This is a genomic window from Rothia santali, assembly GCF_024199905.1.
Classification (GTDB): domain Bacteria; phylum Actinomycetota; class Actinomycetes; order Actinomycetales; family Micrococcaceae; genus Rothia; species Rothia santali.
This window is the reverse complement of sequence record NZ_JANAFB010000021.1, coordinates 1-57,671: the sequence shown is the minus strand read 5'-3', so window position 1 is coordinate 57,671 and position 57,671 is coordinate 1. Positions and strand designations below refer to the sequence as shown.

44 protein-coding genes and 6 tRNA genes (1 of these 50 running past the window's edge) are annotated in these 57,671 nt (G+C 73.6%); 19 read left to right on the top strand and 31 right to left on the bottom strand.

The annotated features are described in order from the left end of the window. Positions 1–780 carry the 5' portion of a tRNA glutamyl-Q(34) synthetase GluQRS gene (gene gluQRS / locus NBM05_RS09675; protein ID WP_254166833.1) on the bottom strand. It extends 216 nt beyond the left edge of the window, so the window shows 780 of its 996 coding nt (coding positions 1–780); it begins with the start codon at positions 778–780; its stop codon lies beyond the left edge, outside the window. Positions 781–920: 140 nt separating this feature from the next. Between gluQRS and NBM05_RS09670 the strand changes: the two genes are divergently transcribed. Continuing rightward, positions 921–1,826 (top strand): MBL fold metallo-hydrolase, encoded by a 906-nt coding sequence (locus NBM05_RS09670; protein ID WP_254166832.1) that lies wholly within the window; start codon positions 921–923, stop codon positions 1,824–1,826. A 69-nt stretch (positions 1,827–1,895) separates the two neighbouring features. Here NBM05_RS09670 and NBM05_RS09665 read toward each other — a convergent pair whose 3' ends face one another. Then, a complete protein-coding gene (locus tag NBM05_RS09665) occupies positions 1,896–2,798 on the bottom strand; it encodes a phosphatase PAP2 family protein (protein ID WP_254166831.1) in 903 nt (300 codons plus the stop codon). Between the two features lie 177 nt (positions 2,799–2,975). Here NBM05_RS09665 and NBM05_RS09660 point away from each other — a divergent pair, with 177 nt between their 5' ends. From NBM05_RS09660 to menD, 4 genes are all read left to right on the top strand, one after another. Beyond that, on the top strand, positions 2,976–4,127 hold the full coding sequence (locus NBM05_RS09660) for an o-succinylbenzoate synthase (protein WP_254166829.1): 1,152 nt from the start codon (positions 2,976–2,978) through the stop codon (positions 4,125–4,127). A 71-nt stretch (positions 4,128–4,198) separates the two neighbouring features. Then, positions 4,199–6,238, top strand: a complete 2,040-nt coding sequence (locus NBM05_RS09655) for a PhoX family protein (protein WP_254166845.1) — start codon at positions 4,199–4,201, stop codon at positions 6,236–6,238. Between the two features lie 76 nt (positions 6,239–6,314). Further along, positions 6,315–7,361 (top strand): HAD-IA family hydrolase, encoded by a 1,047-nt coding sequence (locus NBM05_RS15670; protein ID WP_254166828.1) that lies wholly within the window; start codon positions 6,315–6,317, stop codon positions 7,359–7,361. Between the two features lie 116 nt (positions 7,362–7,477). Then, a complete protein-coding gene (menD, locus tag NBM05_RS09645; protein WP_254166827.1) occupies positions 7,478–9,499 on the top strand; it encodes a 2-succinyl-5-enolpyruvyl-6-hydroxy-3-cyclohexene-1-carboxylic-acid synthase in 2,022 nt (673 codons plus the stop codon). 75 nt (positions 9,500–9,574) lie between these two features. Here the strand turns inward: menD and rsmD are convergent, their stop codons facing one another. The 5 genes from rsmD to NBM05_RS09620 all read right to left on the bottom strand — a co-directional run bounded on the left by rsmD (position 9,575) and on the right by NBM05_RS09620 (position 15,246). Further along, positions 9,575–10,150, bottom strand: coding sequence for a 16S rRNA (guanine(966)-N(2))-methyltransferase RsmD (rsmD, locus tag NBM05_RS09640; RefSeq protein ID WP_254166826.1), 576 nt, complete (start codon positions 10,148–10,150; stop codon positions 9,575–9,577). Positions 10,151–10,274: 124 nt separating this feature from the next. Beyond that, positions 10,275–12,611 carry an ATP-dependent DNA helicase RecG gene (locus tag NBM05_RS09635; RefSeq protein WP_254166825.1) on the bottom strand — a complete coding sequence of 779 codons (2,337 nt, stop codon included), beginning with the start codon at positions 12,609–12,611 and terminating at the stop codon, positions 10,275–10,277. Between the two features lie 4 nt (positions 12,612–12,615). Further along, positions 12,616–13,566, bottom strand: a complete 951-nt coding sequence (locus NBM05_RS09630; protein WP_254166824.1) for a DAK2 domain-containing protein — start codon at positions 13,564–13,566, stop codon at positions 12,616–12,618. A gap of 10 nt (positions 13,567–13,576) precedes the next feature. Then, positions 13,577–14,644, bottom strand: a complete 1,068-nt coding sequence (locus tag NBM05_RS09625; protein WP_254166820.1) for a thiamine-phosphate kinase — start codon at positions 14,642–14,644, stop codon at positions 13,577–13,579. Further along, on the bottom strand, positions 14,641–15,246 hold the full coding sequence (locus NBM05_RS09620; RefSeq protein ID WP_254166819.1) for a hypothetical protein: 606 nt from the start codon (positions 15,244–15,246) through the stop codon (positions 14,641–14,643). The genes NBM05_RS09625 and NBM05_RS09620 overlap by 4 nt, the downstream gene beginning before the upstream one ends. 969 nt (positions 15,247–16,215) lie before the next feature. Here NBM05_RS09620 and NBM05_RS09615 point away from each other — a divergent pair. Beyond that, a complete protein-coding gene (locus NBM05_RS09615; protein WP_254166818.1) occupies positions 16,216–16,836 on the top strand; it encodes a DUF3515 family protein in 621 nt (206 codons plus the stop codon). A gap of 48 nt (positions 16,837–16,884) precedes the next feature. Here NBM05_RS09615 and NBM05_RS09610 read toward each other — a convergent pair whose 3' ends face one another. The 6 genes from NBM05_RS09610 to leuC form a co-directional block, all read right to left on the bottom strand. Continuing rightward, positions 16,885–18,009, bottom strand: coding sequence for a D-alanine--D-alanine ligase family protein (locus tag NBM05_RS09610; RefSeq protein WP_254166817.1), 1,125 nt, complete (start codon positions 18,007–18,009; stop codon positions 16,885–16,887). Positions 18,010–18,183: 174 nt separating this feature from the next. Beyond that, entirely contained in the window at positions 18,184–19,317 is a 1,134-nt protein-coding gene (locus NBM05_RS09605) for an NAD(P)H-dependent glycerol-3-phosphate dehydrogenase (RefSeq protein WP_373689318.1), read from the bottom strand. A 9-nt stretch (positions 19,318–19,326) separates the two neighbouring features. Further along, positions 19,327–20,184 carry a lysophospholipid acyltransferase family protein gene (locus NBM05_RS09600; RefSeq protein ID WP_254166816.1) on the bottom strand — a complete coding sequence of 286 codons (858 nt, stop codon included), beginning with the start codon at positions 20,182–20,184 and terminating at the stop codon, positions 19,327–19,329. 3 nt (positions 20,185–20,187) lie between these two features. Then, entirely contained in the window at positions 20,188–21,519 is a 1,332-nt protein-coding gene (gene murA / locus NBM05_RS09595; RefSeq protein ID WP_254166814.1) for a UDP-N-acetylglucosamine 1-carboxyvinyltransferase, read from the bottom strand. 140 nt (positions 21,520–21,659) lie between these two features. Then, positions 21,660–22,259: a 3-isopropylmalate dehydratase small subunit gene (gene leuD / locus NBM05_RS09590; protein WP_254166812.1), complete on the bottom strand. Its 600-nt coding sequence runs from the start codon at positions 22,257–22,259 to the stop codon at positions 21,660–21,662. Between the two features lie 15 nt (positions 22,260–22,274). Further along, positions 22,275–23,702 carry a 3-isopropylmalate dehydratase large subunit gene (gene leuC, locus NBM05_RS09585; RefSeq protein ID WP_254166810.1) on the bottom strand — a complete coding sequence of 476 codons (1,428 nt, stop codon included), beginning with the start codon at positions 23,700–23,702 and terminating at the stop codon, positions 22,275–22,277. Positions 23,703–23,878: 176 nt separating this feature from the next. Here leuC and NBM05_RS09580 point away from each other — a divergent pair, with 176 nt between their 5' ends. Further along, positions 23,879–24,622 carry an IclR family transcriptional regulator gene (locus NBM05_RS09580; protein WP_373689319.1) on the top strand — a complete coding sequence of 248 codons (744 nt, stop codon included), beginning with the start codon at positions 23,879–23,881 and terminating at the stop codon, positions 24,620–24,622. 79 nt (positions 24,623–24,701) lie between these two features. Here NBM05_RS09580 and NBM05_RS09575 read toward each other — a convergent pair whose 3' ends face one another. From NBM05_RS09575 to NBM05_RS09510, 14 genes are all read right to left on the bottom strand, one after another. Beyond that, a complete protein-coding gene (locus NBM05_RS09575) occupies positions 24,702–25,175 on the bottom strand; it encodes a hypothetical protein (protein ID WP_254166808.1) in 474 nt (157 codons plus the stop codon). Positions 25,176–25,474: 299 nt separating this feature from the next. Then, positions 25,475–28,282 (bottom strand): dynamin family protein, encoded by a 2,808-nt coding sequence (locus NBM05_RS09570; protein ID WP_254166807.1) that lies wholly within the window; start codon positions 28,280–28,282, stop codon positions 25,475–25,477. Between the two features lie 131 nt (positions 28,283–28,413). Further along, positions 28,414–28,486: transfer RNA gene (locus NBM05_RS09565), tRNA-Glu, on the bottom strand. Positions 28,487–28,512: 26 nt separating this feature from the next. Further along, a tRNA-Glu gene (locus tag NBM05_RS09560) sits at positions 28,513–28,585 on the bottom strand. Between the two features lie 118 nt (positions 28,586–28,703). Further along, positions 28,704–28,775: transfer RNA gene (locus NBM05_RS09555), tRNA-Gln, on the bottom strand. 141 nt (positions 28,776–28,916) lie between these two features. After that, positions 28,917–30,437 carry a glutamate--tRNA ligase gene (gene gltX / locus NBM05_RS09550; protein WP_254166806.1) on the bottom strand — a complete coding sequence of 507 codons (1,521 nt, stop codon included), beginning with the start codon at positions 30,435–30,437 and terminating at the stop codon, positions 28,917–28,919. Between the two features lie 229 nt (positions 30,438–30,666). Further along, complete coding sequence (locus NBM05_RS09545; RefSeq protein ID WP_254166805.1) at positions 30,667–31,443, bottom strand: fumarylacetoacetate hydrolase family protein; 777 nt, start codon at positions 31,441–31,443, stop codon at positions 30,667–30,669. 64 nt (positions 31,444–31,507) lie between these two features. Beyond that, a complete protein-coding gene (locus NBM05_RS09540; protein WP_254166804.1) occupies positions 31,508–32,605 on the bottom strand; it encodes a branched-chain amino acid aminotransferase in 1,098 nt (365 codons plus the stop codon). 49 nt (positions 32,606–32,654) lie between these two features. Continuing rightward, positions 32,655–33,722 carry a 3-isopropylmalate dehydrogenase gene (locus NBM05_RS09535; RefSeq protein ID WP_254166803.1) on the bottom strand — a complete coding sequence of 356 codons (1,068 nt, stop codon included), beginning with the start codon at positions 33,720–33,722 and terminating at the stop codon, positions 32,655–32,657. A 78-nt stretch (positions 33,723–33,800) separates the two neighbouring features. Beyond that, positions 33,801–35,351, bottom strand: coding sequence for a methionine--tRNA ligase (gene metG, locus NBM05_RS09530; RefSeq protein WP_254166802.1), 1,551 nt, complete (start codon positions 35,349–35,351; stop codon positions 33,801–33,803). A 202-nt stretch (positions 35,352–35,553) separates the two neighbouring features. Next, a complete protein-coding gene (gene serA, locus NBM05_RS09525) occupies positions 35,554–37,149 on the bottom strand; it encodes a phosphoglycerate dehydrogenase (protein WP_254166801.1) in 1,596 nt (531 codons plus the stop codon). Between the two features lie 213 nt (positions 37,150–37,362). After that, on the bottom strand, positions 37,363–38,388 hold the full coding sequence (ilvC, locus tag NBM05_RS09520; protein ID WP_254166799.1) for a ketol-acid reductoisomerase: 1,026 nt from the start codon (positions 38,386–38,388) through the stop codon (positions 37,363–37,365). Between the two features lie 128 nt (positions 38,389–38,516). Further along, positions 38,517–39,026: an acetolactate synthase small subunit gene (gene ilvN, locus NBM05_RS09515; RefSeq protein ID WP_254166797.1), complete on the bottom strand. Its 510-nt coding sequence runs from the start codon at positions 39,024–39,026 to the stop codon at positions 38,517–38,519. A 3-nt stretch (positions 39,027–39,029) separates the two neighbouring features. After that, a complete protein-coding gene (locus NBM05_RS09510; RefSeq protein WP_254166795.1) occupies positions 39,030–40,847 on the bottom strand; it encodes an acetolactate synthase large subunit in 1,818 nt (605 codons plus the stop codon). Positions 40,848–41,219: 372 nt separating this feature from the next. Here NBM05_RS09510 and NBM05_RS09505 point away from each other — a divergent pair, with 372 nt between their 5' ends. From NBM05_RS09505 to NBM05_RS09495, 3 genes are all read left to right on the top strand, one after another. Next, positions 41,220–41,669: a hypothetical protein gene (locus tag NBM05_RS09505; protein WP_254166793.1), complete on the top strand. Its 450-nt coding sequence runs from the start codon at positions 41,220–41,222 to the stop codon at positions 41,667–41,669. A gap of 209 nt (positions 41,670–41,878) precedes the next feature. After that, a tRNA-Lys gene (locus NBM05_RS09500) sits at positions 41,879–41,951 on the top strand. Positions 41,952–41,992: 41 nt separating this feature from the next. After that, positions 41,993–42,065 (top strand) — tRNA-Lys (locus tag NBM05_RS09495). A 150-nt stretch (positions 42,066–42,215) separates the two neighbouring features. Here NBM05_RS09495 and NBM05_RS09490 read toward each other — a convergent pair. Then, the gene (locus NBM05_RS09490; protein WP_254166792.1) at positions 42,216–42,680 is read right to left on the bottom strand and encodes a MarR family winged helix-turn-helix transcriptional regulator; all 465 of its coding nucleotides are present in this window, start codon (positions 42,678–42,680) and stop codon (positions 42,216–42,218) included. 200 nt (positions 42,681–42,880) lie between these two features. Between NBM05_RS09490 and bcp the strand changes: the two genes are divergently transcribed. The 8 genes from bcp to NBM05_RS09450 all read left to right on the top strand — a co-directional run bounded on the left by bcp (position 42,881) and on the right by NBM05_RS09450 (position 51,111). Beyond that, complete coding sequence (gene bcp, locus NBM05_RS09485; protein WP_254166791.1) at positions 42,881–43,375, top strand: thioredoxin-dependent thiol peroxidase; 495 nt, start codon at positions 42,881–42,883, stop codon at positions 43,373–43,375. Positions 43,376–43,544: 169 nt separating this feature from the next. Next, a tRNA-Leu gene (locus NBM05_RS09480) sits at positions 43,545–43,627 on the top strand. 95 nt (positions 43,628–43,722) lie between these two features. Continuing rightward, positions 43,723–45,336 (top strand): ABC transporter substrate-binding protein, encoded by a 1,614-nt coding sequence (locus tag NBM05_RS09475; protein ID WP_254166790.1) that lies wholly within the window; start codon positions 43,723–43,725, stop codon positions 45,334–45,336. Positions 45,337–45,453: 117 nt separating this feature from the next. Next, on the top strand, positions 45,454–47,016 hold the full coding sequence (locus tag NBM05_RS09470) for a malate:quinone oxidoreductase (RefSeq protein ID WP_309248150.1): 1,563 nt from the start codon (positions 45,454–45,456) through the stop codon (positions 47,014–47,016). 166 nt (positions 47,017–47,182) lie between these two features. Further along, a complete protein-coding gene (locus tag NBM05_RS09465; RefSeq protein WP_254166787.1) occupies positions 47,183–48,253 on the top strand; it encodes a YihY/virulence factor BrkB family protein in 1,071 nt (356 codons plus the stop codon). 236 nt (positions 48,254–48,489) lie between these two features. Next, on the top strand, positions 48,490–49,191 hold the full coding sequence (locus NBM05_RS09460; RefSeq protein WP_373689317.1) for a hypothetical protein: 702 nt from the start codon (positions 48,490–48,492) through the stop codon (positions 49,189–49,191). A 163-nt stretch (positions 49,192–49,354) separates the two neighbouring features. Beyond that, positions 49,355–50,455, top strand: a complete 1,101-nt coding sequence (locus NBM05_RS09455; protein WP_254166786.1) for an S-(hydroxymethyl)mycothiol dehydrogenase — start codon at positions 49,355–49,357, stop codon at positions 50,453–50,455. A 2-nt stretch (positions 50,456–50,457) separates the two neighbouring features. Then, on the top strand, positions 50,458–51,111 hold the full coding sequence (locus tag NBM05_RS09450; RefSeq protein ID WP_254166784.1) for an MBL fold metallo-hydrolase: 654 nt from the start codon (positions 50,458–50,460) through the stop codon (positions 51,109–51,111). An 85-nt stretch (positions 51,112–51,196) separates the two neighbouring features. On the opposite strand, the gene NBM05_RS09445 is transcribed toward NBM05_RS09450, so the two are convergent. From NBM05_RS09445 to NBM05_RS09435, 3 genes are read right to left on the bottom strand one after another with little or no spacing between them, the layout of a single operon-like run. Then, entirely contained in the window at positions 51,197–52,573 is a 1,377-nt protein-coding gene (locus tag NBM05_RS09445) for an MFS transporter (protein ID WP_254166782.1), read from the bottom strand. After that, on the bottom strand, positions 52,570–55,710 hold the full coding sequence (locus NBM05_RS09440; protein WP_254166781.1) for an AAA family ATPase: 3,141 nt from the start codon (positions 55,708–55,710) through the stop codon (positions 52,570–52,572). Before NBM05_RS09440 ends, NBM05_RS09445 begins: the two co-directional genes overlap by 4 nt. Then, positions 55,707–56,858 (bottom strand): exonuclease SbcCD subunit D, encoded by a 1,152-nt coding sequence (locus NBM05_RS09435; protein ID WP_254166780.1) that lies wholly within the window; start codon positions 56,856–56,858, stop codon positions 55,707–55,709. The genes NBM05_RS09440 and NBM05_RS09435 overlap by 4 nt, the downstream gene beginning before the upstream one ends. 64 nt (positions 56,859–56,922) lie before the next feature. On the opposite strand from NBM05_RS09435, the gene NBM05_RS09430 reads away from it, so the two are divergent. Next, positions 56,923–57,671, top strand: a 749-nt coding sequence (locus NBM05_RS09430) for an ADP-ribosylglycohydrolase family protein (RefSeq protein ID WP_254166779.1), incomplete at its 3' end; no start/stop codon positions are given.

The following is a 57,671-nucleotide window of genomic DNA, read 5'->3' as shown; positions in this document are numbered from 1 at the left end:
CAGCTGCCGCAGCGTCACCGCGCCGTCGCGCTTGGCCAGGCGCCGGCCCTCGCGGTTGAGCGCGAGCGGCACGTGGACGTACCCGGGCTGCGCCAGCCCCAGGAGGTGGGCGAGGTAGGCCTGGCGCGGGGCGGAGGAGAGCAGGTCGTCGCCGCGGACCACCTGGTCGACCCCCTGATGGGCGTCGTCGACCACGACCGCCAGGTTGTAGGCGGCCCGGCCGTCGTTGCGGACCAGGACGACGTCGTCCACCGCCCCGGTGTACTCGCCGGCGTAGCGGTCCCGGACCGTCCACGCGGACCGGTCCGCGGCCAGGCGCAGGGCCGCGGGGCGCTCGCGGGCGCGCTCCTCGCGCTGCGCCCGCGTCAGGCGCCGACAGGTCCCGGGGTAGGCGCCGGGTGCGCCGTGCGGGGCCGAGCCCGCCTCCTGGATCTCCCGGCGCGTGCAGTAGCACTCGTAGACCAGCCCGCGGGCGCGCAGGGTCGCGACGGCGTCGTCGTAGGCGGCAGTGCGCTCCGACTGGACCAGCGGCTCGGCGTCCCAGTCCAGGCCGAGGGCCTCCAGGTCCTCCAGCTGGCGCCGCGCGGAGCCCTCCTGCACGCGGTCGAGGTCCTCGACGCGCAGGAGGAACGCCCGGCCCGTGCTCCGAGCGAACAGCCACGCCAGCAGGGCGGTGCGCAGATTGCCCAGGTGCAGGTCCCCCGAGGGGGAGGGCGCGTAACGTCCGGCTCCCGGGGGCGCCGGCGCGGGGGAGGCATCGGGGGAGGTCAGAGCGGGCATAGACCCCATGGTAGCCAGCTACCCGCGGGTCACCCGCGCGGCCGGGGCGGCGTGCCGGGCGGGGGCGGGCCGGCGTCGCGGAAGGGCGCGGCGGACGTGAGGATCACCTCGTCGGCCCGCCGATCAAGTACCGTATGCATATGGCTCGTACACATGAGATCGCCGATGGCATCTACGTCATCGCCACGGATAACTACCGCCTCAACACCGGGTTGATCGTGGGCGGGGAGAAGGCCATGGTCATCGACACCGGCGCCGGCCCCCGGCAGGGCGCCGAGATCTTCCGCGCCGCGCGCCGCGTCACCGACCTGCCCTTCGTGGTGGTCAACACTCACGCGCACTTCGACCACTTCTTCGGCAACGCCGTCTTCGCCGCGGACGGGACCACGGACGTGTGGGCCCACCCGAAGGCGCTGCGGGCCATGGAGCGCTACGCCGACCGGCAGCGGGGCTTCGTCGAGACCCTCGAGCCCGAGATGGCTCACACCCAGGGCCCCAACACCGAGATCGTGCTGCCCACCCGCCTGCTCCCGGGCGACGGCGGGCGCGCCTCCTTCACCCGGGTGGACCTCGGCGACCGCGCGGTGACGCTGTTCTACCTCGGGCTCGGCCACACGGACAACGACGTCTTCGTGGGGGTCGACGAGGTGCTGTTCACCGGCGACGTCGTCGAGCAGGGCGCGGACCCGGCCTTCGACGACTCGTTCCCCGACATGTGGGTCCAGACCCTGCTCACGGTCGCCGGCCTGGACCGGTACCGGGTCTTCGTCCCGGGGCACGGCACGCCGGTCGAGCGCGCGTTCGTGCAGCGCCAGTCGGAGACCATGCGGGACGCGATCGACCGCATCTCTGCCTCCACCGCGAACCCCCTGGCGGGCCCCACCACGGCGGCCATGTACAAGCTGCCCTACGACGCCGGGGTGACCCGGATCCTCCTGGACCGCCTGGAGTGGCTGAAGTCCCGGGGGCTGGAGAGCGACGACATGGTCGCGGAGGAGACCCCCGAGGGCCTGACCGGACCCATCACCCGAGGCGAGGCGCTCTAGCCCACCGCCGCCCGGGCCTGCGGGTCAAGAGGTCCGGACTTGCGGCTCAGCCGGTCCGGACGCGCGGGCTCAGTAGGTCCAGACGCGGGTGTACGCCCGCTCCGAGGCCGGTTTGCGCATCCTGAGCAGCCCCACCAACAGCGCGTTGGTCAGCAGTCCCACGGCCCCGATCAGGCACAGGCTGCCCAGCAGCGCCGCTCCGGCGAAGTGCTGGTTGGCCGCGACCACGTAGGTGGCCCCGGCGCAGAACGCCATGAACAGGCCCACGATCACGAACAGCGGGATCAGCAGCATCCCCGAGTGCCGGGTGCTCGCGGTGTCCCGCGCCTCGGCGGGCAGGAACCGCAGGATCAGCAGGCCGAGTACGGTCCACGCGCCGACCACGAACAGCGCGGCCACGACGTCGGCGGGCCGGTGCCACGCGTTGATCACGGTCGCGACGCCGGTGGTGATCGCGAGCCCCGCCATCAGCACCGCGAGCGCGGGGCGCCACCGCTTGGGCGCGGCCAGGAACAGGGCGGCGCCGGCGGCGGCCGCGAAGGTCGTGTGCCCCGAGGGCAGCGAGTTTAGGGTCGCGTCCTGGATGCCCAGGTCGGGCTTCTCGAGGACCGAGTGCTTCAGCAGCTGCGTCGTGCCGTTGGCCCCGCCGGCCATCAGCAGACCCACCAGGGCGGGGACGAAGCGGTGGCGCCGCACGAGCACCAGGCCGATCCCGAGGGCCGCCAGCACGCCGGAGATCAGCGGGAGGGCGTCCAGGAGGTCGGTCGAGGGCGAGCTGTAGCGGATCAGCGTGCCGCTGACCTCGGTCAGCGCGGTCTCGTCGATCCACTGACCCGTGGAGGTGTACAGGAAGGCCCAGACGGTGAGGACCAGTCCCGCGACCATCAGGCCCATGGCGACGAGGTGCTTCAGCACGGCGCCGACGCCCGGGCGGGGGGCGGGAGGCGCGCCGTGGTGCGGATCGGTGCTCATCGGCCCGGTGCTCACCATCCTCCCGTCAGCAGAATTGTCATCCACAGTGTATCGACGCATGACCAGCTCAAATACTGCACCCGACGATGCCAGGGGAACCTGCTCGTAACGCACGGTTTGGCTGGACGTTCCCTGGGCGCTCGCCGCCGGCGGCCCGTCCGGGGCACCATGGTAACCATGACCCCCGCACCGCCGCCCGCCTCCGGGCCCCTGCCGCCCCTCGCCGAGCTCCTCGAGACGGCCCGCGTGGTCTCGGTCCCGCTGACCGTGCGCTTCCGCGGCGTCGAGCACCGGGAGGCCCTGCTGTTCCGCGGGCCGGCCGGATGGGGCGAGTTCTGCCCCTTCCTCGAGTACGGGCCGGCCGAGGCCTCCCGGTGGCTCGCGTGCGCCGTGGAGGCCGCCCACCGCGAGTTCCCGACGCCGCGGCGCCGGGAGGTGCCCGTCAACGCCACCGTGCCCGCCGTGGAGCCGGGCCGGGTCGCCGCGGTCCTGGACCGCTTCCCCGGCGAGGTCCGCGAGGTCAAGATCAAGGTCGCGGAGCGCGGTCAGTCCCTGGCGGACGACGTCGCCCGCGTGCGCGCCGTCCGCCGGGCCGCCCCCGCCGCGGTCCTGAAGATGGACGCGAACGGGGGCTGGGACCACGAGGCCGCGCTGCGGGCCCTGCTGGCCCTCGCCGAGTTCGAGCCGGCCTACGTCGAGCAGCCGGTCCCGAGCATCGAGGGCCTCGCCCGGCTGCGGGAGGAGCTGCGCCGCCGTGAGGTCCCGGTGCCCATCGCCGCGGACGAGTCGGTGCGCAAGGAGGACGACCCGCTGCGGGTCGCCCGCGCGGGCGCGGCCGACCTGATCGTGGTCAAGGCCCCGCCGCTGGGCGGGGTGCGCAGTGCGCTGGAGGTGATCGAGCGGTCCGGGCTGCCCGCCGTCGTCAGCTCGGCGCTGGAGACCTCGGTGGGCATGAGCGCCGGGCTGGCCCTCGCCGCGGCCCTGCCGGAGCTGCCGCACGCCTGCGGGCTCGGCACGGCCTCCCTGCTGGCCGGGGACCTGGTGGCGGAGCCCCTGATCCCCTCCGGCGGGGTGCTCCCGGTCGGGCGCACCGAGCCGGCGCCGGAGCTGCTGGAGCGCTACGAGGTGGGGGGCGAGCGGCGGGACTGTTGGCTGCGGCGCCTCGCCGCGGCCCACGCGGAGCTCGCCGCCCGCGTCGCCCCGGGCGTGCAGGCGGCGGACAGGCGGAGTTACCCCTCTCGTTCCCCGGGGGCAAGGCCGGCCGGGTTGGATCGGGTGAGGCGGGCGACCGGCCCGCCGCACGCACCAGCCACAGGAGGAACACCGTGAACGCACCCCTGACCCCGGGGACCGCACCGACCACGCCGCTGCCGCTGCCCTCGCGCCGAGGACTGCTCGCGATGGCCGAGCACGTGCGCGGGAAGCGCTCCGCCGTCACGTGCCTGCTCAAGTGCGGCAATGCGTGCGCGGAGCCGGTGGCCAACTCCAGCGGCAACGGCTACTTCCGGGACGTCGCGCAGACGGCGCTGTCCCGGCGGGCGGCGCTGGGGATCGGCGCCGCCGCGGCCGTCGTCGTCGGGGGAGCCGAGGCGGCGCGCGGCGGCCCCGGGGGCGGCCCCGCGGGGCCCCCCGACGGCGTCGGCGTCCCGTTCTCCTTCGGGGCCATCGACCCGGTCCCGAGCGACGTCGACGAGCTGACCGTGCCCGGCGGCTGGGCGTGGGAGCCGATCGTCCGCTGGGGCGACCCGCTGTTCCCCGGCGCCCCCGCCCTGGACCCGGAGCACCAGACGGCCGAGGCCCAGGCCCAGCAGTTCGGCTACAACAACGACTTCCTGGCGATCCTGCCGGACGGCCCCGGCGCGCTGACCGGCCTCCTGGTGTGCAACCACGAGTACACCAACGAGGAGGTCATGTTCCCGGCCGCCCAGTGGTCCACGCGGGGGCGCGAGCTGCGCCGGGCGGCGATGGCCGCGCACGGGATGTCGGTCGTGGAGCTGGTCCGCGAGGAGGCCGGCGGGCCGTGGAGCTACGTCGTCGGCGGTGCCCGGAACCGCCGCATCCACCTGGACACCCCCTTCCGGCTCTCGGGCCCGGCCGCTGGCTCGGAGCTGCTGCGCACCGAGGAGGACCCGGCCGGGACCACCGTGCTGGGCACGCTCAACAACTGCTCCGGCGGCGTGACGCCGTGGGGCACGGTCCTGTCCGGGGAGGAGAACGTCAACTCCTACTTCGTCGGCTCCCCGACCGAGGAGGAGAAGCGCTTCGAGATCACCGCCTCGCCCACCGCCCACGGCTGGGAGAGCGTGCAGAGGCGCTGGAACCTGGGGCTGGAGGGGTGCCGCAACGAGGCCAACCGCTTCGGCTGGATCGTGGAGGTGGACCCGCAGGACCCGACGTCGACCCCGGTCAAGCGCACGGCCCTGGGCCGCTTCAAGCACGAGGGCGCCAACGTCCGCGTGGACCCCGCCACCGGCCGGGTGGTCGCCTACATGGGCGACGACAGCCGCTTCGAGTACCTCTACAAGTTCGTCTCCCGCGACGCCTACCGGGAGGGCGACGCCGCCCACAACCGCACGCTGCTGGACCACGGGGACCTCTTCGTCGCTAAGTTCGCCGGCAACTCCCCGGCCGGGGAGATCGACGGCGAGGGCGGGCTGCCCTCGGACGGGGCGTTCGACGGCACCGGCGAGTGGATCCCGCTGACCCGCGACGGCGCCTCGGCCGTCCCCGGGATGAGCATCGACCAGGTGCTGGTCAACACCCGGGCCGCGGGCGACGCCGTCGGGGCCACCGCGATGGACCGCCCCGAGGACGTCGAGCCCTCGCCCGTGAGCGGCCTGGTCTACGTCGCCCTGACCAACAACACCGACCGCGGGGCGAAGGACCGCAATCTGTCCGAGGAGCTCCCCGCCGACGAGGCCAACCCGCGGACCAAGAACCGGGACGGCCACGTCCTCGAGCTCTCGGAGCGGGGCGGGAGCGCGGTCGCGGAGCGCTTCGACTGGAGCATCCTCCTGGTCTGCGGCGACCCGGCCGAGGACTCCTCGGCCTACTTCGCCGGGTTCGACCCCGCGCGCGTCTCGCCGATCTCCTGCCCGGACAACCTGGCCTTCGACTCGACCGGGCGCCTGTGGATCTCGACCGACGGCGCGCCGTCGAACATCGGGTACAACGACGGGCTGTTCCGCGTGGGCCTGGAGGGCGGCGAGCGCGGCCGGGTCGAGCAGTTCCTCTCGGTGCCGGTCGAAGCCGAGACGTGCGGGCCGGTCGTACACGACGCCGAGAACATGGTCTACGTGGCCGTGCAGCACCCGGGGGAGGACGGCTCGCACGCCGCGCCCAGCTCCTTCTTCCCGGACTACGTGCCGGAACGCGCGACGCCCGCGCCCGGCCAGGTCCGCGGGCCCCGCCCCGCGGTGGTCCAGGTGTATCGGCCCTAGCGAACACGGGGCTCACGGCCTTCCAAGGGGAGTATCCTTTCGGCGGAACCTGTAGTTTTCGCCGGAAGGATGCGCCGTGGCCGTCATCGACAAGCTCGCGTGGATCTGTGTGCTCGACGGCCGCCTCCTGGTGGCCCGCTCGCGGGGGCGCGACGCCTTCTACCTGCCCGGCGGCAAGCGCGAGGAGGGCGAGAGCGACGCGCAGGCGCTGGTCCGCGAGGTCCGCGAGGAGCTCGGCGTCGAGGTTGCCCCGGAGGGCCTGAGCCACCGCCTGGTGCACGAGGCGCCCGCGTACGGCAAGCCCGGCGTGACCGTGCGCATGACCTGCTACGAGGGCGGCCACGAGGGCTCGCTCGGCCCGCACAGCGAGATCGAGGAGATCGCGTGGGTCACCCTCGCGGAGGCGGACTCGCTCTCGGGCGGGGCCCGGGGCGTCCTCGAGCGGCTGGTGGGGGACGGCCTGGTGCGCCGGGAGGCCCCGCGGCCGCGCGCCGTGCTCTTCGACCTGGACGACACGCTGGTGGACACCCGCGAGGTCAAGTGGGAGCACGCGCGGCAGGTGACCCGCCAGTTCTACGGCTTCGAACTGACGGACGAGGAGCTCGAGGCGTCCTGGGGCAAGCCCTTCGACGTCATGATCTCCGAGCTGTACCGGAACTCCGCGTCGCTCGAGCAGATGCGCGCCGACAACGAGGCCCTCGAGGCGCACTACCCGAAGACGGAGATCCCGGGCGCGATCCGCGCGGTCGAGCGCCTGGCCGATGCCGGGCTCCTCCTGGGGGTCGTGACCTCCACCAACACGGCGCGCGCCCGGGCGCAGATGCGCACCATCGGCTTCCCCCTGGGCCGCTTCGCAACGATCCAGGGCGCCGACATGACGCAGCGGCACAAGCCCGACCCCCGGGTCTTCGTCCCCGCACTGGAACGCCTCGCGGCCTCCGGGATCGGCCCGGCCTCGACCGTCTACGTCGGCGACTCGGCGGCCGACCGGGCCGCGGCCCTGGGCGCCGGCATGGACCTGATCGCGATCGCCTCCTCGCTCCCGCGGGACTCCGCCCCGGCCGGCCACCGGCCCGCGGTCCTGGCCTCCGTCGCGCAGCTGCCCGACCACCTCCTGGGCTGACCTGCCGGGCCGAGCGCCGCCCCGCCGGCCGTCCCCGCACCGCATCAGACAAAGGTATTCCGGATCACCGCCGCCCGCTCCTCCATGCCCGGCGTGACGAGCGTAAAGTAGCTATGGTGACAAGCCGAACCACCCCGCCAGAACCCGCCCCGCCGAGCGCCCAGGAGACAGGCCCGGACGCCTTCCTGACCGCGGTGTCGGTGCTGGACACCCTGATCCGCTCCGGCATGGACCACGTCGTGCTGGCGCCGGGGTCGCGTTCGGCGCCGCTGGCCTACGCGCTGGCCGCGCTCGCGGAGAACGACGTCGTGACCGTGCACGTGCGCATCGACGAGCGCGCCGCCGGCTTCACCGCCCTCGGGCTCGCGGAGGCGCTGGGCCGCCCGGTCGGGATCGTGACGACCTCGGGCACCGCGGTGGGGGAGCTGATGCCCGCCGTGATGGAGGCCAGCCACTCGGAGGCACCGCTCGCGATCCTCTCCGCGGACCGCCCGCCCCGGCTGCGCGGGACCGGCGCCAACCAGACCACGCGGCAGCCGGGCCTGTTCGCCCAGCACGCGCGCGCCTCGGTGGACCTCACCTCCTACCCGGAGGAGACGCCCGGCCAGCAGACGGCCGGCTTCAACGCCTGCCTGGCGGCCCTGACCGGCCGCGACGCCCGAGACTGGGAGCGCCCCTCGCTCCTGCCGCGCGGCCCGGTGCAGATCAACCTCGCCTTCGACGACCCCCTGACCCCCGAGACGCGGATGCGCGAGACGCTGCGGGAGTGGGCCGCGTCCCTGACCGGCTACGAGGCGCCGGAGGCCCCCCGGGCGGTCGACCGCACGGCGGCCCAGGCCCTGGCCTTCGCCTCGGTGGAGGACGACGCCGCCCGCCGCACCGTGGTCATCGCCGGCGACGGCGCCGGCCCCCTCGCCCGGCTCTTCGCCGAGTCCCGCGGCCTGCCCCTGCTCGCCGAGCCCTCCTCCAACGCCCGCTCCGGCCCCTCGGCGATCGCCGCCTACCGCCTGCTGCTCGGCGGGGCGCTCGGGCAGCGGGTCGAGCGCATCGTGCTCTTCGGGCGCCCGACGCTGTCCCGGCCGGTCGCGCGCCTGCTCGACTCCGATGCCGTCGAGTCCGTGATCTACCTGCCCCAGCCCATGGCGTGGGCGGACCCCGAGCTGCGCCGCGAGATCTCCCGCCACGAGGAGCTGGGCGGCCGCCGCGCCCCGGACCCCGACGCCGAGGTCACGGTGACCGCGGGCGCCACCGAGGGGCTGACGGCGACCATGCTCGCGTTCCTCTCCCCCGGCGACGAGGTGGTCGTCTTCGAGCCCTCCTACGACCTCTACCCGGCCGTCGCGGGCCTGGCCGGGGCCGAGGTCGTCGCGGTGCCGATGCTGCCGCCCGCCTTCGACGTCGACCCGGAGCGGCTGCGCGCGGCCTTCTCCGAGCGGACCCGCATGGTGGTGGTCAACGACCCGCACAACCCCACGGGCACCGTCTTCGGCGAGGAGCTGCTGCGGCAGGTGGCGCTGCTGGCCGAGGAGTTCGACGCCCTGATCCTCACCGACTCGGTCTACGAGCACCTGGTCTTCGAGGGCTCCCCCGTGGACATCGCCGCGCTGCCCGGGGCCCGGGGGCGCACGCTGCGGGTCTCCTCGGCGTCGAAGACCCTCTCCGTGACGGGTTGGCGCGTGGGCTGGGTCATCGCCCCGCCCGAGCTGACCCGCGGCATCCGGGTCGCCAAGGGGTACCTCTCGCACTCGGCGGCGGCGCCGCTGCAGGCGGCGGTCGCCGCGGCCCTCCGCTGGGCCCGCACCGAGGGCTTCTACGCCCGCTGGCTGGAGGGCTACCGGGAGCAGCGGCGGATCCTCCTGGACGGGCTCGTCGGCAGCGTGCTCGCGCCCGTGGTCCCGCAGGGCACCTTCTTCGCGGTGGCGCGGGTGGACCCCGAGGCGGTCGGTTGGGCCCACGACGGCGAGTCCTTCGCCCGGCAGCTGCCCGAGCGCGCCGGGGTCGCGGTGGTTCCCCTCACGGCCTTCGCGGGGCCGGAGCGCCGCTCGGCCTACCGGGACTGGGTGCGCCTGGCCTTCTGCAAGCGGCCCGAGGTGCTCCGCGAGGCCGGCCGCCGGATCGCGACGCCGGGCGCCCCCTAGCAGGTCGCCGGATCACGACGCCGGGCACCCCTTGGCCAGCCATCGCATCGCGGCGCCGAGTGCCCCTGGATCCGCTCAGTCGCCGCAGACGGGCTCCACGAACCACAGGGCGGTCTCCCCGTAGGCGCGGTGCGCGAAGCGCTCGAGGCTCGAGCCCCAGGCGGGCTCCGGGCTGCGCGCCGAGCGCTCGGCGACCAGGACGGCGTCGTCGGCCAGGGTCCCGGCCAGCGTCTCGAGGATCTCGGAGAGCTCGGCCTCGGGGAGGTCGTAGGGCGGGTCCAGGAAGACCAGGTCCCAGGGGCCCGACGTCGCCCGGTGGCGCAGGAACGGCAGGACCGGGGACGCCGCGACGGTGATCCGCGCCGGCGAGCCGGCCCGCTCGAGGGCCGCCCGGTTCGCCTCGCAGGAGCGCAGCGCGGCGCGGTCGCGGTCCACGAGCGTGACCTCCGCCGCCCCGCGGCTCGCGGCCTCGAGGCCCAGCGCCCCGGATCCCGCGAACAGGTCCAGCACGCGGGCGCCGGCGAGGACGTCGTAGGTCTCCAGGCGGGAGAACAGCGCCTCCTTGACCCGGTCGGTCGTGGGCCTGGTGTGCGGGCCCTTGACGGGTGCGAGGCGGGCGCCTCCCGCCGCGCCGGCGATGATCCTGCTCATCGGTGGGTGCTCCCTTCTCGGTCGGTGTCTCGCTCGGTGTCTCGGTCGTGGGCGTCTCGTCGGCGGCGTCGTGCTTCCCGGCCGGTGAAGCGACCTGCCGCCGAGGCGTCCCGCTCCGGCCGGGCTACCCCTGGTACAGGTACTCGGTCTGCTCGTCCGCGCCCACGCGGGCCGCGGCGCGGGCGAGGTCCGGCCAGGCGCGCAGGCTCGGGTCCTCGGCCACCAGGCGCCGCGCGTCCTGCCGCGCCGCCTCGATGATCTCGGGGTGCTTGAGCACCGAGAGGTTCTTCAGCGTCGAGCGGCTGCCGGACTGGCTCGAGCCGAGGATGTCGCCCTCGCGGCGCTGCTCCAGGTCCAGTCGGGACAGCTCGAAGCCGTCGCGCGTGGAGGCCACGGCGTCGAGCCGCGGGCGGGAGGCGCCCTGGGCGTCCTGCTCGGTGACGAGCAGGCAGGTGCCCGGCAGCGAGCCGCGGCCGATGCGCCCCCGGAGCTGGTGCAGCGTCGAGATCCCGAGCCGGTCCGCGTCCATGATGATCATCAGGGTGGCGTCCGGGACGTCCACGCCCACCTCGATCACGGTCGTGGCGACCAGCAGCCGCAGCTCCCCGCCGACCATCCGGTCCATGACCCGGGCCTTGGCTTCGGCGTCCATGCGGCCGTGCAGCTCCCCGACCTCGACGCCGCGCAGGGCCGGCTGGGCCGCGAGCGCCGCGCTCAGCCCCTCGACCGACTGCAGCTGGCCGGACTCGCCCCCTGCACGCGAGCGAGAGCCGGACCCGCCGTTGCCCTCGCCGCCGATCGAGGGGACCACCACGAACACGGCGTGGCCGGCGTCGACCTCCTCCCGCGCGCGCCGCCACAGCCGGCCCTCCCAGGCCGGGTGCTCCGCGAGGGAGACCACGTGCGTGGTCACCTCCTGGCGCCCGGGCGGCATCTCGTCCAGCACCGAGACCGCGAGGTCGCCGAACACGGTCATGGCGACCGAGCGCGGGATCGGCGTGGCGGTCATGACGAGCTGGTGCGGCACCGTGCCCTCCGAGGCGCCCAGGGCGTGCCGCTGGTTCACCCCGAACCGGTGCTGCTCGTCCACCACCGCGAGCCCGAGGTCCGCGAAGCTCACCTTCTCCCCAAGCAGCGCGTGCGTGCCGATGACGATCTGCGCCGCGCCGCTGGCGATCCGCGCGAGCGCCTCCCGCCGCCGGGCCGCCGGCATCGAGGCGGTGAGCAGCACGACGCCGACCCCCTCCGCCTCGAACAGTCCCCCCTCGGGCGCGGCCAGCTCCCCCAGGGCGGACACGATCGAGCGGTGGTGCTGGCTCGCCAGGACCTCGGTGGGGGCGAGCAGGGCCGATTGGCCGCCGCCGTCGGCGACCTGCAGCATGGCCCGCAGCGCCACCAGGGTCTTGCCGGAGCCGACGTCGCCTTGCAGGAGCCGGTTCATGGGCCGGTCCGCCGCGAGGTCTGCCGCGACCTCCTCCCCGATCCGCCGCTGGCCCCCGGTCAGCGCGTACGGCAGCGCGGCGTCGAAGCGCTCCAGCCAGCCGCCGGACCGCGGGGCGAAGCGCGGGGCGTGCAGCCTGCCCAGGGCCGCCGCGCGCCGGGCCAGCACGGTCTGCAGGACCAGCGCCTCCCGGAAGCGGAAGTAGCGCAGGGCGCGGTGGTGCTCCTCTTCGTCCCGCGGGCGGTGGATCGCCTCGTAGGCGCGCGCGGCTGGCATCAGGCGGTAGCTGCGCCGCAGGTCCGCGGGCACGGGGTCCTCGCACTCGCCGAGGTCGACCTTGGACAGCATCGCGGCGACCGCGGCGCTGACCCGGTCGGTCATGAACTTCGCCCCCGCCGGGTAGACCGGGATGGGCGGGGGGACCTCGTCCGGGTCCCCCGCGGCGGCGAGGTCCGAGAGCACCGCGTAGTGCGGGTTGGTCAGCGTGAGCCGGCCGCGGAACTCCGAGACCTTCCCGGAGAACAGCACGTGGTCCCCGGGGGTCAGGTCCTTCGCCGCGGTGAAGGCGTTGAAGAAGGTCAGGGACATGGTGGCGCCCGGGGAGGACGACGCCGCGTCCGGGGCCGGGGCGTGGGCCAGGGCGTCCAGCCGCGGCCCGCCCGGCGCGGGGACGGCGTCGGGGACCGGGAGCAGCGGCTGGGCCGAGGGCTCGAGCTGGTCGGTCACCAGCACCTCGGCGATCGACCCGCGGCGGGTGTGCAGCGAGCGGGTGCTCACGGAGACCACCCGGGAGATGATGGAGGCCTCCTGGCCCAGCTCGAGCTCGTCGAAGCTCGTCAGCTGGCCGCGGCTCAGGTAGCGGCGCGGGAAGTGCTCGAGGAGCTCCCCCACCGTGTGCAGGTCCAGGTGCTTGGCCACGGCCTGCGCCGTGCTGTGGTGCAGCACGCGGGAGAGCGCGCGGTCCTCGAGGCGCTCCACCGCCGCCCCCGCCGCGGCCCCCTTCTCGGTCTGCCGGGCCATGGCGCTATCCGCGCTCCGCGGTGAGCGGCTCGGTCGTGATGCCGGCGGGCTTGCCGTGCTCGCTGAGCACCGACATGGCCGTGGCGGCCTCGGGGACGTGGACGTGGACCTTCCAGCGGATGGTCTCCGCCGCGGGGGTCATGGCGGTCATGATCACCGAGTCGCCGACGCGGGCGAGCTCGTGGCGGACGCGCGCGGCCGTGAGCGCGTCCAGCTCGATGCTGCACATGAACTCGACGCCGGTCTCCGCGAGGTCCGACTCGGGGCTGTCCCGGCCCTTCTCGACCGTCTCCCAGGCGGTTCCCGAGGGAGGGCAGAGCCACCCGGCGTAGGGCCGGTTCTCGCCGCCGGGGTAGTGGCGCCCGCGGACGGTGTGGGCGAGGCAGTCGATGACGATCAGGCAGCCCAGGGCGCCGGCGTCGACCTGCCCCGTGCCGCGCAGGACCGGGAGGATCTCGCCGCTGCGGCGCACCTCCTCGGTGGCCGCGTCCACCATGTGGATCAGCAGCTCGCCCAGGTTGCGGTTGGAGTCCTCGTGGTCCGGCCACTGGCCGGCCGCCTCGGTGATCGCGTCGACCACCGAGAGGATGGTGCCGTCCACCGGGTCGTTCAGGGCGCTGCGCACCCGCACCCGGCCGTGCTCGAGCGCGCGGGCCAGGCCCATCACCGTGAGGCGCTGCTGGTCCGCGAGGGGCTCCGCCATGCCCGCGAGCATGACGGCGAACAGGGTGCCGGAGTTGCCCTTGGCCTCCTCGAGGCAGTGGTGCGCGCAGATCTGGAAGAGCTCGCCGATCAGGCTGGTGTTGATGAGCGTGGCCGCGGTGGCCCCGGCGTCGAGGGTCAGGGCGAGGTTGGTCCCGGTGTCCGAGTCCGCGACGGGGAAGACGTTGAGGGAGTTCAGCTGCTCCTCGTGGCGGTGCAGCGCGGCCGCCGACGATGCGAGCCACCGCCGCATGACGGCGGTGCTAGAGCCTATCCTCTGCTGCAAAATGATCCCATCCCAGGTCCTCGCGAGCTCTCCCCTCGATGCTCACGGGTGGGGCGCCCTGCTTCAACGTACGACACGAGCCTATCGCAACCACCCCCTCGGGCAGCGGAGCCCCCTGTGGAAAACATGCGAGGATGCCGTGGTCCTCGCCGCCGCCGAGAACCCATTCCCAGGGGTCCGCGCCGAGGCGCCTAGCCGCCTCCCGCAGCGGGTCCACGAGCGCGTTCAGCGGCTCCTCGCGCAGGTCGATCGCGACGCCGGAGGCCCGGGCGACCCTCCCGCCGTCGCGCAGCAGCCCGTCCGAGACATCGATCATGGCGCGCGCGCCGGCCGCGGCCATCGCCGGCCCGAGCGCGAGCGGCGGGCACGGCCGGGCTGGGAGGCCGCCAGGTCGGCCAGCTCGGCGCCGCGGCAGTGCTCCGTCCCCGTCCCCTCGGACGGATCCCGGTGGGGTCCGCGCGCCTGCAGCAGACCCAGCCCGGCCGCCGCTCGGCCCACGGTCCCGGCGACGCGACGACGCGCCCTCCCGCGCCCCCGAGCGCCGCACGGGCTCGCCCCGGGTCAGCCCGAGCGCCGCGACGGTGGCCGAGAGCTCGCCGCCGGAGCCGAGGTCTCCCCCGGCGATGGAGCAGCCCGGGGCCCCGAGGGCGAGGACGGCCGCGGCGTAGCCCCGCGCCATCTCGCCGACGAACGCGACGGGCGTCTCCGGCGGCAGGGTCAGGCTGATCACGAGGCTGACGGGCTCGGCGCCCATCGCGGCCACGTCCGCGAGGTTCTGGGCCGCGGACTTCCAGCCGAGGTCGAAGCCGCGCGTGCGGTACCCGCAGGGCCACTCCAGCAGGTAGTCCTGGCCGCTGGTCTGCGTGTCGGTGGTCAGCACGGTGCGGCCGCCGGTGAGGTCCAGCACGGCGCAGTCATCGCCCGGCCCGAGCAGCGTCCGGCCCGGGGCCCGCGCGGCGGCCGCCGCGTTGTGCTCGTCGATGACCGCGCGGATCTCGGTCAGCAGCTCGTCCTCGGAGGCCTCCCCGACGGTGGGGGCGCTCATTCGGCCGACTCTCCGCGCCGGCCGGTGAGGGCGCGGGCGGATCGGCCCAGGATGAGGCCGATGCCGCCCACCGCGATGAGCGAGAAGAGGACCACCGGGAGCGGGCCGCGCAGCGAGGCGAGGTGGCCCGAGGCCCGCTCGGGCGCGCCCTCCCCCTGGATCTGCCCCTCGCCGCCGTCGACGTCGCTCACGCCCGCGTTGGCGTTGGAGTCCACCGGGCTCACCGCGGCGGAGTCGTGCTCGGTCTGCAGGTAGTGGCCCACCCAGCTGGAGACGCCCGAGAGGTCGAGCGCGGAGGGGGCCTGCCCCTGCTGGGGCTCCTCCGGAGCGGGCGCGGCGTAGGGGGCCTGGGAGCCGAGGGCGCTGGGCAGCGCGCCGTCCTGCCAGGTGGGCTGCGGCGAGGCGCCGTCCTGCCGGGCACCGGCGGAGGCGTCGGGCACGCCGGTGAACGGTCCCCCGGTCGCGTCCGAGCCGAGCCCACCCGGGGCGCCCCGCGTCTCCCGGGCCCGCGGGTCGGTGGCCGCCGCGCCGTCCGTGGGCTGGCCGGCGCCCGGGATCGCCGAGTCGTCCGGGTCGGAGGGTGTCCGGCGCGGTCGTGCCACCGGGGACGTCCGGGTCGGCGGGCTCCGCGGGTGCCGAGGGCTCGCCGGGGTCGAGGGTTCTCGGGGTTCGAGGGGGTGCCGGGGTCGGCGGGGGTGCCGGGGTCCGCGGGCGTGCCCGGGTCGGCCGGGTCGCCGGGTTCCGAGGGGTGCCGGGATCGGCGGGCGCGGACGGAGCCGGGGCCGGTGCCGTCGGCTCGGCGCCCGGAGCCTCCTCCGCGGGGGCCGTCGCCGCGGGCTGGGACGGCTCGCCGGTGGAGGGCGCCTCGAGGGGGCCGTGCCGTCCTCGTCGGCCCCGGGTGCGCTCCCGTCCTCGTCCGCGTCGGACGTGGGCGCGCTCCCGCCCTCACCGGCGCCGGAGCCGGGTGCGCTCCCGTCCCCGTCCGCGCCGGGAGCGGGCTCCGCACTGGGCTCCCGCGTGGGCTCGGCCCCCTGCGATGCGCCGGACTGGTCCTCCGCGGGCGGGACGGCTCCCTGATCCGGCGCGGTGGTCTCGGGCTGCGGCGAGGACGACCCGGTCTCCCCGGCCGAGGGCGGGGTCTGCTCGGCGGCGGGCTGCGTCTCGGCCTGCGTCGGCTGCGTCGAGGGCGTCGCGGCGGACGGCTCGCTCGGATCCGCCTCGCTCGGAGCGGGGTCGGTCGCGGCGGGGTCGGGGACGACGTCGCCGCGGGGCGGGCTGCGTCGTCCCGGGCGCGGGCGCCGTCGGGGAGGGGGCCGGCGACGTCGCGGAGGGCGCGGGGCTCTCCGGCGCGGCCTGGCCGAGCGCGGAGGCGCCGGACAGGGTCCCGAGGCTCAGGACGCAGGCGACCCCGGCCGCCGCGACCGCGCGGCGTGGCGTGCGGTCTGTCTCCTGGGCTCTGCGGGGCATGTCCAAGGGGCCTTCCTTCCTGGCGCTGACGGACGCTGATGACTCGGCGGGCTCCGGGTGAACGGATGCGGGCGGCGGCGGTGCCGTCGGCTACCCTGGAGGGCGTGCGCAACGAATCCCACCCCACTGCATCCCCCGGCGCGTCCAGTCTAGGGTCGGACGCGGAAAACGTACAGGGCCGTTCGTATCGTCCCCGGTCGCACCGCTGGACGGCGGCCGCGGGGGCGGTGGGCCTGACCCTGCTGGTCAGCTCGTGCGCGGGCGCCGTGACGGTGACCCCGGCGCCCGACGCCGCGAACCCCGACTGCGCCTCGGCCATGGTCGCCATGCCCGGCACGCTCGCGGGCTTCGACCAGCGCGAGACCACGGCCCAGGCGACCTCCGCGTGGGGCGATCCCGCGGCCGTCATCCTCAAGTGCGGCGTCACGGTCGAGCGCCCCGTGGCGGACCCGTGCGTGAGCGTCAACGGGGTGGACTGGGTCCTCAAGCGGGAGGACGACGACGACTCGGCGCAGGCCGACGACGAGGTGTCCCGGGCCAGCGGGACCTGGACCGCCACGACCTTCGGCCGCGAGCCGGCCCTGCAGGCGACCTTCGACGCGGACCGCGTCTCCTCCTCGTCCCTGCTCGTGGAGCTGGAGTCGGCCGCGCAGCGCATCCCCCAGACCCAGCAGTGCCTCTCGGTGGACCAGAGCCTGGAGGACCTGCCGGACAGCGGGTCCTGAGGACGCCCGGCGGTCCTGCCGGCCACCTCAGCCGGGCGGCCCGGCCGGCTACCTCAGCCCGACCGGCCGCTCCAGCGCCAGGGTCAGCAGCTCGTCCACCAGCTCTCCGTACTCCAGGCCCGTGGCGCCCCACATGACCCGGTACATCGAGCTCGGCGTGAACCCGGGCAGCGTGTTGATCTCGTTGATCAGCACGCGCCCCTCGTCGGTGTAGAAGAAGTCGGCGCGGGCCAGGCCCTCGCCCCCGATCGCCAGGAACGCCCGCACGGCCTCGCCGCGGATCTCGTCGCTGACCTCCCGCGGGAGGTCGGCCGGGCAGCGCAGCCGCGAGGACTCGGCCTCCACGTACTTCGCCTCGAAGTCGTAGAACGCGTGCCCCTGGCCCACGACCTCGATCTCGCCGGGCAGCGAGGCCCGCGGCCGCTCGTGCGAGCGCCCGTCCAGGACCGCGCACTCGATCTCGCGCCCGGAGATCCCCGTCTCGAGCACGACCTTGGGGTCGCACGCCTGGGCGACCGCGATCGCCCCGTCCAGCTCCGACCAGTCGTCGATCCGCGTGATCCCCTGCGAGGAACCCGCCCGCGCGGGCTTGACGAAGACCGGCAGCTCCAGCTCCCGCGCCCGCGCGAGGCTCCCCTCGCGGTCCCGGCTCCAGTCGCGGGCCGTGATGACCCGGTACGGGCCGACGGCGAGCCCGGCGGACTCGAAGGCCATCTTCATGAAGTGCTTGTCCATGCCGATCGCCGACGCCGCGACGCCGGCCCCCACGTACGGGAGGTCGGCCATCTCGAGCAGGCCCTGCACGGTGCCGTCCTCGCCGAAGGGCCCGTGGAGCAGCGGCAGCACGACGTCGAGCGCCGGCCCCTCGCGCAGCCCCTCCCGGCAGTCCTGGAGCAGGATGCCGCGCCCGCCGCCCATGGGCAGGGTCACCCGCGGGCCCTGCCCGGGGAAGTGCGCGAGCGCCTCGGAGGCGATGATGGCCTCCAGCTCCTCGATCGAGCTGAGGTGCCAGGCGCCGTCCTCCGTGATGCCGATCAGGACGGGCTCGTACCGGGTCTGGTCCAGCACCCCCAGCACGCCGTGGGCGGTGATCAGGGAGATGGAGTGCTCGGAGGAGCGCCCCCCGAACAGGATGCCGACTCTCGTCCGGTCGGCGGCGGCGGTGGAAGTCATGGTGCCTCTCTGTGGGGACGTGAGGTCGGGGTGGGTCGGGACGCCGGGGCGTCGAGTCGATGGGTCGTGCTGCTCGGTGGGAAGGGACCGGCGGCGGGGCCGGCTCGGTCCCTCCGCCGGACCGGGGCGGGCGGCGGGCGGGCCCCGCCGGCCGGGGCGGGCGAGGGCGGCGCCTCAGGAGACGTGCGGCGTCTCGGCCTTGAGCTTGCGCCGCAGCAGCATCGGCTGGAGCTGATCGACGCTGACCGCGCCGCTCAGCACGGCCACGACCCCCTCGACGATCGGCATCTCCACCCCGTGCTCCCGCGCCAGCTCCAGCACCACGGGCGCGGACTTGATGCCCTCGGCGGTCTGGGTCATGCGCGCGCTCACCTCGGCCTCGCTGAGCCCGGTGCCCAGCAGCCGGCCGGCGGTGTGGTTGCGGGACAGCGGCGAGGAGCAGGTGGCCACGAGGTCGCCCATGCCCGCCAGCCCGGCCATCGTCTCGTGCCGGCCGCCCAGGGCCAGCGCGAGGCGGGAGGTCTCGGCCAGGCCCCGGGTCATGATCGAGGCCTTCGAGTTGTCCCCGAGGTCCCGGCCCTCGCACATGCCCACGCACAGGGCGATGACGTTCTTGACCAGCCCCCCGATCTCGACGCCGACCACGTCCGCTGACGTGTACGGCCGGAAGTAGTCGGTCGCGCAGATGCGGCTGACCTTGCCCGCGACCTCGGCCGAGGCGGCCGCCACGACCGAGGCGGTGGGCTGCTCCTGGATGATCTCGCGCGCCAGGTTGGGGCCCGAGACCACCGCCGTGCGCCCCGCGGCGCCCGGGATCGCCTGCGCGATGACCTCGGACATCCGCAGCCCGGTCCCGCGCTCGAGCCCCTTGGCCAGCGAGACCAGCACGGCGTCGGCCGGCACGGCGTCGGCGAGCGCGGTGAGCTGCTCCCGCAGGGCCTGCGCCGGGATCGCGAGCACGACGACGTCGGCCCCCTCCAGCGCCCGGCGCGCGTCGGCCTCGTACCCCAGGTTGGCGGGCAGCCGGACGGTCGGGAAGTAGCGGTCGTTGACGCCCGTGGCCCGGAGGTGCTCGATGACCTTGGGGTCGCGGCCCCACAGGGTCACGGACCAGCCTGCACCGCCCTCGCGCTCGGAGCGGGCGGCGGCGTCGGCGGCGATCTTGGCAAAGACCGTCCCCCAGCTGCCGGCGCCCAGCACCGCGATCCGGCGCGGGGTCGCGGCGGGTGCGGGCGAGGCCGGCGCTCCGGCCGGGCGGTCGGACGCGGCCGGGCGGTTCGTCTCGGCGGCGCGGTGCGGGTCGCTCACTGGTGCTCCTCAGGTCGTCGGGGGCGTTGCCCGGCGGCCCTCCCAGGGGAAGGCCGGCCGGCGGGGTCGGAGGCGGCGCCGGGCCTCGGCGCCGCGCTGCGGCTCGACCCGCGCGCCGGCCCGGGGATCCCAGCGGCCGGCGGGGGCCTGCTCCCCGCGCAGCTGCTCGAGCAGGGCGGTTATCTCCCGCATCATCCGCTCGGTCACCTCGTCCAGGGCGCGGCGGCTCAGGTGCTCGCCCTCCCCCGGCAGCAGGTCCGAGAAGTCGATGGGGGTCCCCACCAGCACCTCGACCCGCTTGCGCGGGAAGAGCCGCGGGCGGGTGGCCTTGGGCGGCAGGAACTCCTGGTCGCCCCAGTGTGCCACCGGGATGACCGGCGCGCCGGTCTCCAGGGCGAGCCGGGCCGCTCCGGTCCGGCCCATCATCGGCCACAGCTCGGGGTCGCGGGTCAGCGTCCCCTCGGGGTAGATGATGACGGCGCCGCCGGCGTCGACCACGGCCCGCGCCGCGGCCAGCGACTTCCGGGCGTCCATCGACCCCCGGGGCACGGGGATCTGCGAGGTCCGGCGCAGCACCCAGCCGAGCACGGGGACGCGGAACAGCCCCTCCTTGGCCAGGAACCGGGGGATCGTGCCGCGGTTGTAGACGGGGTAGGCCACCGTGACCGGGTCCACCTCGGTCACGTGGTTGGCCACCACGATGTACCCCTCGCGGCGGCGCAGGTGCTCGGTGCCCCGCCACCGCTTGCTCAGGACCGCGGAGTACAGGCTCTTGACCACCACCGCGACGCCGTGGAACAGCAGGTCGCCGGATCGGCTGGGGGCGAAGGGCTCGTCCGCGGCGTGCTCGCGCGCTGCTCCCGCCACGGCCTAGACCTTCGCGTCCGCGACGGCGTCGAACCGGGCGCCCAGCCCCTCGAGCTTCTGCACGAAGCGCTCGTAGCCGCGGTTGATGAGCTCCACGCCGGTGACCATCGAGTCGCCCTGGGCCGCGAGCGCCGCGATCAGGTGGCTGAAGCCGCCGCGCAGGTCCGGGATGTTGATGTCGGCGCCGTGCAGCGGCGTCGGGCCTGAGATGACCGCGGAGTGCAGGAAGTTGCGCTGGCCGAAGCGGCACGGGACCGAGCCCAGGCACTCGCGGTGCAGCTGGATGCTGGCGCCCATGTCGTTGAGGGCGTGGGTGAAGCCGAAGCGGTTCTCGTAGACGGTCTCGTGGACGATCGAGACGCCGTCGGCCTGGGTCAGCGCCACGACCAGCGGCTGCTGCCAGTCGGTCATGAACCCGGGGTGCACGTTGGTCTCCACGATGAGCGGGTTGAGCTTGCCGCCGGGGTGGTAGAAGCGGATGCCCTCGTCGGTGATGTCCAGCCCGCCGCCGATCTTGCGGAAGGTGTTGAGGTAGGCCATCATGTCCGCCTGGTGCGCGCCGCGGACGAAGATGTCGCCGCCCGTGGCCAGCGCGGCGGAGCCCCAGGAGGCGGCCTCGATGCGGTCCGGCAGGGCGCGGTGGTTGTACCCGCGCAGCTCCGGCACGCCCTCGATGTGGATGACCCGGTCGGTCTGGACCGTGATGATCGCGCCCATCTTCTGGAGGATCGCGATGAGGTCCATGATCTCGGGCTCGGTCGCCGCGCCGCGCAGCTCGGTGTTGCCCTCGGCGCGGGTCGCGGTGAGCAGGACCTGCTCGGTGGCGCCCACGGAGGGGTAGGGCAGGTTGATCTTGGCGCCGTGCAGGCCCTTGGGCGCGGTCATCCGGATGCCGGAGGGAAGCTTGTCGACCTCGGCGCCGAACTCGCGCAGCACCTTGAGGTGGAAGTCGATGGGGCGGTCCCCGATCTTGCACCCGCCCAGGTCCGGGATGAAGGCCTCGCCGATCGCGTGCAGCAGCGGGCCGCACAGCAGGATCGGGATGCGGGAGTCGCCCGCGTGGGCGTCGATGTCGGCGTGGTGGGCCACGGACGCGTTGGTGGGGTCCAGCTCCAGGTCGCCGGTGGACTGGTCCTTGCTGACGGTGACGCCGTGCAGGGAGAGCAGGTTGGTGACGACCTTGACGTCCTTGATCTCGGGCACGCTCCGGAGGGTCGAGGGGGTCGAGCCCAGCAGGGCGGCGACCATCGCCTTGGGGACGAGGTTCTTGGCCCCGCGGACCATGACCTCGCCGCGAAGGGGCTCCCCGCCCTGGATGCGCAGTGTGCCGATCATAGACGTTCCAATCCTTGTGGGTGAGTCGCGTCGGATGCGCGACGATCTAGCATTCTACAGACCCAGCCCGGGAGCTCGACTCCCCCGTACATGTTAAAACGCACACCGCCGCGCCGGGGTCGGCGCGGCGGTGTGTCAATTCAGCTCCTAGCGGGAAGCGTCTTGGGTTTGTACGCGGCCCGCCGCGACTCGAAGTCGGCGATGCTGTCCTCGTGGCCCAGCGTGAGCGAGATATCGTCGAGGCCCTCGCGCAGGCGCCAGCGGGTGTACTCGTCGATGTGCATCGGCACGACCAGCGAGCCGCAGGTCACCGAGAGGTTCTCGAGGTCGACCGTGATCTCGACGCCGGGGTTCTCCTCGATGCTCTTCCACAGCAGCTCGACGTCCTGCTGGTCCACCTGCGCGGCGACCAGCCCCTGCTTGCCGGAGTTGCCGCGGAAGATGTCGCCGAAGCGGGCCGAGATGACGACGCGGAAGCCGTAGTCCTTGAGGGCCCAGACGGCGTGCTCGCGCGAGGAGCCGGTGCCGAAGTCAGGCCCGGTGACCAAGACGCTGGCGTTGCGGTAGGGCTCCTGGTTGAGCACGAACTCGGGGTCCTTGCGCCAGCCGGCGAACAGGGCGTCGTCGAACCCGGTCTTGGTGATCCGCTTGAGGTAGACGGCGGGGATGATCTGATCGGTGTCGACGTTGGACGCGCGCAGCGGCGCGGCGACGCCGGTGTGGGTGGTGATGGGTTCCATGGCGGTCTCCTCGGGTCAGGATTCGATCAGGTCGGACGGCGAGCTCAGCGTGCCGCGCACCGCGGTGGCGGCGGCGACCAGGGGGGACACGAGGTGGGTGCGCCCGCCCTTGCCCTGCCGGCCCTCGAAGTTGCGGTTGGAGGTCGAGGCGCAGCGCTCGCCCGGCGCCAGCTGGTCCGGGTTCATGCCCAGGCACATCGAGCAGCCGGCGAAGCGCCAGTCGGCCCCGAAGTCCTTGAAGACCCGGTCCAGGCCCTCCTCCTCGGCCTGCTGGCGCACGCGCGCCGAGCCGGGGACGACCATCATGCGCACGTTCTCCGCCTTGGTGCGGCCCTCGACGATCGCCGCGGCCGCCCGCAGGTCCTCGATCCGGGAGTTGGTGCAGGAGCCGAGGAAGACGGTGTCCACCGCGATCTCCTTCATCGGGGTCCCGGCCTCCAGGTCCATGTAGGCCAGGGCCTTCTCCGCGGCGGCGCGGGCGTTCTCGTCGCCGGCCTGGGCCGGGTCGGGCACGTCCTCGGACAGGGGCACGCCCTGGCCCGGATTGGTCCCCCAGGTCACGAACGGCTCGAGCTCGTCGGCGTCGAGGACCACCTCGGCGTCGAAGGCCGCGCCCTCGTCGGTCCTGAGCGAGCGCCAGTACTCGACGGCGTGGTCCCAGTCCTCGCCCTGCGGCGCGTGGGGGCGGTCCCTCAGGTAGGCGAAGGTGGTCTCGTCGGGGGCGACCATGCCCGCGCGCGCGCCCGCCTCGATGGACATGTTGCAGATCGTCATGCGGCCCTCCATGGAGAGCTCCTCGATCGCCGTGCCGCGGTACTCCAGGACGTACCCCTGCCCGCCGCCGGTGCCGATCTTGGCGATCACGGCCAGGATGACGTCCTTGGCCGTGACGCCCGGCTTCAGGTGCCCGTTGACGGTGATGGCCATGGTCTTGAACGGCGCCAGGGACAGCGTCTGGGTCGCCATGACGTGCTCGACCTCGCTGGTGCCGATGCCGAAGGCCAGCGCGCCGAACGCGCCGTGGGTGGAGGTGTGCGAGTCGCCGCAGACCACGGTCATGCCCGGCTGGGTCAGCCCGAGCTGGGGCCCGACGACGTGCACGATCCCCTGCTCCGAGTCGCCCAGGGAGTGGATGCGCACGCCGAACTCCTCGGCGTTGGCGCGCAGGGTCTCGATCTGCTTGCGCGAGGTCTGGTCGGCGATGCGGGCGAAGATGTCCTGCGTCGGGGTGTTGTGGTCCTCGGTCGCGATCGTGAGGTCGGGGCGGCGCAGCTGACGGCCCGCGAGCCGGAGGCCCTCGAAGGCCTGCGGCGAGGTGACCTCGTGCACGAGGTGCAGGTCGATGTACATCAGGTCGGGCTTGCCGTCCTGACCCTCCACGACGCGGTGGTCGTTCCAGACCTTCTCGGCCAGGGTCGTGGGGTGTGCCGGTGCATCAGCCATGGGGGTGTCCTCCGATGTCCAGGTGTGTGTGCGTCCATTCTGCCCGCCCATCCTGTAGGCTTCCATTAAATGGACTTGCTTTTCAGAATATGAGATCGGATCATTTGAGCATGACATCACCCACACAGACCGCCCCCGAGACGGAGCAGCCCGCCGCGGACCAGATCCTCGGCGGCATGGGCAGCGCCAACCCGATGGCTGCCGGGAACCGCTCGAGCGGCGTCGGCGTGCTGGACAAGGCCACCCACATCCTCGACTGCCTCGAGGCGGGCCCCGCCTCGCTCTCCCAGCTGGTCGAGGCCACCGGCCTGGCCCGCCCGACGGCGCACCGGCTGGCGGTCGCGCTGACCCACCACCGCCTCGTGGCGCGGGACGTGCAGGGTCGCTTCGTCCTGGGCCCGCGGCTGGGCGAGCTGTCCTCGGCCGCCGGAGAGGATCGCCTCATCGCCGCGGCGGGCCCCGTCCTGAACCACCTGCGCAACGTAACTGGGGAGTCGGCGCAGGTCTACCGGCGCCAGGGCGAGTGGCGCATCTGCGTGGCCTCGGCCGAGCGCCCCATCGGCCTGCGGGACACCATCCCGGTCGGCACCCAGCTGTCCATGAAGGCCGGCTCCGCCGCGCAGGTGCTCATCGCGTGGGAGGACCACAACCGGCTGCTCGACGGCCTGCGGCAGGCGCGGTTCTCCGCGACGGTGCTGGCGGCCGTGCGGCGCCGGGGCTGGGCGCAGTCGGTCGGCGAGCGGGAGCGCGGCATCGCCTCGGTCTCCGCGCCGGTGCGCAACCCCTCGGGCAAGGTCATCGCGGCCGTGTCCATCTCCGGGCCGATCGAGCGCCTGACGCGGCAGCCGGGGCGCCTCCACGCCGACGTCGTGTGCCAGGCCGCCCGCCAGCTCAGCGAGGCCCTGCGCTCCGGCTCCTGAGCGGAGGGGTCCGATCGCGGGTCCCGGGGTCGCCCCCTGACGGACGACTCCCGGACGGGCCGGTGAGCGCCGCCTCGCCCTAGGAGCGGGCGGCCCGCAGCGCCCGCCGCAGCCGGGTCTGCTCCGCCACCAGCCGGCGCACCGGCGTGCCGACCAGCTCCTCCGCGACCCCGCGGCAGCCCCGCAGCAGCGCCGAGCGCACGCGCGCCCCGTGCCGGCGCGCCGAGGCCCGCGCCGCCCGCGCGCGAGCAGCCCCAGGACCACGGCCATGAGCACCCCCACGCGAGCAGGACCGTCGGCGCGGGGATGCCCGTGGACCCCACGTCCGGGGCTCGGGCAGGCCGAGCCGCAGGTAGTCGGCCACGAACAGGGCCGTGAGCCACGTGAGGCCCGCGAGCAGCCCCGCCAGCCCGATCCACTGCAGCGCGGCCAGCGGCCGCCACCACCAGCGACGCCGCCCGCGCTCGAAGTCGACGCCGGCCACGGCCCGCTCCAGCGCCTCGGGGTCTCCTCCGCGCGCGAGCGAGCGGCGTCGCGGACCGCGTGGTGCCACGGCTCCCCGCGTCCTCCCCGGCGGACGCCGCGCAGCGTCGCACCGCCGAGGAGATCCCCGAGCGGGTCGCGGGGTCCAGCGGGGAGGTCCAGCCGGCTCATCGAGCCCTTCGACCCGGTCGCGCGGGTGACGCCGAGCCGCTCCAGGGGTCCCGGCGCAGGCGGCCGGCCCAGCGCAGGGGCGGCCAGCCCGTTCCCGCCATCGCCTCGCGCCGCCGCGCCGCCGCGGAGGCCTCCGCCAGGCGCGGGCCGCCGATCGCCTCGTAGAGGCCCTCCGAGGCTCGCCGAGGGCGGCGTCGGTCATGCCCGCCATCCCTCCCCGGCCCCGAGCGGCTCGAGGGCCTCGGTCAGGGCGTCCAGCTCGGCCGAGAGCCGGCGGGTGGTCGCCTCGCGTCCGGCGGCGACGTCCGAGACGGCCGCCGCGACGTCGTCGAGCCCCTCCCCGGCCGTGGCGGAGGCGGCGAGGGGCCGCCGGTGCAGCAGGCGCGCGACGCCGTCCGCGTCCAGCTGGCGGCTCAGGTCCGCGAGCACGGTCCCCCGCTCGTCCGGGGCGAGCCGGTCCGCCTGGTTCAGCACCGCGAGCATGGCCCCGCCGTGCCGGGCCAGCGGCTCCACGAACTCCGCGTGGGCCACGTGGTCCGCGTACTTCTGCGGGTCGAAGACCCAGATCATGACGTCGACCCGCGCGCTGAACCGCTCGACGACGGCGCGGTGCTCGGCGCGCACGGAGTCGAAGTCGGGGAGGTCCACCAGGAGCAGGCCGCCGCGGCCGGCGTCGTCCGTGGACGGCCCCGGGCGGGAGCCGCCCAGCAGCCGGCGCCAGCCCGTGCGGTGCGCGCCGGGACCGTCCCGCTCCGTCAGCGCCGCCGTGACCGGGCCCGCGGCTCCCCGGTGGAGGTCGCTGACGCCCAGCCAGTCCAGGAGCTCGCGGGGCGGCTCGTCGCCCCAGTAGGCGGCGCGGGGGTCGCGGGTGGTCGGGCGGGTGACCGCGACGCGGGCGAGCTCGCGGCCGGCCAGCGCGTTGAACAGGCTCGACTTGCCCGAGCCGGTGGCCCCGAAGAGTCCGACGACGGTGTGCTGCGCCGATCCCCGCCCGCTCGGAGACCCGGCGCCACCGGTCCCGGGCGGCGTCGAGCTCGGCCGGCTCGAGCACCGCCGAGGCGGCGTCGAGGGCCTCGCCCAGCGCGGCCAGCCGGGCGGTGATCCCGGGGTTCCCGGCGCCGCGCTCCCCGGCCGCTCACGCCGCTCCCCGCGCGCCCACGGGGCTCCGGGCGCCTCGGGCGGGACGAGGGCCCGGCCCGCCTCCCGCAGCCGCTCCAGGGCCGCCGAGCGGTCCTCCGGGAGCCGGGCCAGGAAGGGCTCGGCGCGGCCCGCCAGCAGGCCCTCGACGCGGCCGAGCAGGTCCTCCCGGGCGCGGACGGCCATCCGGCGCACGGCCTCCTCGCCGAACACCGCCTCGAGGAGCTTCCAGCCGAGGGCCCCGGCGCCGCCGGCGATGCCGACCTCCAGGCCCGTGAGGCCGCCCGTCATCGAGAACACCACGATCATCAGCACGACGGCGCCCGCGTTCAGCCCCGCCGAGAGGAAGCGGGCCCGCTGGCGCTTCTCGGCGCCCTCGCTGGCCATGAGCTCCATGATCCCGCGCTGCCACTCGCGCAGCTCGCGCTGCACCCGCTCCGGGAAGTCCTCGGGCAGGTGGCCCAGGTCCTCGCCGGCCAGCAGCGAGCGGCCGGCCGGGTCGCGGTGCCACGCGCGCTGGGCCGATTCCGCGGCCTCGGCGGCCTGCTCCACGATTACGCGGTACAGGCCGGTCTCCAGCTCGGCCTCGAGGCTCGCGGTGTGCCGGCGGCCTCCCCGGAGGTAGTCACCGACCCGGTCCCGCAGCCTCCCGATGCTCGACTCCAGGCGGCGGAAGAGCTGGCCGGTGCCCACGAAGTCCTGCCAGCGGGCCAGCACCTCGCCGCGCAGGAGGGCGCCGTCGCTGATGGCGTCCTCCACACGGCCGCGGGCGGCGGCGCAGGGGCGGCGGGCCTCCTCGGCGAGCCACGCGCGGTGCTCGACCTGCTCGGCGAGGTCCGCGGCCAGGGAGTCGACCTGCGGGCCCAGGGAGGCGACGGTGCCGCGCAGGCTCTCGGCGGCGAGGCGGGCCCGCTCCCCGGCGTCGGCGCCCAGGGCGGCGAGCCAGTCGGTCAGGGCGGAGACGGCGGCCTCCGGGAGGCGGCCGTCCTCGCCCCGGGGCTGCTCCTGGACGGTGATCAGCGGGTCGGGGGCGAGGCCGCGCTCGCGCAGCAGGCGGACGAGGTCGGCGAGGATCTCGTCCTCCTCGCCGGCGGGCACCCGGTTCAGGGCCACGGCGAGCCCGATCCGGCGCGCGGCGGCCCGCTCCAGGACCTCCCACGGGACGGCGTCGGCGTAGCGGTTGGCGGTGGTCACGAAGAGCCACACGTCGGCGGCGTCGAGCAGCTGCCGGGACAGGGCGCGGTTGGCGTCCGAGACGGAGTCGATGTCCGGGGCGTCGATGAGGAAGACGCCGCGCGGGACGGCCTCGCAGGACAGCGGGCGCAGGGCGGCGGGGGCCCCGGGCGTGGACGCGACGGGGTCCGGGGCCCCGGGCGAGGACGCGCCCCGGCCCCCGGAGGATGGCGCTGCCCCGTGCCGGGCCCCGGCCGACGACGCTGCGCGGGCCGGGGCCCCGCTCGCGACGGCCGCCTCCGGCTCCCCCTCCCGGGCCAGGCTCGGCAGGAGGCGCTCGGCGGTGACGCGGGCGGCGTCGTCGGGATGGTGCACGAGGACCGGGGTCACGGTGGTGGGGCGGACGACGCCGGCGCGGCTGACCGAGCGCCCCAGGACCGAGTTGACCAGCGTGGACTTCCCCGCCCCCGTGGAGCCGCCGACGACGATGCACAGCGGGGCCTCGAGGTCCCGGGCGCGGGGCAGCAGGTAGTCGCGCAGCTGGCGGCGCATCCTGGCGGCCAGCTCGGTCCCCCGCTCCCGCCCCTCGACGGGGAGGTCGAAACTCAGGCCGGAGACCGCCTCGTCGAGCCGGCGCAGGCCGGTCAGGAGGTCGGTGCCGCCGGCCGTGCCGCCGGTCGGGGTCGTGGGGCGCATGCCGGCTCCAGACTGACGAGGTTCTCTGGCGGCGCCGCGGTGGGCCCGGCGGCGCCGACGGACGGTGGCCGTCCTCACCGAGAATACAATAAAAGCCCGGTGATAAAATCACCGGGCTTTTATTCCTAGCGTGACCCCAACCGGATTCGAACCGGTGTTGCCGCCGTGAGAGGGCGGAGTACTAGGCCGCTATACGATGGGGCCAATGCCTCGAGTTTTCATTCCTAGCGTGACCCCAACCGGATTCGAACCGGTGTTGCCGCCGTGAGAGGGCGGAGTACTAGGCCGCTATACGATGGGGCCGTGTCAGCAAGGAATGTTCCTCTGAGCTACCCGGATGAGCCTACACGATGCATCGCGTGGGACCAATCCGGGATTTTTGAAGCGCCTCACATTCAACGAGTGAATGTTCTGCTCTTCGCTGGGATACCAGGACTCGAACCTAGAATGACGGTACCAGAAACCGTTGTGTTGCCAATTACACCATATCCCATTGGAAGCGACCGCCCAGCCGGGCGTTTTTCATCTTCGCAACGAGTAAATACTCTACAGAAGGTTCCGCGACCTCGCAACTCGGATCGGTGTGGGCTCGGCCACGCCGCGAGGGTCCCCCGCGGCGCGGCCGGCCCGGCCGCTACTCGGCCGCCGCCAGGTCCCGCTGCAGGGCCTCGACGCGGGCCAGCGTGGACTCGCGCCCGAGGATCTCCAGCGACTCGAAGAGCGGCGGCGAGATGCGCGCCCCGGAGACCGCGATGCGCACCGGCCCGAAGGCCAGGCGCGGCTTGATGCCCAGGCCGTCCACGATGGCCGCTCGCAGCGCCGCCTCGATCTCGGGGGCGCTCCACGTCCCCAGCTCTCCCAGGGCCGTGCGGGCGGCCTCCAGGACCTGCGGGGCCGACTCCTTGAGCTGCTTGCGGGCGTCGGGGGCGACCTCGATCGCGTCGTCGGCCCGGAACAGGAAGCCCAGCAGGCCCGGGGTCTCCCCCAGCAGCTGCATCCGCTCCTGGACCAGCGGCGCCGCCTCGTGCAGGATGCGCCGCTCCCGCTCGTCGGGGCCGTCGGCGCCGAGGATCCCCGCGTCGCGCAGGTACGGGACGAGCCGCTCCTCGAAGTCGCCCGCCTCGAGCATGCGGATGTGGGAGCCGTTGATCGCCTCGGCCTTCTTGACGTCGAAGCGCGCCGGGTTGGCCAGCACGTCGTGCACGTCGAAGTGCTCCACGAGCTGCTCGACCGTGAAGACGTCCTCGTCGGCCGAGAGCGACCAGCCGAGCAGGGAGAGGTAGTTCAGCAGCCCCTCCTTGATGAAGCCGGCGTCGCGCAGCAGGAAGAGGTTGGACTCCGGGTCGCGCTTGGACAGCTTCTTGTTGCCCTCCCCCATGACGTACGGGAGGTGCCCGAACTCCGGAATGAACTCCGCGACGCCGATCGCCGTCAGCGCCCGGTAGAGCGCGATCTGGCGCGGAGTGGAGGACAGCAGGTCCTCCCCGCGCAGCACGTGGGTGATGCCCATCAGGGCGTCGTCCACGGGGTTGACCAGCGTGTACAGCGGCTTGCCGTTGGCGCGCACGACGACGAAGTCGGGGACGGTCCCGGCCCTGAAGGTGATCTCGCCGCGGACCAGGTCCGTGAACGAGATGTCCTCGTCGGGCATGCGCAGCCGCAGCACGGGCTCCCGGCCCTCGGCGCGGAAGGCGGCCTTCTGCTCCTCGGTGAGGTCCCGGTCGTAGTTGTCGTAGCCGAGCTTGGGGTCCTCGCCCTTGGCCCGGTGCCGCTCCTCGACCTCGGCCGGGGTCGAGAAGTCCTCGTAGACGTGCCCGCCCTCCGTCAGCTTGCGGATGACCTCGGCGTAGAGGTCCCCGCGCTGGGACTGCCGGTAGGGCTCGTGCGGGCCGCCGACGCCGACGCCCTCGTCCCACTCGATGCCCAGCCAGTGCAGGGACTCCAGCACCTGCTCGAAGGACTCCTCGGAGTCGCGGCTGGCGTCGGTGTCCTCGATGCGGAACACCAGCTTGCCGCCGGTGTGCCGGGCGTAGGCCCAGTTGAACAGCGCCGTGCGGATGAGCCCGACGTGCGGGGTCCCGGTGGGCGAGGGGCAGAAGCGGACGCGCACGGGACGGGCGTCGCTGACGGTGGGGGTGATGGCTGCTGAAGTCATGCTGCTCGCTGGGTATCGCTTTCGTGTGGTGGGGCGGGGTGCCGGGGCGCGGTCGCGCCGGATCGGGTCGGGGACGGCGGCCGTGAGCCGCGTCGGGGGCCACGGGCGTGAGCCGCGTCGGGGCGGCGGGTGTGAGCCGGGTCGGGGGTGGGTGTGAGCCGGGTCGGGGGTGGCGGGTGTGAGCCGCGCCGGGGACGACGACGCGCGGCGGGGCGGGGCGTGCGGGCGCTCAGGCCCGCCGCATGCGGTTGGTCAGGGCGCCGATCCCCTCGATCTCGACCTCGACCTCCTCGCCGTCCCGGACGAGCCCGACGCCGGCCGGCGTGCCGGTCAGGATCACGTCGCCGGGCAGCAGGGTGAAGGCCTCGGAGACGAAGGAGACGAGCTCGGCGACGCCGAAGATCATGTCCGCGGTCGTGCCGTCCTGCTTGAGGTCGCCGTCGAGCCAGGTGCGGATCGAGAGGCTCTCGGTCTCCAGCTCGGTCTCGATCCACGGCCCGAGCGGGCACGCGCCGTCGAACCCCTTGGCGCGGGCCCACTGCAGGTCGGAGCTCTGCAGGTCCCGGGCGGTGAGGTCGTTGGAGCAGGTGTAGCCGAAGACGACCTCGGGGACGCGCTCGACGGGAACGGACTTGCACATCCGCCCGATCACCACGGCCAGCTCGCCCTCGAAGGAGACCTTCTCGCTGGTCTCGGGCAGGGTCACGGGGTCCCCCGGGCCCGCCACCGAGGTGTTGGGCTTGAGGAACAGCTGGGGCGACGTCGGGGTCTCGTTGCCCAGCTCCGCGGCGTGATCGTGCCAGTTCCGGGCGACGCCGACGATCTTGGAGCGCGGGATGATCGGGGCCACCAGGCGCACGTCCTCCAGCGCGAAGGTCTTCTGCGTGGGGGTGACGCCGGTGTAGAACGGGTCGCCGGCGAGCACCGTGAGGCGCTCCTCGCCGGGCTCGCCGTCCACGCGTCCGAAGTACAGTTCGTTCTCTGCCGTGAATCTCGCAATGCGCATGTCTTACAGGGTAACGCGACGGCGGGCTCGGGAGGGATGCTTCACACCCCGGGGCGGGAGGGCCTCAGAGGACCCGCTCCAGCCAGCCAAAGCGGTCCTCTACCCGGCCGGTCTGGATGCCGGTCAGCTGGTCGCGCAGCCAGTTGGTCACCTCGCCGTTGGTCTCGGCCGCGGCCGGGATCTCCTCGTGGGCGGAGCGCAGGCGCCCCATCGGGCTGATGACCGCGGCGGTGCCGCAGGCGAAGATCTCGCTGATCCGGTCCTCCGCGATGCCCTCGCGCCACTCGTCGAGGGTGATGCGCCGCTCCTGGACGGTCATCCCCCGCTCCCGGGCCAGCTCGATCACCGAGTCGCGGGTGACCCCCTCCAGGATCGTCCCGGTCAGCTCGGGGGTCACGAGCGTGTTGTCACGGTAGACGAAGAACACGTTCATGCCGCCGAGCTCCTCGATCGCGTGGCCGCGGTGGGGGTCGGTGAAGATGACCTGCTTGCAGCCCTGGGCCTCGCCCTCGAGCTGCGGGAGCAGGCTCGCCGCGTAGTTGCCGCCGCACTTGGCGTTGCCGGTGCCGCCCTCCCCCGCGCGGGAGTAGGTCTCGGAGAGCCAGATGTCGACCGGCTCCGGGGTCCCGAAGTAGTTCCCGGCCGGGGAGGCGATGATTTCGAAGAGCGCCTCGCGGGTGGGCCGCACGCCGAGGAACTTCTCGGTCGCGATCATGAACGGCCGCAGGTACAGCGAGGTTCCCTCACCCTCGGGGATCCAGTGCGCGTCCTGGCGCACGAGCGCCTTGACGGCCTCGACGAACATCCCGTCCGGCAGCTGCGGCAGCGCCAGGCGCCGGGCCGAGCGGTTCAGCCGCTCCGCGTTGCGCTCGGGCCGGAAGAGCCAGACCGAGCCGTCCGCGTGCCGGTACGCCTTGAGCCCCTCGAAGACCTCCTGCCCGTAGTGCAGGACGGCGGTCGCCGGGTCCAGGGTGAGCGGCGCGTAGGGCTCGACCCGCGCGTCGTGCCAGGTGCCGCCCGTCGAGTAGTCCCCGTCCCATTCGACCTTGGCGACGTGGTCGGTGGTGTAGTTGCCGAAGCCGGGGTCCGCGAGGATCTCGGCCCGGCGGTCCGGGTGCAGGGGCTGGGCGGTGGCGGTGACGGTGAACTCCGGGGTGTTCAACTCGGGATCCCTTCGAGACGGGGGTGTGTGAGACGTGCGGCGCGGGCGGTCAGCCCAGTTCCGCGAGGATCGCCTCGCCGACCTGGTGGGTCGTGCGGGGGGCGGTCCCCTTGCCGGCCATGTCGCGCTCGACGGCGGCCTCGACGTCGAGCGCGGCGGCCTCGTGGCCGAGGTGGCGCAGCAGCAGGGCCGACGCCAGGACGGCGGCCGTGGGGTCGGCGACGCCGCGCCCGGCGATGTCCGGGGCCGAGCCGTGGACGGGCTCGAACATCGACGGCGCGGTGCCCTCGGCGTTGATGTTCCCGCAGGCCGCGTAGCCGATGCCGCCGGTGATGGCGCCCGCCTGGTCGGTCAGGATGTCGCCGAAGAGGTTGTCGGTCACGATCACATCGAAACGAGCCGGGTCCGTGGTCATGAAGATGGTGGCCGCGTCCACGTGCAGGTAATCGGTGCTGACCTCAGGATACTCCCCCGCGATCCGGTCGAAGGTCCGCGCGTACAGCCCGCCGGCGTTGACCAGAACGTTGTTCTTGTGGATCAGGGTGAGCTTGCGCCGCGGGCGGGACTGGGCCTTCTCGAACGCGAAGCGGACGAGGCGCTCGACGCCGTGCGCTGTGTTGATCGACACCTCGGTCGCGATCTCTTGGGGCGTGTCCTTGCGGATGACGCCGCCGTTGCCGACGTACGGCCCCTCGGTGCCCTCGCGCACGACGACGAAGTCGATCTCGCCGGGCTCGCTCAGCGGCGAGACCGCGCCCGGGAAGAGGCGCGAGGGCCGCAGGTTGATGAAGTGGTCGAACGCGAAGCGCAGGCGCAGCAGGATCTCCCGCTCGATGAGCCCCGAGGGCACCTCGGCCGACTTGGGGTCCGCCCCGACGGCGCCGAACAGGATCGCGTCGTGGCCCCGCAGCCGGGTCATCGTCTCCTCGGAGAGGGTCTCCCCCGTCTCGAGCCAGGCCTCCGCGCCGAGGCGGTACTCGGTGGGGGCCACCTCCAGGCCGGCGTTGCCCGCCGCCCGCGTAAGGACCTTGAGGGCCTGCTCGACCACCTCGGGGCCGATGCCGTCGCCGGGGATGACCGCGAGGTCGATGGTGCCGTGTCGCTGAGAGTCGTTCATGAGTACAAACTAGCCGCCCGTGCCGTCGACGACCACATGGCGGAACCGTGTCTCAGGATGCGACCCTCCCGGCGGCGCCTACCCCTCCGCCGGCGCCTCGTACCGCGGGAAGACGCCCTCGGGCTTCGGCAGGGCCGTGCCCGGCTCGATCCGCTGGCCCAGCGCCGCGAAGAGCCGCGCCTCGCCCTCGGGCTGCCCCAGCTGCTCGAGCAGGCGCCCCATCGAGTCCGGCATGACCGGCTGGACCAGGATCGCGACGACGCGCAGCACCTCGAGCGTCACGAACAGCACCGTGGCCATGCGCTCCGGGTCGGTCTTGCGCAGCTTCCACGGCTCCTGGGCCGTGAAGTAGCGGTTGGCCTCCCCCACGACCCGCCAGATGCGCTCCAGCGCGCGGTGGAAGTCGAGGCGGTCGACGTCCTCCAGGACGGGGCCGCGCAGGCCGCGGGCGGCGTCGAGCATGGCCCGGTCCTCGGGGGTCAGCTCGCCCGGCGTCGGGACCTGCGCCCCGCAGTTCTTGGCGACCATGGACAGCGAGCGCTGGGCCAGGTTGCCCAGGTCGTTGGCGAGGTCCGAGTTGATGCGGGAGACGATCGCGGCGGCGCTGTAGGAGCCGTCCTGGCCGAAGGTCACCTCGCGCAGGAGGAAGAAGCGCAGGGGGTCGACGCCGAAGCTGTCCACCAGCTGCGCCGGGTCCAGCACGTTGCCCACGGACTTGGACATCTTGGCCCCGTCCACGAGCAGGAACCCGTGGGCGAAGACCTTCCGCGGCAGCTCGAGCCCGGCGGACCACAGGAAGGCGGGCCAGTAGACCGTGTGGAAGCGGGTGATGTCCTTGCCGATGACGTGGACGTCGGCGGGCCAGAACTTCCGGAACAGCTCGTTCGAGGAGTCGGGGAAGCCGAGGCCGGTCAGGTAGTTGGCGAGGGCGTCGACCCACACGTACATGATGTGCTTCTCGTTGCCCGGGACCGGGATGCCCCAGTCGAAGGTCGTGCGCGAGATCGAGAGGTCCCGCAGCCCGGAGCCCACGAACGCGGCGACCTCGTTGCTGCGGTACTCGGGGCGGGCGAACTCGCCGCGGTAGAGCTCCAGGAGCCGGTCCTGGTACTTCGAGAGCCGGAAGAAGTAGGACTCCTCCTCGGTCCACTGGACCTCGGTGTCGGAGGGGATCGCGTAGCGCACGCCGTCGCGCAGCTCGGTCTCGTCCTCGGCGTAGAAGGCCTCGTCGCGCACCGAGTACCAGCCGGCGTACTTGTCCAGGTAGATGTCCCCGCTGGCCTCCATGCGGCGCCAGATCTCCTGACAGGCGGCGACGTGGTCCGGGTCCGTGGTGCGGATGAACCGGTCGTAGCTGATGCCCAGCTGGTCGTCCATGGCCTGGATCTTGGCGCTGTTGCGGTCCGCGAGCTCCTTCGGGCTCACGCCGAGCTTCTCCGCCGAGGTCTGCATCTTCTGGCCGTGCTCGTCGGTGCCGGTCATGAAGCGCACGTCGTAGCCGTCGAGGCGCTTGTAGCGGGCCATGACGTCCGTGGCGATGTGCTCGTAGGCGTGGCCGATGTGCGGGTCCCCGTTGGGGTAGACGATCGCGGTGGTGATGTAGAAGGGCTCGGCGGCGGTGGAAGTCATGGCTCCTACTCTAGGGGAGGTCGGCGGAGGGGCGGGACGGCGGCGCCCGGCGGGCGGGTGGCGGTGCCCGGGGACGGGCCGGCCGGGCGGCGATGCCCGGGGACGGATCGAGCGGACGGCGGTGCCCGGCAAACGGGCCGGGCACACGCCGAGCGGCGCCCGGGGCCTCGTGGCGAGACCCCGGGCGCCGCGGCGGTCGGTCCTAGTCCTCGAGGGAGACGTAGGCGGCCCGGTGGGCCGAGACCGTGTTCTTGATCGAGGCGACCATCTCCTGGTTGACCGCCGAGTCGAGCGCCAGCACGCACAGCGCGCGGCCCTCGCCCTCGGCCCGGGAGACCTGCATGCCCGCGATGTTGATGCTGGCCGTGCCCAGCAGCGTGCCCAGCGCGGCGATGACGCCCGGGCGGTCGCTGTAGTCCAGCAGCAGCATGTGGTCGGTCAGCCCGACCTCGACGTCAAAGGCGTCGACGCCGGTCAGCTTCTCCACGAGCTTGGGCCCGGTCACGGTGCCCGAGACGGCCACGCGGGTGCCGTCGGTCAGGATCGCGGTCAGCGTCGTCTCGTTGCGGAAGCCCTCGACCTCCTCGGTCGTGACCAGGGAGGTCTCGACGCCGCGCTGCTCGGCGATCATCGGGGCGTTGACGTAGGAGACCTTCTCGGAGACGACGTCGGTGAACACCCCCTTGAGCGCGGCGAGGCGCAGCGAGGAGACGTCCTTGCCCGCGATCTCGCCGGCGATCCTGACCTCGACCTGGCTGAGCGGCGAGTCGTGCGTCAGCGCGGTGAGCACGCGGCCCAGCTTCTCGGCGAGCGGGACGCCGGGGCGGACGTCGGAGTCGATCGGGCCGCCGGCGACGTTCACGGCGTCGGGGACCAGCTCGCCCTCGAGGGCCAGCTTGACCGAGCGGGCCACGGAGACCCCGGCCTTCTCCTGGGCCTCGGCGGTCGAGGCGCCCAGGTGCGGGGTGGTGACCACGTTGTCCATGCCGACGAAGGGCACGTCCTCGGCGGGCTCCTTGACGTACACGTCGATCGCGGCGCCTGCGATCTCGCCGGCCTTGAGCGCCTCGGCGAGGTCCGCCTCGTCGATCAGGCCGCCGCGGGCGACGTTGATGACGCTCGCGGTGGGCTTCATGAGGCGGAAGGCCGCGGCGTCGATCATGCCGACCGTCTCCGGGGTCTTGGGCATGTGGATGGTGATGACGTCGGACTCGCGGTACAGGGTCTCGAGGTCCACCAGCTGCGCGCCGAGGCCGGCGGCGCGGGTCCCGGTGACGAAGGGGTCGTAGGCGAGGATCTCGGTGCCGAAGGCGCGCAGCCGCTCGGCGACCAGCCCGCCGATGCGGCCCAGCCCGATGATGCCGACCTTCTTCTCGTACAGCTCGGAGCCGGTGAACTGGGAGCGCTTCCACTGGCCCTCGCGCATCGAGGAGTCGGCGGCGGAGATGTTGCGGGCGAGCCCGAGGATGTGGCCCACGGTGAGCTCGGCGGCGGAGATCACGTTGGAGGTCGGGGCGTTGACGACCATGACGCCCGCGGCCGTGGCGGCCTTGATGTCCACGTTGTCCAGGCCGACGCCGGCCCGGGCGATGACCTTCAGGCGCTGCGCGGCGGCGATGGCCTCGGCGTCGACCTGGGTGGCGGAGCGGATCATGATGGCGTCGACGTCGGCGATGTCCTGGAGCAGGCGGGAGCGGTCGGCGCCGTCGGTGCTGCGGATCTCGAATTCGGCGCCCAGGGCGTCGATGGTGGCCGGCGAGAGCTCTTCGGCGAGGAGGACTACGGGCTTCACAGTCACGGTGGGGTTTTCCTTAGGGGTGAGGTACCTGGTGATGGGTGAAAGACGTGGTGGGGGTGGTGGGGTGCTGCTGGCGGGCGCGGTCCGGCCGGCTGGGCCGCCGGGACCTCGCGCGGGCGGACCGCCCAACGGCGTCCGGCCATCCGGAAGGGTCTCCCCTCCCGGATGGCCGGTCGTCATCGAGTCGTCATCCGAGGCGTGCGCTCAGGCGGTTCAGCGGGCTGCCGAGCCGTCGGTGTAGTCGGCGTCGGAGTCCTTCCAGGAGAACAGCTTGCGCAGCTCCCGGCCGGTCTTCTCGATCGGGTGCGACTCGCCCTTCTCGCGCAGCTTCTTGAACTCGGGGGCACCGGCCGCCTGGTCGTCCATGAAGCGCTTCGCGAAGGTGCCGTCCTGGATGTCGGACAGCACGGCCTGCATGTTCTCCTTGACGCTCGGGTCGATGACCCGGGGGCCGGAGACGTAGTCGCCGTACTCGGCGGTGTCGGAGATCGACCAGCGCTGCTTGGCGATGCCGCCCTCCCACATCAGGTCGACGATCAGCTTGAGCTCGTGGAGCACCTCGAAGTAGGCGATCTCGGGCTGGTAGCCGGCCTCGGTCAGGGTCTCGAAGCCGTACTGGACCAGCTGGGAGACGCCGCCGCACAGCACGGCCTGCTCGCCGAAGAGGTCCGACTCGGTCTCCTCGGTGAAGGTGGTCTTGATGACGCCGGCGCGGGTCGCGCCGAGGCCCTTGGCGTAGGCCAGGGCGACGTCGAGCGCGTGGCCGGTCTCGTCCTTCTCGACGGCGACGAGGGCGGGCACGGCGCGGCCGGCCTCGAACTCGCGGCGCACGGTGTGGCCCGGGCCCTTGGGGGCGACCATGGCGACGTCGACGCCGGCGGGGGCCTCGATGTAGCCGAAGCGGATGTTGAAGCCGTGGGCGAAGAACAGGGCGTTGCCCGGCTCGAGGTTCGGCTCGATGGACTCCTTGTAGATCTGCGCCTGGACCTGGTCCGGGGTCAGGATCATCACGATGTCGGCTTCCTTGACCGCATCGGCGACCGACAGGACCCGCAGGCCCTGCGCCTCGGCCTTGGCCTTCGAGGACGAGCCCTCGGCCAGGCCGATGCGTACGTCGACGCCGGAGTCCCGCAGGTTCAGGGCGTGGGCGTGGCCCTGCGACCCGTAGCCGATGATGGCCACGGAGCGATCCTGGATGTTGGCGAGATTCGCGTCGTCGTCGTAAAAGATTTCAGCCATGAGAATGTGTTCTCCTCAGTCGTTGTCTCCGCGGGGCGTGGCGCCCCGCGGCGATGGGGGTGGTGGGCGGAGCCGACCGCAGTTCTACAGCCTACCGGCCGGCGTCCGCCGCGATGTTCAGGTCCGCTCTAGTGTCGGAGGACCTTCTCGCTCATGGAGCGGGGGCCGCGGGCCAGACCCAGGGTTCCGGATCGGGCGATCTCCTTGACCCCGAAGGGCTCGAGGACGTCCAGGAGCGCGGACAGCTTGTCCGGGGCTCCCGTGGCCTCGATCACGACGGACTCGGTGGAGACGTCGACGATCTGGGCGCGGAAGAGATCGGCGGCCTGGGTCACCTGGAGCCGGGTTGCGGCGTCGGCGCGGACCTTGACCATGATGTGCTCGCGCTGCACCGAGGTCTCCGGCGGCAGCTCGACGATCTTCAAGACGTGGATCAGCTTGTTCAGCTGCTTGGTGACCTGCTCGAGGAGCACCCCGTCCGCGTCCACCACGACGGTGATGCGGGAGATGCCGGGGGCCTCGGTCGCGCCGACCGCCAGCGAGTCGATGTTGAACTGGCGGCGGGCGAACAGGCCGGACACGCGGGCGAGCACGCCCGGGGTGTCCTCGACCAGGACGGAGAGTGTGTGACGGGCCATGTGTTAGTCCTCCTGGGTCCAGTCGGGCGTGGTCTCGCGGGCGACCTGGATCGCGTCGTTGGACACGCCCGCGGGCACCATGGGCCAGACCATGGCGTCGGGGCTGACCGTGAAGTCGATCAGCACGGGGCGGTCGTTGATCGCCAGGGCCTGCTGGATCACGGCGTCGACGTCGTCGTCCGACTCGCAGCGGAAGGCCGCGCAGCCGTAGGCCTCGGCCAGCTTGACGAAGTCGGGGACGTGGATCGTGTCGTGCCCGGTGTTCAGGTGCGTGTTCGAGTAGCGGCCCTCGTAGAAGAGGGTCTGCCACTGGCGCACCATGCCCAGCGACGAGTTGTTGATGACCGCGACCTTGATCGGGATGTTGTTGATGACGCAGGTCGCGAGCTCCTGGTTGGTCATCTGGAAGCAGCCGTCGCCGTCGATCGCCCAGACCACGCGGTCCGGCTCGCCCACCTGGGCGCCCATGGCCGCGGGGATCGCGTAGCCCATGGTGCCCAGCCCGGAGGAGTTCAGCCACGCGTGGGGGCGCTCGTACTCCACGAACTGGGCGGCCCACATCTGGTGCTGGCCCACGCCGGAGGCGTAGATCGCCTCGGGCCCGGACAGGGCGCCGATGCGCTGGATGACGTGCTGCGGGGAGCCCAGCCCGTCGTCGGTCGGGACGTAGCCCAGCGGGTACTCGTCCTTGAGCCGGTTCAGCACGGCCCACCAGCCGGTGAGGTCGGCGGGCTCGCTCTCGGCGCGGTGGGCCTTGAGCGCGTCGATCAGCTCGGGGATCACGGTCTTCAGGTCGCCCACGATCGGCACGTCGGCGAAGCGGATCTTGGAGATCTCGGCCGGGTCGATGTCGATGTGGACCACCTTGGCGCCGGGCGCGAAGGACTCGACGACGCCGGTCACCCGGTCGTCGAAGCGTGCCCCGAGCGCGATCAGCAGGTCCGACTGCTGCATCGAGGCCACGGCCGGCACGGTCCCGTGCATGCCGGGCATCCCCAGGTTGCGGGGGTCCGAGTCCGGGAAGGCCCCGCGGGCGGTCAGGGTGGTGACCACGGGGGCGCCGGTCAGCTCGACGAGCTGGGCCAGCTCCTCGCAGGCGTGGGCGCGCAGCGTGCCGCCGCCGACGTACAGGACGGGGCGCTCGGCCTGGTCGATGAGCCGGGCGGCTTCGCGCACCTGCTTGTTGTGGCCCTTGACCACGGGGTGGTAGCCGCGCAGCTTCATCTGCACCGGCCACTCGAAGTCCATGAGCCCCTGCTGGGCGTCCTTGGTGATGTCCACCAGGACCGGCCCCGGGCGGCCCGTCGAGGCGATGTAGAAGGCCTCCGCGATCATCCGCGGGATGTCCTGCGCGCGGGTGGCCATGAAGGAGTGCTTGGTGACCGGCATGGTCATGCCGACGATGTCCGCCTCCTGGAAGGCGTCGGTGCCGAGGACCTTGGAGGAGACCTGGCCGGTGATCGCGACCATGGGGACCGAGTCCATGTGGGCGTCGGCCAGGGGCGTGATGAGGTTGGTCGCACCGGGCCCGCTGGTGGCGATGCAGACGCCGACCCGGCCGGTGGCCATCGCGTAGCCCTGCGCGGCGTGGCCGGCGCCCTGCTCGTGGCGGACCAGGATGTGGTTGATGACGTCGGAGTCAAGCAGCGGGTCGTAGGTGGGGAGGATGGCCCCGCCCGGCAGGCCGAAGACGTCCGTCACCCCGAGCTTCTCCAGGGTGCGGATGACGGCCTGCGAGCCCGTCATGCGCTCGGGCCCCGACTTCGGAGCACTCGCGGCCGCGGCGAGAGTCGCCGGCGTCACTGACGATTCCTTGCTCATGTGATCGTCCTTTGATCGTGTGCGTGGCAGTTCATGCTGACCAGGCTGTGGTGTGGGCCCTGGACGGGTCGCGAGTCGGTGTCCTCGCGTGCTGGCAGTAAAAAACCCCTCCACCAGGGTGTTCGGTGAGGGGTTCGCGCGGTGGACTGGTCGGGTTCTTCAGCCCAGGACTTCCGCGCGACCCGCAATAAGGAGCGAGACGCGTACGTCCTGGAGAACGACCGATCCACGTTGTGCCATGCGATACATCATGTCCCGATCCACAGGTCCGGTCAAACTCGGTCCCAGAATATGAAAGGCGCGGCGTCACCGTGCGACGCGGCGCGACCCGCGCCTGGGGAGCCCCAAGGGGCGCCTACTACACTGGGGCGCATGTCCGACGCCACGGGCCGCCACGCGCCCCTCCCCGAGCGCCTGCATGCGATCTTCGACGAGCAGGTCATGAACTACGGTGCCTACAACCTCCTCTACGCCTCCGGCTCCGCGCAGCACCTCGAGGACTCGGTGGTGCAGCACCAGAGCCCCGACCAGCGCCACTTCATCGTGGGCTACCGCCGCGCCCCGGCCGAACTCGTCCTGGCGCCCTTCGATCCCGCCACGATGACCTCCCAGGGCCTCCCCATGCCCGCGGACAACACCAACACCGTCGCGCTCGAGCTGCTGCCGCCCCGGCGCATCCGGCTCGAGACCACCTCCGGCACGCGCTTCGACCTCGAGGTCTCCCCCCTCGTGGAGATCACGACGCCGTGCGGCCAGGAGATCCTGGAGCAGGAGGACGACGTCGACGACTTCACCGACTTCATCCGGGGCCAGGTGGTCTAGGGCCGCTCCCGGGCGGTCCGGATCCGCTCCCGGCGGTCCGCGTCCACGCCCTGCCGGCGACGCCGCGCGGCCCGGCTCGCCCCGCCCGGAACGCCCGAGGGTCGGGTGCGTCACACCGGCGCGTTCCGGCTTGCACGCCCCCGGGTCCCCGCGTATAGTCTCTTTTCGTTGCAAAACGCGGCGGCGATCTTCTCCGCCCGTTACGGCAGGCGCCTCTAGCTCAATTGGCAGAGCAATTGACTCTTAATCAATGGGTTCTGGGTTCGAGTCCCAGGGGGCGCACGGATGGTCGCCTCGTCGGCCGTTCGTTCACCGTCAGGTGGGCGCCTCTAGCTCAATTGGCAGAGCAATTGACTCTTAATCAATGGGTTCTGGGTTCGAGTCCCAGGGGGCGCACCGAGCGAAGCCCGGTCATGCGAAAAGCGTGGCCGGGCTTCTTCGCGTCCCGGGGAGGTCCGGTGCGGCATGCCGTCCGGCTCGGACGCCGATCCCCGCGTCGCCGTTCCGTCCGCGCCGCCGGAGACGACGACGCGGACGGAGCCGGGCTCAGGCCGAGGCGCTCGAGCTGCTGTTGAGGTCCTCCGCCACGATGCGCGAGTCCTCGGGCAGGTGGGCCATGGTGTCCTGCACGACCTGCAGCGGCATGGTGTCGGTGTTGGACAGGTCCCGGATGACCTGTTCGAGGGCGTTGCGCAGCTCGTCGTGCTCCAGCACACCGGTGCCCGCGAGCTGCTGCTCGATCTGCAGGGCCTCGCCGAGGGCCGCGCGGCCCTTGTCGGTGATGACCATGAGGTAGCTGCGTCGGTCGGCGGTGTTCCGCTCCCGCGCGATGTGCCCGTAGGACTCGAGCCGGGAGAGGGTCTTGCCGATGGTCTGCGCCTGGACCCCGACCTTGTGGGCGACCTGCGCCTGGGTCAGGCTCCCCTCCCGGCTGATCACGTCCAGCGCCATGACGCCGGCATGGGTCAGCCCGAGCGACTGCAGCTCGCGGTTCCAGTTGTACTCAAACATGCGGGCCGCCGTCGACATGAGACGGCTGATCGACCATTCCCGGATTTGTGGCATGCAAGCATCATAGTCTGCCGCCCCCGGCGCTCGCCACGCAGGCGCTCCCCCACCGCCCGCCACGGCGCGTCCGTCAGGCGGTAGGGTCGTGGGGAACCCCTCGCCGAGGGACCCCACCCCAGCCGCACGACGCCCAGGAGACCACCGTGAGTGACACCGCCCGCCTCGCCCCCGGAGACCCCGCGCCCGCCTTCTCCCTGCCCGACGCGGAGGGGCGGACCGTCTCGCTCTCCGACTACGCGGGCGCGCCCGTGATCGTCTACTTCTACCCGAAGGCCTCGACCCCCGGCTGCACGACCCAGGCCTGCGACTTCCGCGACAACCTCGCCGCGCTGCAGTCCCACGGCTACCGCGTCGTCGGCGTCTCCCCCGACGCCGGGAAGGCGCTGGCGACCTTCGCCGAGAAGCAGGAGCTGCCCTTCCCCCTGCTCTCCGACGCCGACCACGCCGTCGCGGAGGCCTACGGGGCGTGGGGCGAGAAGAAGAACTACGGCAAGGTCTACGAGGGGCTGATCCGCTCGACGTTCGTGCTGGACGCCGAGGGCCGCGTCGAGCAGGCCCAGTACAACGTCCGCGCCAAGGGCCACGTGGCCAAGCTGCGTCGGGACCTGGGCCTGGAGGCGCCGGCGGCCGAGGGCTGAGGCCCGGGACCCGCCCGCTCCGGCGGGTCGCTTCGAACGGCCTCACGGAGCGACCCCGCCCAGCGGGCCCCTCCGAGCGGCCACCGCCGAGCAGGCTCCACCTGCGGGCCCCTCCGAACGGCGCAGCCGAGCGGGCCTCATGTAGAATCTCTCAGGCCCCACGGGGCGCGCGCGAGTGGTGGAATTGGCAGACACGCAGGATTTAGGTTCCTGTGCCCGAAAGGCGTGCGGGTTCAAGTCCCGCCTCGCGCACTCAAGCCAACGGGCGAGCTCCTCGCCCGCCCGCCCCGCCGCCGTGGGGCACGCCGGCGCCGCCGCGCCGTCGGCATCAGCGCCCAGGAGGTCCAGTGAACACCACGCGACGCCGCTTCCTCGCCGGATGCCTGGGCGTCCCGGCCCTCGCCCTGGCGGGGTGCTCCGACGAGGCCGACCCGGCCACCCCCGGGGGCGCTGCGTCCGCAGACCCCGTGCGCTTCGTCTTCGCCAACGCCGCCGAGGCCCCCACGCTGGACCCCTCGGTCACCGCGACCCTGGAGACCTCCCGCATCGCCGCGCAGATCCTCGAGCCGCTGGTGCGCGCCAATCCCGACACAGGCACCGCGGTGCCGCACCTCGCCGAGTCGTGGAGCATCTCCCCCGACGGCCTCGCCTACACCTTCACCCTCCGCCAGGACGTGCGCTTCCAGGACGGGACGGACCTGACCGCCGACGCCGTCGCCCGCAACTTCGAGCGCTGGCTGCGCAACACCCGCGCGGAGAACGTCAGCCAGACGACCTACCAGAGCATCTTCCGCTCCTCGACGCCGGAGGGCGAGCCCCGCGACTCCATCTACCAGGGCTGCGAGGCGCCGGACGAGCGCACGGTCGTGCTGCGCATCGCCGACCGCTACCCGCCCCTGCTCAAGGCTCTCACCCAGCCGGCCTTCGGCATCGGCTCCCCCGCGGCGTTCGAGGACGAGGAGGCCTACCTCGAGCATCCGGTGGGCACGGGACCGTTCCGCATGGGCGAGCGCGAGGGCGGGACCGTGACCCTGCGCCGGTTCGACGACCACTGGGGCGAGGCCGCCCAGCTGGACGAGCTCGCGTTCACCTCCATCACCGGCGCGGCCAAGCGGTACTACCACCTGGTGCGGGGGGACGTCGACGGGTACGACCAGGTCGGCCTCGACGACTTCGTCAGCCTCGCCCGCCGCGGCATGCAGGTCCAGCAGCGCGATCCCTACTGCGTCGCCTTCCTCGCCCTGAACCAGGACTTCGGCCCGCTCAAGGACCGCGGCGTGCGCCAGGCGGTCGCCCACGCGATCAACCGCGGCGCGGTGGCCCGCGGCTACTACCCGGAGGGGACCAACGTCGCCAACGACTTCACCCCCGCGCTGTTCCAGGTGGGCGGCGAGGACACCGGCTCGGCCTACCGCCAGGACCAGGGTCTGGCGAAGAGCCTGCTCGAGGAGTCGGAGTACGACGGCGAGGAGCTCACCTTCTACTACCCCACGGACGTCTCGCTGCCCTACCTGCAGCAGCCGGCGGCCGTGTACGCCGAGATCGCCGCGGACCTCGTCGAGGCCGGCTTCGCGATCCGCCCCGTCCCGGTGCGCTGGGGTGACAATTATCTCAAGCGCATCGCCGGCGAGGACTCCTCCCGCGCGCTGGCGTTGACCGGCATCACGGGCACCTACCGCGACCCCGCCGACTTCGTCTCGCCCCTGTTCGGCCAGGAGAACCCGCTCCTCGGCGCGCGCGACGAGGAGCTCTTCGCCCGTGTGCGCAGGGCGGCGGCGCTGCCGGACGGCCAGGAGCGCTCCGACCTGTACCGCAGCATCAACGAGCGGGTGGCCGAGGAGATGCTCGCGGTGCCACTCGCGTTCCCCGTCTCGGCGGTGGCGCTGTCGCAGCGCGTGCGCCAGTACCCGCTCTCCGCGACGGGCGTCGAGAATTTCGCCCACGTGGAGGTTCAGGACTAGGCTCCGAAGGGAGGGGCTTACCGGTTCCCCGCCCCGTTCCCGCGCCGTGTCGCCCGGGCCCGCCGCGGACGATAACCTAAAGGCCCGGGACCACAGCAGCTCACCACACGAGTCGCGATCGCCCATGTCGCGTCGCAGCATGGGCGGACGCCAGGACCAGCCGCGCGCACCCGCGGAGCGGCAGCACAGGAGAATGCCACCGTGACCACCACGCACACCACCGACGTCGCCCTCATCGGCGGCGGGATCATGAGCGCCACCCTCGGCGTCCTGCTCAAGGAGCTGGAGCCGACCTGGGACATCACGATGTTCGAGCGCCTGGACCGGGTGGGTGCCGAGAGCTCGAACCCCTGGAACAACGCCGGCACCGGGCACTCGGCCCTGTGCGAGCTGAACTACTCCCCGATGGGCAAGGACGGCCGGGTGGACCCCGCCAAGGCCCTCAACATCAACGAGCAGTTCCAGATCAGCCGCCAGTTCTGGACGACGCTGGTGGAGGAGGGGAAGATCGCCGACCCCGGCTTCATCAACCCCGTCCCCCACATGTCCCTGGTCTTCGGCGAGGAGCACAGCCGCTACCTCAAGAAGCGCTACGAGGCCCTGGCCCCGCAGAAGCTCTTCGAGAAGATGGAGTTCTCGACCGACCAGGCCGAGATCGCCGAGTGGGCCCCCCTGACGATGAAGGGCCGCGACGCCTCCGAGGCCGTCGCCGCCAACTACTCGCCCGAGGGCACCGACGTCGACTTCGCGAACCTCACCCAGCAGTTCACCGACCACCTCGAGGCCAAGGGCGCCTCGGTGCGCTTCGGCCACGACGTCAAGGACCTGCGCCAGGAGTCCGACGGCTCGTGGACCCTGCAGGTCGCCAACCGCCTCAACCCCGACGACGACCTCGTGGTCCGCGCCAAGTTCGTCTTCCTGGGCGCCGGCGGCGGCGCCCTGCACCTGCTGCAGAAGTCTGGCATCCCCGAGGGCAAGGGCTTCGGCGGCTTCCCGGTCTCCGGCCTGTTCCTGCGCAACTCCCACCAGGCCACCGCCTCCCAGCACGATGCCAAGGTCTACGGCCAGGCCTCGGCCGGCGCGCCCCCGATGTCCGTGCCGCACCTGGACACCCGCTTCGTCAACGGCGAGCGCTCCCTGATGTTCGGGCCCTACGCCGGCTTCAAGACCAACTTCCTCAAGCACGGCTCGCTGCTGGACCTGCCGAAGTCGATCCGGCCGGACAACATCTACCCGATGACGCGTGCGGGCCTCGACAACCTCGGTCTGGTGAAGTACCTGGTCACCGAGCTGGCGAAGTCCCAGAAGTCGAAGTTCGACGCCCTGCGCGAGTACTACCCGGACGCGACCGAGGGCGAGTGGGAGATGATCACCGCGGGCCAGCGCGTGCAGGTCATGCGCCGTGACGCCAAGCGCGGCGGCGTCCTGCAGTTCGGCACCGAGCTGATCACCAAGGGCGACGGCTCGATCGCCGCCCTGCTCGGCGCCTCCCCCGGCGCCTCCACCGCCGTGCCGATCATGCTGAACCTCGTCAAGCAGTGCTTCCCGGACCGCGTCGAGGCCTGGAGCCCCCGCATCCGCGAGCTGGTCCCCGGTTACGGGCACAAGCTCAACGACGAGCCGGAGCTGGCCGAGGAGCTGATGAACCACACGGCCCGGGTCCTGAACATCCGGAACTGACGCACGGCCCACGGTTCTCGAGCGCCGCCGGGCGCGCCCCTCGCGGGGTGCGCCCGGCGGCGCTTTTGCACGCGGATTCGGGTACGTTTGAGCCAGGGGCGTCACGCCCAGTCAATCACCCATCACCGCGGGAAGCGGCGCACGATTCCGTTACGGGGAAGCAGCCATGGAACTGACAGACCAGACCATCGACCGGGCGGGGGAATCCGCCTCCGCCCACCGCGAGAAGCCTGACAACATCGCGAAGATCTCCAAGCCCGGCTGGGGCTACATCTTCGAGCGGGCCCTCAACTCCTTCACGAGCAACGGGTGCACGGACCTGGCCGCCTCGCTCACGTATTTCACGGTGCTCTCGATCTTCCCCGGGCTGCTGGCCGTCGTCTCCCTGCTCGGCGTCTTCGGACGCGGCGAGGAGACCACGCAGGCGATCCTCGACTTCATCCAGCCCTACGCGCCGAGCAGCCTGATGCAGCTCATCGAGGGCCCGATCACCCAACTGACCACCTCGACCGGCGCGGGCCTCGCCCTGATCACCGGTGTCGTGGGCGCCCTGTGGACCGCCTCGGGGTACGTCGGCGGCTTCGGCCGGGCGCTGAACCGGGTGTACGGCGTCGTCGAGGGGCGGCCGATCTGGAAGCTGCGCCCGTTCTACCTGCTGGTCACCTTCATCATGGTGGTGATCGTGGTCATCATGATGCTGCTGGTCCTGAGCTCGGGCGACGTGCTGAGGTTCTTCGGCGACTTCATCGGCCTGGGCGACACCGCGGTCATGGTCTGGAACTGGGCCCGCTGGCCGGTCCTGGTCCTCTTCGCGGTGGTCCTGATCGCGCTGCTCTACTACGCGACGCCGAACATCAAGCAGCCCAAGATCCACTGGCTGAGCCCCGGGGCGATCTTCGCGCTGGTCTTCATGGCCGTCGCCGGTGCCGCCTTCGGCTTCTACGTCTCGAACTTCGGCAACTACAACGCCACCTACGGCACGCTCGGCGGCGTCATCGTGATGCTGCTGCTCATCTGGATCATGAACAACGTGCTGCTCTTCGGCGCGGTGATCGACTCGGAGCTGGAGCGGGCCCGGGAGCTGCAGGCGGGCATCAAGGCGGAGGACCACCTCCGCCTGCCCCCGCGCGACGTGCGCCAGGCGGAGAAGATGAAGGACGCGCGCAGCAATCTGGTCGAGCAGGGGCGCGCCCTGCGGCTGGACAACGACCGGATCGACTACTCCGAGGAGAAGTAATAGCGGCGGACGGGGCAGAGACGGACGGAATCGGGGCGGACGGCCCCGGGGCGAACGGCATCGGCGCAGACGGCGCCCGGGCGGACGCGGTAGCGGCGGATGCGGCCGCCCCGGCGCGGCTGCGCTGGACCCTCCGCGCCGCGGCATCGCCGGCGGAGCAGACGCCGCTCCTGGCCCTGCACGGGTTCGCGACCACCGCCTCCCGGTGCTGGGCGGATACGGGGTGGCTGCGGCGCGTGGGGCGGGACCGCGACGTCGTCCTGGTGGAGCTGCCGTGGCACGAGGACCCGCGGCTCGGCGGGGAGGACGACGACGCCGCCCGGACGGGCACGCTGGACCTCGGCCCCGCGGGCCCCGGCTCGCCCGCGGTCCACGACCTGCTCGACGCCCTGGGCGAGGCGGCCCTGGCCGCCGCCGGTGCCTCGGGCGGGCACCGGGTGGACGTGCTCGGGTACTCCTTCGGCGCCCGCCTGGCCTGGGAGCTGGCGGCCCTGGAGCCGCGGCTCGTCCGCCGCCTCGCGCTCGGCGGGCTGCCCGCGGGGGACCCCCTGGCGGATCTGGTCGCCGGGGGCGGCCTCGGCGCTCGGGACGAGCTCGTCGCCCAGAGCGGCATCGCCGCGGGGGACGACCTCGCTGCCGGGGGTCGCTTCCCCTCCCGAGGCGGCCCCTCGCTCGGGGCCTCCCCTCCGGCGGGTGCCGCGCCGGCCGCGGTGCGCGGGCTGCTGGAGGCCTCCGACCTCCCCCGCGCCGGGCTGGTGCGCTTCGCGCGCACGTTCGGGCGCGACCGCTTCGATCCGCGGCCCCCGCCCACCCAGCCGGTGCTCCTGGCCCTGGGCGGCGCCGACCGCGTCGCCGCCGGGGCGAGGCGCTGGCCGGCCTCCTGCCCGCGGGCTCCCGGTTCCTCGACCTGCCGGGGCGCACCCACGTGGACGCCCTGACCTCCGGCGTCTTCGCCCGGGCCGCCCGCGGCCATCTCGACGACGGCCGCGCGGCGCCCCTCTGAAACGCGGGACCCGACCCCCTTCCCTGTGATTGACTGGACACCGACGGCGCCCCGGCGGGCTGCCGGGCCGTCCGAATCGACAGTGAGGAGCCCCAGGAATGCAACAGGTCAAGGCGGTCATCTCCCGCAGCAAGGACGCACCCGTGGAGGTCACCACCATCAACGTCCCGGATCCCGGGCCGGGCGAGGCCCTGGTCAAGGTCCTGACGTGCGGGGTGTGCCAGACGGATCTGCACTACAAGAAGGGCGGGGTCAGCGACGACTTCCCGTTCCTGCTCGGCCACGAGGCGTCCGGCGTCGTCGAGGCCGTGGGCGCGGGCGTGACCAACGTGGAGCCGGGCGACCGCGTCGTGCTGAACTGGCGCGCGGTGTGCGGCGAGTGCCGGGCGTGCGCCAAGGGCGAGCCGCAGTACTGCTTCGCGACCCACAACGCCGAGCAGAAGATGACGCTCGAGGACGGCACCGAGCTGGAGCCGGCCCTGGGCATCGGGGCGTTCGCCGAGAAGACCCTGGTGGCCTCCGGGCAGTGCACCAAGATCGAGGGCGACCTCGACCAGGACCAGTACGCCGCGGTGGGCCTGCTGGGCTGCGGCATCACGGCCGGGATCGGCGCCGCGATCAACACCGGCGCCGTCAAGCGCGGCGAGAGCGTGGCCGTGATCGGCTGCGGCGGCGTCGGCACCGCCGCCATCGCCGGCGCGGCCCTGGCGGGGGCCACGACCATCATCGCGGTCGACATCGACGACGAGAAGCTCGAGACCGCGCGCGGCCTCGGCGCGACCGACACGGTCAACTCCCGCGGGACCGACGCGGTCGAGGCGATCCGCGAGCTCACCGGCGGCTTCGGCGCGGACCTGGTGATCGACGCCGTCGGGATCGCCGCGACCTTCGAGCAGGCCTTCCGGGCCCGGGACCTCGCGGGCCGCGTGGTGCTGGTCGGCGTGCCCGAGCCCGGCACCGTGCTGCAGATGCCCCTCGACGAGATCTTCTCCCGCGGCGGCTCGATCAAGTCGGCCTGGTACGGGGACACGCTGCCCTCGCGCGACTTCCCGATGCTCGTGGACCAGTACCGGCTCGGCCGGCTGGACCTCGACGCCTTCGTCTCGGAGCGCATCGGTCTCGAGGACATCGAGCCCGCGTTCGAGAAGATGCAGCAGGGCCGGGTCCTGCGCTCCGTCGTCGACGTCGCGGAGGTGTGAGCGTGACGGACGTGAGGATCGACCGGACCGAGACCAGCGGCACCTTCTCGCTCGACGGCGGCACGTGGGAGGTCGAGAACAACGTGTGGGTGGTCGGCGACGACTCCGCCTGCGTCGTGATCGACCCGGCGCACGACCTCGACGCCGTCGCGCGCCTGGTCGGGGACCGCACCGTCCAGGCGGTGCTGCTGACCCACGCGCACGACGACCACAGCGCGCTCGCCCCCGAGGCGGGCCGGCGGTTCGGGGCTCCGGTGCACCTGCACCCCGAGGAGGCCCCGCTGTGGCGGCTGGCCCACGGCGAGGACGCCCCCGAGACGACCGACCTGGCCGACGGCCAGCGCATCGCGGTCGGCGACACCGAGCTCGAGGTCCTGCACACCCCCGGCCACTCGCCGGGCTCGGTGTGCTTCTACGGGCCCGAGCTGGCCTGGGAGGGTGAGACGCCGGTGGTGTTCTCCGGCGACACGCTGTTCCAGGGCGGGCCCGGGGCCACGGGTCGCTCGTTCAGCGACTTCCCGACCATCGTCGCCTCGATCACCGACCGGCTGCTGGTGCTGCCGGTCGAGACGTCGGTGCTGACCGGCCACGGGCCCGCGACCAGGATCGGCGACGAGGCTCCCCACCGCCAGGAGTGGCTCGACCGGGGCGAGTGAGCCGCCCCGCGCCTCGTCAGGGCCCGGTGTCCGCTCCCCGCGAGGAGCGCGACGCCGGGCCCTGACGCGTCGCGGGCCGGCCGGCCTACTCGGCGTCGGCCGCGTGCCGCGGACCCTCCGGCGGGACGCGCCCGTCCGGGCCCACCCGCGGCATCGGCTCCTCGAAGTGCCGCCGCCAGAAGTACCCGTAGAGGTGGGCCAGCACGAGGTAGCCGACCGCGCTGAGCAGCGGGAGCAGCAGCGCCGAGTTGTACCCCAGCGACTCCCCCAGCGAGGCCCCCCACGTCAGCCCCAGGGCCGTGCCCGTCAGGAGCGCGGCGATCGTGGAGGTCATGACGACGTCGAGCATCCGGGTGGGCGCGACCGAGATGGCGACCGAGTCCGTCACCACCAGCGCCACGCCCACCACGATCCCCTCCGCGACCAGCGCCAGCGCCATGGTCGGCAGCGAGTCCGGCACGGACACCGGCAGGCTCACCAGCGTCAGCAGCAGCGCCGCGATCAGCCAGGAGGCCCAGCTCCAGATGCGCACGCGCAGCAGGATCACGATCAGGGCCGCGATGAGCGAGCTGATGCCGAGGATCGCGTACAGCAGGCCCACGGTGTTCACGGCGTCGAAATTGATGGCGAAGCTCACGAGCGAGGACTGCATGGAGCCCAGCAGCAGCCCGAGCGTCCCCATGCCGATCACCGGGAACCAGATGAGCCGCTGGCGGACGCGGGCCGTGGCGCACGGCTCCTCCTCGGCGGGCCGGGTCTGCGCGACCTGGGTCCCCCGGATCCTGATCACCGCGAAGGCCGTGACCGTGAGCAGGTTGATCCCGATGACGAGGAACAGCGTGGTGTACGGCAGCCAGAACACCGAGACGAGGCCCGTGATGGCCGCGCCCAGCACGATCGCGACGACGTCGGCCACCGACTCGAAGGCGAGCGAGGAGTTCAGCAGCGTCCGCGAGGACAGGCGCTGGGACTCGAAGGCCCAGCGGATCCTCGCCAGCGCGGCGACCGGCGCCGTCGTGACCCCCGTGACCGCGCACGCGATCAGCAGCCGCGGCGCCGAGCCCTCCCCCTCCTCCGCGAGCGTGTAGGACTCCGAGATGAGCCAGAGCACCGCGAAGATGTTGGCCACCACGCAGAACAGCAGCACCATCCGCTGCCCGACCTTGTGGGTCACGATGCCGTAGACGGGCACGGCCACGGCGATGCTCAGCGCGACGATGCCCGCCGCGTACCCGCCCAGCAGGATCTCGTTGGTCCAGGAGACGATCATGACCAGCGTGGTCAGCGGCAGGATGGCCATGGGCAGGCGAGCGATCACCGTGATCGCCAGGTAGCTGAGCCCCGCGAGGCGCGTCAGCAGGCGCAGGCGCTCCAGGACGCCCCGCGGCCCGTCGCGCTCCGGCGCCCGGGGCGCCTCGCCGGCCGGGGGCCGCGGGACCGCTCCGCTGTCGTCGATGCTCATGACTCGCTCACCTCGATCGTGGAGCCGCTCGGGGAGCGGCTGATCCTCACCTGCTGGGGCACGCGCGACCTCATGTCCGCGACGTGGCTGATGACGCCGATGACGCGCCCGTGCTCCCGGAGCGCCTCGAGCGCGTCCATGACCTGCTCCAGCGTGGCCTCGTCGAGGGTCCCGAAGCCCTCGTCCACGAACAGCGTATCGATCTCGATGCCCCCGGCACGACCCTGCACGACGTCGGCCGTCCCCAGCGCGAGGCACAGCGAGGCCATGAAGGTCTCGCCCCCCGAGAGGCTCGAGGCGGGGCGCGCCTCGGAGGTCCAGGCGTCGAAGACCTCCAGGCCCAGCCCCGAGCGGGCGCCGTGCCGGGCCGCGGCGTCGGTGTGGCGGACGGTGTAGCGCCCGGAGGTCATCTGGTGCAGGCGCACCGAGGCGGCCGCGGCGATCTCCTCGAGCTGCGCGGCCAGGACGTAGGTGGTCAGCGACATCTTCAGCCGGTTCTCGGAGCCGTTGCCGGCCGCGACGTCGGCCAGGTCCCGCAGGCTCGCCGCCCGCTCCCGCAGCGCGGTCGTGCGCTCGGCCTCGGCGCCGACGGCGCGCTCCTGCGCCGCGAGCCAGGCGTGCAGGGACTCCAGGCGGGCGAGCTCCGCGACGACCTCCTCGAGCGCGGCCTCGGCCGCCTCGGCCCGCTCGCGGAGCTCGCGCAGGCCGGAGGCCTCGGGCTCCTCCTCGCCGCGCTCGATCCGCTCCAGCAGGCGCCGGTGGGCGGGGGCGTTCCAGGACTCGTCGACGCGCGCCGCCTCCTCCTCCTCGCGCCGGATGCGCTCCCGCAGTGCCTCGGCGTCGGCGGCGGGCAGGGCGGCCGCGCGCGCCGACTCCTCGTCGTCGAACCTGCTGCCGCCGATCAGGGCCGCGAGCTCGGCGGCGTCGGAGGCGCTGCGCTGCCGCAGGGCCTCGGCCCGGTCCCGGAGCAGCAGGACGCGGTGAGCGGCGCGGTCGAGCTCGGCGACGGCCCGCTCCCGCTCCGCGAGCTCGGCCGCGGAGGGCGTCTCGCCCAGTGCCGAGCGCAGCGTCTCCGCCCGTTCCCGGGCCTGGGCGTGCCGAGTCCGGGCGGTCTCCGCGGCGAGCTCCGCGGTGCGGCGGCCCTCGCGATGGCGCTCGAGGGCGGCGTCGAGCTGCGCCAGCTCCTCGACGCGGCGGGGGCGCTCGGCGCGGGCCCGCTCGTGCTCCTCGAGGCGCGCCGCGCCTGTGCCGCGCGCCGCTCGGCCGCGTCCGGGTCCTCCGAGGCCCCGGCCCCGCGCAGGGACTCCGCGCGGCTCACGGCCTCGGCGTGCCGGGCCAGGGCCTCGCGCGCGCAGGCCTCCGCCGTCTCGCGCCGCGCCGCCGACTCCCGGACGGCCGCCTCCGTGATCTCTTCGCCGGGCTCGGCGAGGGCCGGGCGCGGGTGCTCCAGGCCCCCGCACACGGGGCACGGCCGGCCGGAGACGAGGCGCTCGGCCAGGGTCGAGGCCGCCCGGTCGAAGCGCGCGGCCAGGAGCCGCTCGTGCTCTGCGGACCGCTCCCGACGACGCCGCTCGGCCAGCTCGGCCTCGCCCCCAGGGCCTCGACTCGCCCGAGCTGGGCGGCCAGCGCGCGGGTGGCCTCCAGGGCCTCCGCGCCTCGGCCTCGCGGGCCGGTGCCTGGGCGCCCGCCTCGACCCGGTGCTCGAGCTCCCGCCGCGCGGACTCGGCCTCGGTCCGGGCGGCCTCGGTCCGCTCCTGGTGCCCGGCCGCCCGCCGCGCCTCCCTCGGTGCGGCGGCCTCCTCCTCGAGGGCCGCCGCGGCGGCGTCCGCGTCCTCGGCCTCGCGGAGCCGGCGCGCCGCCTCCGCGAGCCGGCGCGCGCTCGGCCAGGTCCTCCAGGTGGGTGGGGGCGGCGGTCCGGGGCGCCCCTCGTCCGGGACGGGCGCACCGGTGCCGGACGCACCGGTCTCGGGCGTACCGGTCACGGGCGTCCCGGTCTCGAACGCACCAGTTACGGGCGCCTCCGTCTCGGCGGCCCAGAAGGCTCCTCCCGCGCCGCCTCCTCCGCGGCGGGGCGGCTCACCCAGGTGGGGCGGCCCCGCAGCTCGGCGGCGCGCCGCGCCTCCCCGCAAGCTCGCGGCGGCGGGCGGACTCCTCCTCCCGGTGCCGCGCGCCCGCTCGGCGGCGGCCAGCACCGGCTCGGCGGCCTCCGCCGCGGCCAGCAGCGTCCGGTCCCGCCGCCGGCCCTCGGCCGAGCGCTCGAGCGCCCGCGCCCGGTCCGCGAGTCGCCGGTGCTCCTCCCACTCCGCGACGGCCCGGTGCGCGTCCTCGGCCCTCCGCCGGGCCACAGCCGCCACCTCGGCGCGCTCCCGCGCAGCCCGCGGGCGCGGCCCAGCGCGTCCTCGACCCGCTCGCGCGCCCGCGCGTACCGCTCCCCGGGGCCCCGCCTCGGGGGCGTCCAGGCCCTGCCGCCGCAGCGCGTCGGCGAGCGCCTGCTCGGCCCGCGCCGCCCCGTCCTCCCCGCGGGACAGCTCCTCTTCCGCCCGCTGGGCCCGCTCGCGCAGGACCTCCTGGACGGTCCCGTACAGGCTCGTCGGGAAGAGCCTCCGGAGGATCCCCTCGCGCTCGGAGGAGCTCGCCGCGAGGAACTGGGCGAACCGCCCCTGCGGCAGCATCACGACCTGGGAGAACTGCTCGCGGTTCAGCCCGATCCGCTCCTGCAGGTGCTGCCCGGCCTCGTCGTTCCTGGTCGCGACGACCTCCCACGCGCCGTCCTGCCCGCGGCGCGAGAGGGACACCTGCGCCTCCTCCGAGACCCACCCGGCGCGGGCCCGGCGGGACGGGCGACGCCACGCCGGGGTGCGCGCCACGAGGTACCGCTCGGTCCCCACCGTGAGCTCGAGCTCGACGACGGGGCGCACGGCCTCCCCCGCGAACGCGCTCTTCAGCCCCTTGCTGTTCTCGGGCGAGGTGGTCGAGCCGTAGAGGGCGAAGCACACGGCGTCGAACACCGTGGACTTGCCCGCCCCGGTGGGGCCGGTCAGGAGGAACAGGCCGGCCTCGTTGAGGGGCTCGAAGTCGATCTCCTCGCGGCCCGGATAGGGTCCGAAGGCGGTCATGGACAGCCGGTGCAGCCTCACGCGGCCTCCTCCCCCGCCTCGCGCCGCACGGCCTCGGCCACGGCGTCCGCCGTGTCCCGCCGCTCCGCCTCGTCCAGGGCCCGGCCCCGCACGCGGTCGTAGAACGCCTCGCAGGCCTCCCCCGGGGTCCGGGCGGCGGCCATGCGGCGCGCGTAGGAGACCTCCTCCCGGGCCCGCAGCCCGGAGAACGCGAGCTCCAGGGTGCGGGGGAAGCGCGCGCGCAGCCGCTCCATCGGGTGCGCCGGGCGCTCCTCGTCCGTGAGGGTGACCTGGCACAGCGCCCCCTCCGCCCAGGCGTGCTCCGGGGCCTCGAGCAGCTCCGCGAGGCTCCCCCGCAGCTGCGCGAGGGGCAGCTGGTGCTCCCACTCGCCGCCCTCGACCCGCAGGCCCCCGGCGTCGAGGTCCACGAGCCAGTAGCCCTTGGTCTGGCGCGTCTCGGAGAAGGAGAAGCGCAGGGGCGAGCCGCTGTAGCGCACCGTCTCCGCGACCCGCTGGCGGCCGTGCAGATGGCCCAGGGCCGCGTAGTCGAAGCCCTCGAAGAGCGACGCCGGGACGGCCCCCAGGTGCCCCGAGGCGAGGATCCGCTCGGAGTCGCTGGGCTCCGCGCCCACCGCGAAGCAGTGGGCCATGACCACGGCCCTGACCCGGGGGCGGTCCGCGCGGCGTTGTGCGAGGTCCTCCCGGGCGGCGTCGAGCGCGGCCCGCAGCACCTCGCCGTGCGTCGGCTCGACCCCCAGGCGCGCGGCGCTGGCCCGCGGGTCCAGGTAGGGGATGCCGTAGACGAGCACGTCCTCGGACAGCTCCACCGGGCGCGCGCAGTCCTCGAGGCGGGTCCGCAGGTGCACCCCGGCGGTCTCCAGGAGGCCCGCGGCGAATCCGAGGCGCGCCGCCGAGTCGTGGTTGCCGCTGGTCAGCACGGTCCGCACGCCGCGGCGGGCGAGCCCGGTGAGCAGCCGGGAGAACTGGTCGATGACCTCGGTGCGGGGGGAGGCCTGGTCGTAGACGTCGCCGGCGACCAGGACGACGTCGACCCCGCGCTCCTCGCACACCCGGAGCAGCTCGCCGTGGATGGCCTCCTGGTCCTCGAACAGCGAGCGGCCGTGGAACGAGCGCCCTAGGTGCAGGTCCGAGGTGTGCAGAATTCTCATGCTCTCAACCTAACCCGAGCCCGAGCCGCGGCGCGCATCGTCCACAGGCTTCTACGATGGGGGTATGCACCCCCACGACGTCGGATTCCCCGCGCCCCCGCCCGCCCGCTCCGCCTACCCCGCCCTGGTGGGCGACCTGTGGTCCCTGGCCGGCGGGGGGCCCGTCGCGGAGGCGGCCGGCCTCGTCGCGGTCTCCGAGGGCCTGGCCGAGGTGCTGCGCTGGGCGGCCGCGGGCCAGGACGCCGACGAGACCGCCTCCGTGTGGCTCGAGCAGCTGCGCTGGGCCGCGGCCCTGGGCGTGGAGACCGAGAGCGGGGCCCCGACTCCCCCGCCCTCGTGGTGGGAGGGGGACGTGGCGGAGGCGCTGGCCGCCTCGGGCGCCGGCCCCCGCCTCGAGCTGCCGGGCCTGCGCCGGGCCCTGGCGCTGGCCCAGCTGCAGTACCCGGGCCGCAACGAGCTCGGGGACCTGGACGACGCGGCGTTCATGGACCGCCTCGTCCCGCTCGCGGTGCACCCGCGCGACTCCCCCGCCCACCTCGGACAGCTGGCCGTCAACCTGACCTGCCTGACCCACGGCCACCCCGAGGCGCTCGCGACCGGGATGGTGTGGGCGCTGCTCCTGCGGGCCTGCGCGGTCCGGGCGGAGGAGCCTCGGGACGCAGCCGGGGCGGCCTCCGACCCGCGGGAGGCAGCCTCCACCCCCCGCGAGACGCCCGGCGCGGCGCCCGAGGTGCCGCACGCGCCGCTCGAGGTCCCGTCCCCGGCCCGGGCGCTCGCGCGAGGGCTCGACGACGTGCGCGAGCTCCTCACCGG

Bases quoted from the DNA above. Each gene is read 5' to 3' on its own strand.
- NBM05_RS09465 (WP_254166787.1), top strand. From the start codon at position 47,183: ATGGAACTGACAGACCAGACCATCGACCGGGCGGGGGAATCCGCCTCC.
- NBM05_RS09505 (WP_254166793.1), top strand. From the start codon at position 41,220: ATGTCCGACGCCACGGGCCGCCACGCGCCCCTCCCCGAGCGCCTGCAT.
- NBM05_RS09635 (WP_254166825.1), bottom strand. From the start codon at position 12,611: ATGGCCCGGCAGACCGAGAAGGGGGCCGCGGCGGGGGCGGCGGTGGAG.
- NBM05_RS09610 (WP_254166817.1), bottom strand. From the start codon at position 18,009: ATGACTTCCACCGCCGCCGCCGACCGGACGAGAGTCGGCATCCTGTTC.
- NBM05_RS09570 (WP_254166807.1), bottom strand. From the start codon at position 28,282: ATGCGCCCCACGACCCCGACCGGCGGCACGGCCGGCGGCACCGACCTC.
- NBM05_RS09490 (WP_254166792.1), bottom strand. From the start codon at position 42,680: ATGTTTGAGTACAACTGGAACCGCGAGCTGCAGTCGCTCGGGCTGACC.
- NBM05_RS09660 (WP_254166829.1), top strand. From the start codon at position 2,976: ATGACCCCCGCACCGCCGCCCGCCTCCGGGCCCCTGCCGCCCCTCGCC.
- ilvN (WP_254166797.1), bottom strand. From the start codon at position 39,026: ATGGCCCGTCACACACTCTCCGTCCTGGTCGAGGACACCCCGGGCGTG.
- NBM05_RS09625 (WP_254166820.1), bottom strand. From the start codon at position 14,644: ATGAGCGCCCCCACCGTCGGGGAGGCCTCCGAGGACGAGCTGCTGACC.
- gltX (WP_254166806.1), bottom strand. From the start codon at position 30,437: ATGACTTCAGCAGCCATCACCCCCACCGTCAGCGACGCCCGTCCCGTG.
- metG (WP_254166802.1), bottom strand. From the start codon at position 35,351: ATGACTTCCACCGCCGCCGAGCCCTTCTACATCACCACCGCGATCGTC.
- leuC (WP_254166810.1), bottom strand. From the start codon at position 23,702: ATGGCTGATGCACCGGCACACCCCACGACCCTGGCCGAGAAGGTCTGG.
- NBM05_RS09455 (WP_254166786.1), top strand. From the start codon at position 49,355: ATGCAACAGGTCAAGGCGGTCATCTCCCGCAGCAAGGACGCACCCGTG.
- NBM05_RS09655 (WP_254166845.1), top strand. From the start codon at position 4,199: ATGGCCGAGCACGTGCGCGGGAAGCGCTCCGCCGTCACGTGCCTGCTC.
- NBM05_RS09670 (WP_254166832.1), top strand. From the start codon at position 921: ATGGCTCGTACACATGAGATCGCCGATGGCATCTACGTCATCGCCACG.
- NBM05_RS09445 (WP_254166782.1), bottom strand. From the start codon at position 52,573: ATGAGCATCGACGACAGCGGAGCGGTCCCGCGGCCCCCGGCCGGCGAG.
- NBM05_RS09665 (WP_254166831.1), bottom strand. From the start codon at position 2,798: ATGAGCACCGATCCGCACCACGGCGCGCCTCCCGCCCCCCGCCCGGGC.
- ilvC (WP_254166799.1), bottom strand. From the start codon at position 38,388: ATGGCTGAAATCTTTTACGACGACGACGCGAATCTCGCCAACATCCAG.
- NBM05_RS09580 (WP_373689319.1), top strand. From the start codon at position 23,879: ATGGGCAGCGCCAACCCGATGGCTGCCGGGAACCGCTCGAGCGGCGTC.
- NBM05_RS09435 (WP_254166780.1), bottom strand. From the start codon at position 56,858: ATGAGAATTCTGCACACCTCGGACCTGCACCTAGGGCGCTCGTTCCAC.
- NBM05_RS09510 (WP_254166795.1), bottom strand. From the start codon at position 40,847: ATGAGCAAGGAATCGTCAGTGACGCCGGCGACTCTCGCCGCGGCCGCG.
- rsmD (WP_254166826.1), bottom strand. From the start codon at position 10,150: ATGAGCAGGATCATCGCCGGCGCGGCGGGAGGCGCCCGCCTCGCACCC.
- NBM05_RS09630 (WP_254166824.1), bottom strand. From the start codon at position 13,566: ATGCGGCGGTGGCTCGCATCGTCGGCGGCCGCGCTGCACCGCCACGAG.
- NBM05_RS09535 (WP_254166803.1), bottom strand. From the start codon at position 33,722: ATGAACGACTCTCAGCGACACGGCACCATCGACCTCGCGGTCATCCCC.
- leuD (WP_254166812.1), bottom strand. From the start codon at position 22,259: ATGGAACCCATCACCACCCACACCGGCGTCGCCGCGCCGCTGCGCGCG.
- murA (WP_254166814.1), bottom strand. From the start codon at position 21,519: ATGATCGGCACACTGCGCATCCAGGGCGGGGAGCCCCTTCGCGGCGAG.
- NBM05_RS09545 (WP_254166805.1), bottom strand. From the start codon at position 31,443: ATGCGCATTGCGAGATTCACGGCAGAGAACGAACTGTACTTCGGACGC.